Source organism: Pseudomonas sp. NPDC088368 (assembly GCF_044753445.1).
In the GTDB taxonomy this organism is placed as follows: Bacteria; Pseudomonadota; Gammaproteobacteria; order Pseudomonadales; family Pseudomonadaceae; genus Aquipseudomonas; species Aquipseudomonas bambusae.
Genome location: NZ_JBIVNG010000011.1, coordinates 226,311 through 283,981, shown reverse-complemented (window position 1 = coordinate 283,981; position 57,671 = coordinate 226,311). Strand labels below are relative to the sequence as shown.

At 59.7% G+C, this 57,671-nt stretch carries 52 protein-coding genes and 1 pseudogene (2 of these 53 cut by a window edge); 31 read left to right on the top strand and 22 right to left on the bottom strand.

Annotation, left to right across the window (positions count from 1 at the left end; genetic code table 11):
- From ACIQAL_RS24490 to ACIQAL_RS24465, 6 genes are all read left to right on the top strand, one after another.
- Positions 1-1,105: the 3' portion of an RNA polymerase factor sigma-54 gene (locus ACIQAL_RS24490; RefSeq protein ID WP_401150116.1), read on the top strand. Its footprint begins 395 nt before the window's first position; 1,105 of the gene's 1,500 nt are visible here — the last part of the coding sequence; its start codon lies beyond the left edge, outside the window; it ends in the stop codon at positions 1,103-1,105.
- 77 nt (positions 1,106-1,182) lie between these two features.
- The gene (gene hpf, locus ACIQAL_RS24485) at positions 1,183-1,491 is read left to right on the top strand and encodes a ribosome hibernation-promoting factor, HPF/YfiA family (RefSeq protein ID WP_062384329.1); all 309 of its coding nucleotides are present in this window, start codon (positions 1,183-1,185) and stop codon (positions 1,489-1,491) included.
- A 12-nt stretch (positions 1,492-1,503) separates the two neighbouring features.
- On the top strand, positions 1,504-1,968 hold the full coding sequence (gene ptsN / locus ACIQAL_RS24480; protein ID WP_341962273.1) for a PTS IIA-like nitrogen regulatory protein PtsN: 465 nt from the start codon (positions 1,504-1,506) through the stop codon (positions 1,966-1,968).
- 2 nt (positions 1,969-1,970) lie between these two features.
- Entirely contained in the window at positions 1,971-2,828 is an 858-nt protein-coding gene (gene rapZ, locus ACIQAL_RS24475) for an RNase adapter RapZ (protein ID WP_166596438.1), read from the top strand.
- 14 nt (positions 2,829-2,842) lie between these two features.
- A complete protein-coding gene (locus ACIQAL_RS24470) occupies positions 2,843-3,115 on the top strand; it encodes an HPr family phosphocarrier protein (protein WP_166596437.1) in 273 nt (90 codons plus the stop codon).
- A 293-nt stretch (positions 3,116-3,408) separates the two neighbouring features.
- The gene (locus tag ACIQAL_RS24465) at positions 3,409-4,917 is read left to right on the top strand and encodes a diguanylate cyclase (protein WP_401150114.1); all 1,509 of its coding nucleotides are present in this window, start codon (positions 3,409-3,411) and stop codon (positions 4,915-4,917) included.
- 70 nt (positions 4,918-4,987) lie between these two features.
- Here ACIQAL_RS24465 and ACIQAL_RS24460 read toward each other — a convergent pair whose 3' ends face one another.
- On the bottom strand, positions 4,988-5,458 hold the full coding sequence (locus ACIQAL_RS24460) for a PA2169 family four-helix-bundle protein (RefSeq protein WP_166596436.1): 471 nt from the start codon (positions 5,456-5,458) through the stop codon (positions 4,988-4,990).
- 231 nt (positions 5,459-5,689) lie between these two features.
- Here ACIQAL_RS24460 and ACIQAL_RS24455 point away from each other — a divergent pair, with 231 nt between their 5' ends.
- Together ACIQAL_RS24455 and ACIQAL_RS24450 are read left to right on the top strand one after the other, a co-directional pair.
- Positions 5,690-5,953, top strand: coding sequence for a DUF3820 family protein (locus ACIQAL_RS24455; protein ID WP_166596435.1), 264 nt, complete (start codon positions 5,690-5,692; stop codon positions 5,951-5,953).
- Positions 5,954-5,977: 24 nt separating this feature from the next.
- On the top strand, positions 5,978-7,171 hold the full coding sequence (locus ACIQAL_RS24450; RefSeq protein WP_401150112.1) for an aminotransferase class V-fold PLP-dependent enzyme: 1,194 nt from the start codon (positions 5,978-5,980) through the stop codon (positions 7,169-7,171).
- A gap of 413 nt (positions 7,172-7,584) precedes the next feature.
- On the opposite strand, the gene ACIQAL_RS24445 is transcribed toward ACIQAL_RS24450, so the two are convergent.
- The 3 genes from ACIQAL_RS24445 to zwf are packed head-to-tail and all read right to left on the bottom strand — an operon-like array spanning position 7,585 to position 10,452.
- On the bottom strand, positions 7,585-8,259 hold the full coding sequence (locus tag ACIQAL_RS24445) for a bifunctional 4-hydroxy-2-oxoglutarate aldolase/2-dehydro-3-deoxy-phosphogluconate aldolase (RefSeq protein ID WP_401150111.1): 675 nt from the start codon (positions 8,257-8,259) through the stop codon (positions 7,585-7,587).
- Positions 8,260-8,276: 17 nt separating this feature from the next.
- Positions 8,277-8,996, bottom strand: coding sequence for a 6-phosphogluconolactonase (gene pgl / locus ACIQAL_RS24440; RefSeq protein WP_166596432.1), 720 nt, complete (start codon positions 8,994-8,996; stop codon positions 8,277-8,279).
- Positions 8,983-10,452, bottom strand: a complete 1,470-nt coding sequence (gene zwf, locus ACIQAL_RS24435; RefSeq protein WP_166596431.1) for a glucose-6-phosphate dehydrogenase — start codon at positions 10,450-10,452, stop codon at positions 8,983-8,985. The genes pgl and zwf overlap by 14 nt, the downstream gene beginning before the upstream one ends.
- A 231-nt stretch (positions 10,453-10,683) precedes the next feature.
- Between zwf and ACIQAL_RS24430 the strand changes: the two genes are divergently transcribed.
- Positions 10,684-11,553, top strand: coding sequence for a MurR/RpiR family transcriptional regulator (locus ACIQAL_RS24430; protein WP_166596430.1), 870 nt, complete (start codon positions 10,684-10,686; stop codon positions 11,551-11,553).
- 58 nt (positions 11,554-11,611) lie between these two features.
- Here the strand turns inward: ACIQAL_RS24430 and ACIQAL_RS24425 are convergent, their stop codons facing one another.
- The 10 genes from ACIQAL_RS24425 to edd all read right to left on the bottom strand — a co-directional run bounded on the left by ACIQAL_RS24425 (position 11,612) and on the right by edd (position 23,898).
- Entirely contained in the window at positions 11,612-12,487 is an 876-nt protein-coding gene (locus ACIQAL_RS24425; protein WP_401150109.1) for a D-hexose-6-phosphate mutarotase, read from the bottom strand.
- A 229-nt stretch (positions 12,488-12,716) separates the two neighbouring features.
- Entirely contained in the window at positions 12,717-14,072 is a 1,356-nt protein-coding gene (locus tag ACIQAL_RS24420; protein WP_341962262.1) for a carbohydrate porin, read from the bottom strand.
- A gap of 136 nt (positions 14,073-14,208) precedes the next feature.
- The gene (locus tag ACIQAL_RS24415) at positions 14,209-15,369 is read right to left on the bottom strand and encodes an ABC transporter ATP-binding protein (RefSeq protein WP_401150108.1); all 1,161 of its coding nucleotides are present in this window, start codon (positions 15,367-15,369) and stop codon (positions 14,209-14,211) included.
- A 2-nt stretch (positions 15,370-15,371) separates the two neighbouring features.
- Positions 15,372-16,217: a carbohydrate ABC transporter permease gene (locus tag ACIQAL_RS24410; RefSeq protein ID WP_166596426.1), complete on the bottom strand. Its 846-nt coding sequence runs from the start codon at positions 16,215-16,217 to the stop codon at positions 15,372-15,374.
- On the bottom strand, positions 16,210-17,118 hold the full coding sequence (locus ACIQAL_RS24405; protein ID WP_110946572.1) for a carbohydrate ABC transporter permease: 909 nt from the start codon (positions 17,116-17,118) through the stop codon (positions 16,210-16,212). Before ACIQAL_RS24405 ends, ACIQAL_RS24410 begins: the two co-directional genes overlap by 8 nt.
- A 111-nt stretch (positions 17,119-17,229) precedes the next feature.
- The gene (locus ACIQAL_RS24400; RefSeq protein ID WP_401150105.1) at positions 17,230-18,516 is read right to left on the bottom strand and encodes an ABC transporter substrate-binding protein; all 1,287 of its coding nucleotides are present in this window, start codon (positions 18,514-18,516) and stop codon (positions 17,230-17,232) included.
- 270 nt (positions 18,517-18,786) lie between these two features.
- Entirely contained in the window at positions 18,787-20,247 is a 1,461-nt protein-coding gene (locus ACIQAL_RS24395) for an ATP-binding protein (protein ID WP_401150104.1), read from the bottom strand.
- Positions 20,248-20,253: 6 nt separating this feature from the next.
- Positions 20,254-20,991: a response regulator transcription factor gene (locus ACIQAL_RS24390; RefSeq protein ID WP_341962257.1), complete on the bottom strand. Its 738-nt coding sequence runs from the start codon at positions 20,989-20,991 to the stop codon at positions 20,254-20,256.
- A 115-nt stretch (positions 20,992-21,106) separates the two neighbouring features.
- A complete protein-coding gene (locus tag ACIQAL_RS24385) occupies positions 21,107-22,075 on the bottom strand; it encodes a glucokinase (RefSeq protein WP_401150103.1) in 969 nt (322 codons plus the stop codon).
- Positions 22,072-23,898 (bottom strand): phosphogluconate dehydratase, encoded by a 1,827-nt coding sequence (gene edd, locus ACIQAL_RS24380; RefSeq protein WP_341962255.1) that lies wholly within the window; start codon positions 23,896-23,898, stop codon positions 22,072-22,074. The genes ACIQAL_RS24385 and edd overlap by 4 nt, the downstream gene beginning before the upstream one ends.
- 237 nt (positions 23,899-24,135) lie before the next feature.
- On the opposite strand from edd, the gene gap reads away from it, so the two are divergent.
- The 14 genes and pseudogenes from gap (at position 24,136) to ACIQAL_RS24310 (ending at position 40,802) form a co-directional block, all read left to right on the top strand.
- Positions 24,136-25,137, top strand: a complete 1,002-nt coding sequence (gap, locus tag ACIQAL_RS24375; RefSeq protein ID WP_166596420.1) for a type I glyceraldehyde-3-phosphate dehydrogenase — start codon at positions 24,136-24,138, stop codon at positions 25,135-25,137.
- 236 nt (positions 25,138-25,373) lie between these two features.
- Positions 25,374-25,889 carry an RNA polymerase sigma factor gene (locus ACIQAL_RS24370; protein ID WP_401150101.1) on the top strand — a complete coding sequence of 172 codons (516 nt, stop codon included), beginning with the start codon at positions 25,374-25,376 and terminating at the stop codon, positions 25,887-25,889.
- 150 nt (positions 25,890-26,039) lie between these two features.
- The gene (locus ACIQAL_RS24365) at positions 26,040-26,945 is read left to right on the top strand and encodes a FecR family protein (protein WP_401150151.1); all 906 of its coding nucleotides are present in this window, start codon (positions 26,040-26,042) and stop codon (positions 26,943-26,945) included.
- 121 nt (positions 26,946-27,066) lie between these two features.
- The gene (locus ACIQAL_RS24360) at positions 27,067-29,658 is read left to right on the top strand and encodes a TonB-dependent receptor (RefSeq protein ID WP_401150100.1); all 2,592 of its coding nucleotides are present in this window, start codon (positions 27,067-27,069) and stop codon (positions 29,656-29,658) included.
- A 123-nt stretch (positions 29,659-29,781) separates the two neighbouring features.
- Positions 29,782-30,381: a biliverdin-producing heme oxygenase gene (locus ACIQAL_RS24355; protein ID WP_401150099.1), complete on the top strand. Its 600-nt coding sequence runs from the start codon at positions 29,782-29,784 to the stop codon at positions 30,379-30,381.
- Positions 30,382-30,476: 95 nt separating this feature from the next.
- Positions 30,477-30,866: pseudogene (locus tag ACIQAL_RS24350) on the top strand (YbaN family protein); the annotation flags it as partial.
- 240 nt (positions 30,867-31,106) lie between these two features.
- Complete coding sequence (locus tag ACIQAL_RS24345) at positions 31,107-31,457, top strand: DUF5064 family protein (protein WP_401150098.1); 351 nt, start codon at positions 31,107-31,109, stop codon at positions 31,455-31,457.
- Between the two features lie 244 nt (positions 31,458-31,701).
- Entirely contained in the window at positions 31,702-33,210 is a 1,509-nt protein-coding gene (locus ACIQAL_RS24340) for a sigma-54-dependent transcriptional regulator (RefSeq protein WP_401150096.1), read from the top strand.
- 462 nt (positions 33,211-33,672) lie between these two features.
- On the top strand, positions 33,673-34,056 hold the full coding sequence (gene gcvH, locus ACIQAL_RS24335; protein ID WP_166596413.1) for a glycine cleavage system protein GcvH: 384 nt from the start codon (positions 33,673-33,675) through the stop codon (positions 34,054-34,056).
- A 10-nt stretch (positions 34,057-34,066) separates the two neighbouring features.
- Positions 34,067-36,925 carry an aminomethyl-transferring glycine dehydrogenase gene (gcvP, locus tag ACIQAL_RS24330; RefSeq protein WP_401150094.1) on the top strand — a complete coding sequence of 953 codons (2,859 nt, stop codon included), beginning with the start codon at positions 34,067-34,069 and terminating at the stop codon, positions 36,923-36,925.
- A 114-nt stretch (positions 36,926-37,039) separates the two neighbouring features.
- On the top strand, positions 37,040-38,416 hold the full coding sequence (locus ACIQAL_RS24325; protein ID WP_401150093.1) for an L-serine ammonia-lyase: 1,377 nt from the start codon (positions 37,040-37,042) through the stop codon (positions 38,414-38,416).
- 72 nt (positions 38,417-38,488) lie between these two features.
- On the top strand, positions 38,489-39,613 hold the full coding sequence (gene gcvT / locus ACIQAL_RS24320) for a glycine cleavage system aminomethyltransferase GcvT (RefSeq protein WP_401150092.1): 1,125 nt from the start codon (positions 38,489-38,491) through the stop codon (positions 39,611-39,613).
- A 392-nt stretch (positions 39,614-40,005) separates the two neighbouring features.
- Complete coding sequence (locus ACIQAL_RS24315) at positions 40,006-40,218, top strand: cold-shock protein (protein WP_003175786.1); 213 nt, start codon at positions 40,006-40,008, stop codon at positions 40,216-40,218.
- A 95-nt stretch (positions 40,219-40,313) separates the two neighbouring features.
- Positions 40,314-40,802, top strand: a complete 489-nt coding sequence (locus tag ACIQAL_RS24310) for an RDD family protein (RefSeq protein ID WP_401150090.1) — start codon at positions 40,314-40,316, stop codon at positions 40,800-40,802.
- A gap of 54 nt (positions 40,803-40,856) precedes the next feature.
- On the opposite strand, the gene lptG is transcribed toward ACIQAL_RS24310, so the two are convergent.
- Entirely contained in the window at positions 40,857-41,918 is a 1,062-nt protein-coding gene (gene lptG, locus ACIQAL_RS24305) for an LPS export ABC transporter permease LptG (RefSeq protein WP_401150088.1), read from the bottom strand.
- Positions 41,911-43,029: an LPS export ABC transporter permease LptF gene (gene lptF, locus ACIQAL_RS24300; protein WP_166596589.1), complete on the bottom strand. Its 1,119-nt coding sequence runs from the start codon at positions 43,027-43,029 to the stop codon at positions 41,911-41,913. The genes lptG and lptF overlap by 8 nt, the downstream gene beginning before the upstream one ends.
- A 305-nt stretch (positions 43,030-43,334) precedes the next feature.
- Between lptF and ACIQAL_RS24295 the strand changes: the two genes are divergently transcribed.
- The 6 genes from ACIQAL_RS24295 to ACIQAL_RS24270 all read left to right on the top strand — a co-directional run bounded on the left by ACIQAL_RS24295 (position 43,335) and on the right by ACIQAL_RS24270 (position 51,585).
- A complete protein-coding gene (locus ACIQAL_RS24295) occupies positions 43,335-44,825 on the top strand; it encodes a leucyl aminopeptidase (RefSeq protein ID WP_401150087.1) in 1,491 nt (496 codons plus the stop codon).
- Positions 44,826-44,891: 66 nt separating this feature from the next.
- Positions 44,892-45,320 (top strand): DNA polymerase III subunit chi, encoded by a 429-nt coding sequence (locus ACIQAL_RS24290; protein ID WP_296179595.1) that lies wholly within the window; start codon positions 44,892-44,894, stop codon positions 45,318-45,320.
- 7 nt (positions 45,321-45,327) lie between these two features.
- On the top strand, positions 45,328-45,771 hold the full coding sequence (locus ACIQAL_RS24285; protein WP_401150085.1) for a DNA polymerase III subunit chi: 444 nt from the start codon (positions 45,328-45,330) through the stop codon (positions 45,769-45,771).
- A gap of 331 nt (positions 45,772-46,102) precedes the next feature.
- Positions 46,103-48,949 (top strand): valine--tRNA ligase, encoded by a 2,847-nt coding sequence (locus tag ACIQAL_RS24280; RefSeq protein ID WP_401150083.1) that lies wholly within the window; start codon positions 46,103-46,105, stop codon positions 48,947-48,949.
- A 169-nt stretch (positions 48,950-49,118) separates the two neighbouring features.
- Positions 49,119-50,147, top strand: coding sequence for a 23S rRNA (adenine(1618)-N(6))-methyltransferase RlmF (rlmF, locus tag ACIQAL_RS24275; protein ID WP_401150081.1), 1,029 nt, complete (start codon positions 49,119-49,121; stop codon positions 50,145-50,147).
- Between the two features lie 97 nt (positions 50,148-50,244).
- Positions 50,245-51,585, top strand: a complete 1,341-nt coding sequence (locus ACIQAL_RS24270) for a DUF2599 domain-containing protein (RefSeq protein ID WP_401150080.1) — start codon at positions 50,245-50,247, stop codon at positions 51,583-51,585.
- 64 nt (positions 51,586-51,649) lie between these two features.
- On the opposite strand, the gene ACIQAL_RS24265 is transcribed toward ACIQAL_RS24270, so the two are convergent.
- Complete coding sequence (locus tag ACIQAL_RS24265) at positions 51,650-51,931, bottom strand: HU family DNA-binding protein (protein WP_003221909.1); 282 nt, start codon at positions 51,929-51,931, stop codon at positions 51,650-51,652.
- Between the two features lie 352 nt (positions 51,932-52,283).
- On the opposite strand from ACIQAL_RS24265, the gene yejK reads away from it, so the two are divergent.
- Together yejK and ACIQAL_RS24255 are read left to right on the top strand one after the other, a co-directional pair.
- On the top strand, positions 52,284-53,285 hold the full coding sequence (gene yejK / locus ACIQAL_RS24260) for a nucleoid-associated protein YejK (protein ID WP_166596402.1): 1,002 nt from the start codon (positions 52,284-52,286) through the stop codon (positions 53,283-53,285).
- A gap of 5 nt (positions 53,286-53,290) precedes the next feature.
- Complete coding sequence (locus ACIQAL_RS24255; RefSeq protein ID WP_401150077.1) at positions 53,291-53,641, top strand: glutaredoxin family protein; 351 nt, start codon at positions 53,291-53,293, stop codon at positions 53,639-53,641.
- 59 nt (positions 53,642-53,700) lie between these two features.
- On the opposite strand, the gene ACIQAL_RS24250 is transcribed toward ACIQAL_RS24255, so the two are convergent.
- The 5 genes from ACIQAL_RS24250 to ACIQAL_RS24230 form a co-directional block, all read right to left on the bottom strand.
- Positions 53,701-54,948, bottom strand: coding sequence for a DUF2599 domain-containing protein (locus ACIQAL_RS24250; RefSeq protein ID WP_401150076.1), 1,248 nt, complete (start codon positions 54,946-54,948; stop codon positions 53,701-53,703).
- Between the two features lie 289 nt (positions 54,949-55,237).
- On the bottom strand, positions 55,238-56,170 hold the full coding sequence (locus ACIQAL_RS24245; RefSeq protein WP_401150075.1) for a glutathione S-transferase family protein: 933 nt from the start codon (positions 56,168-56,170) through the stop codon (positions 55,238-55,240).
- A 145-nt stretch (positions 56,171-56,315) separates the two neighbouring features.
- On the bottom strand, positions 56,316-56,996 hold the full coding sequence (locus ACIQAL_RS24240; RefSeq protein WP_401150073.1) for an RES family NAD+ phosphorylase: 681 nt from the start codon (positions 56,994-56,996) through the stop codon (positions 56,316-56,318).
- Positions 56,996-57,403 (bottom strand): MbcA/ParS/Xre antitoxin family protein, encoded by a 408-nt coding sequence (locus ACIQAL_RS24235; protein ID WP_341962202.1) that lies wholly within the window; start codon positions 57,401-57,403, stop codon positions 56,996-56,998. The genes ACIQAL_RS24240 and ACIQAL_RS24235 overlap by 1 nt, the downstream gene beginning before the upstream one ends.
- 147 nt (positions 57,404-57,550) lie before the next feature.
- Positions 57,551-57,671 carry the 3' portion of a GIY-YIG nuclease family protein gene (locus ACIQAL_RS24230; protein WP_401150150.1) on the bottom strand. Its footprint extends 149 nt past the window's final position, so 121 of the gene's 270 nt are visible here — the last part of the coding sequence; its start codon lies off the right edge, out of view; the stop codon is at positions 57,551-57,553.

The following is a 57,671-nucleotide window of genomic DNA, read 5'->3' as shown; positions in this document are numbered from 1 at the left end:
CACACGCACGTCGGCGGGCGAGAGTTTGCAAAGCCATCTGCTTTGGCAACTGAACCTGGCACCGATGTCGGATACCGATCGTTTGATCGCCGTCACGCTGATCGACTGCATCAACAACCAGGGTTACCTCGACGAATCCCTGGAAGAGCTGCTGGACGCCTTCGACCCGGAACTCGACATCGAGCTGGACGAAATCGAAGCCGTGCTGCACCGCATTCAGCAATTCGAGCCGGCTGGCGTCGGCGCCCGCACGCTTGGCGAGTGCTTGTTGCTGCAACTGCGCCAGCTTCCAGCCAAGACCAAATGGCTGGCGGAAGCCCAGCGACTGGTCAGCGATTACATCGACCTGCTCGGCAGCCGTGACTACGCTCAACTGATGCGGCGCATGAAGATCAAGGAAGATGATCTGCGCCAGGTCATCGAACTGGTCCAGAGCCTCAACCCACGCCCTGGCTCGCAGATCGAATCCACCGAAGCCGAATACGTAGTGCCGGACGTCATCGTGCGCAAGCATAATGAGCGCTGGCTGGTCGAGCTCAATCAGGAAGCCGTGCCCCGCCTTCGGGTGAATCCGCAATACGCCGGTTTCGTGCGCCGCGCCGACACAAGCGCCGACAACACTTTCATGCGCAACCAGTTGCAAGAAGCCCGCTGGTTCATCAAAAGCCTGCAAAGCCGTAACGAAACCCTGATGAAAGTGGCGACCCAAATCGTCGAGCATCAGCGGGGTTTTCTGGAGTATGGCGATGAGGCGATGAAGCCGTTGGTGCTGCACGACATCGCTGAGGCGGTGGGCATGCACGAATCGACGATTTCCCGCGTCACCACACAGAAATTCATGCATACACCCCGTGGTATTTACGAACTGAAGTATTTCTTTTCCAGCCACGTCAGCACCTCCGAAGGCGGCGAATGCTCGTCCACTGCCATTCGCGCAATCATCAAAAAACTGGTTGCCGCGGAAAATCAGAAAAAGCCGTTGAGTGACAGCAAGATCGCTGGTTTACTGGAGGCACAAGGCATTCAAGTGGCCCGTCGCACAGTCGCCAAGTACCGCGAGTCCTTAGGAATCGCGCCGTCCAGCGAACGCAAGCGACTGATGTAGAGGTCACAAGCCACAGCGTTCCAGTGGCAGGCAACCAAGCCTGCCTCTTAATGCACTGGCAACGAAGGAGAAGCTGTATGCAAGTCAACATCAGTGGACACCAACTGGAAGTGACCAAGCCCCTGCGCGAATACATCGAGCTGAAGCTGAAAAAGCTCGAAGGGCATTTTGACAAGATTACGAACGTGCAGGTGACGATGGCCGTCGAGAAGCTCAAACAGAAGATCGAGGCCACCCTGCATATCCACGGTGGAGAGGTCGTTGCCAATGCCGAACATGATGACATGTACGCGGCGATCGACCTGCTCACTGACAAGCTCGACAGACAATTGCTCAAGCATAAGGAAAAGCAGCAAAGCATCCTCAAAGGTGCGGCAGCTCGCTGACACTCCCCATCCATGATCCGACTTGAAAATATCCTGACCCCTGGCCGTTCCCTCGTGAACGTGCCAGGCGGCAGTAAAAAAGCCGTTCTCGAAGAGATTGCCAAACTGATCGGGCAACAAGTGCCCGAATTCGACTGGCAAACCGTCTACGAAAGCCTTATCGCCCGTGAAAAACTCGGCTCCACCGGGTTTGGCAACGGCATCGCGATCCCCCATTGCCGCCTGAAAGGCTGCACGGCGCCTGTGAGCGCGGTGCTGCACCTGGAACGCCCGGTGGATTTCGACGCCATCGACGGCGCGCCTGTGGATCTGCTGTTCGTGCTGCTCGTCCCGGAAGCGGCCACCGACGCCCACCTCGAACTGCTGCGCCAGATCGCCAGCATGCTTGACCGCGCTGACGTGCGCGCCAGCCTGCGTGGTGCCAAGAGCAGCGAAGAGCTTTACAACGTCGTGCTCAACGTCCAGAACGGTCACTGATCATGCGCATGATCATCGTCAGCGGTCGCTCCGGCTCCGGCAAGAGCACGGCCCTCGATGTTCTCGAAGACAGCGGTTTCTACTGCGTCGATAACCTGCCGGCAGGCCTGCTCCCCGAGCTTGCCGAGCGCGCACTGATCAATACCGAACTCGCCGAGCCGTTGTTGGCGGTCTCTATCGACGCCCGGAACGTGCCCAGCCACCTGACCCGTTTTCCGCGAATGCTCGAAGAGGTCCGCGCTCGCCACATTCAGTGCGACGTGCTGTTCCTCGACGCTGAAGAGTCCACGCTGCTCAAGCGTTTCTCTGAAACGCGCCGCCGCCATCCGCTGAGCAATGCCACTCGCTCGCTGGCCGAGGCGATTCGAGATGAAAAAACCTTACTGGGGCCGATCATCGACCTGGCCGATCTGACCATCGATACGACCCACCTGAATCTTTATCAGTTGCGCGACACACTGAAACTGCGTCTGCTGAACAAACCCGAACCCGGCACCGCTTTCCTCATTGAATCCTTTGGCTTCAAGCGCGGCATGCCCGTGGACGCGGATCTGGTGTTCGACGTGCGCTGCCTCCCCAACCCCTACTGGAAACCCGAACTGCGCGAGCAATCGGGACTCGACCAGCCGGTGGCGGACTATCTGGCCGCGCAACCCGATGTCGAAGAGATGTTTCAGGACATCTCGTCATACCTGACCAAGTGGCTGCCGCGCTTCGCTGCCAGCAACCGCGCCTACGTTACCATTGCCATTGGCTGCACCGGCGGACACCACCGCTCCGTATACCTGACCGAACGTTTGGGTCAGGTCCTGCAACAATCGCTCAAGAATGTTCAGGTTCGCCACCGCGACCTAAGCTAAGGACCCCCAACGCGATGCCCGCTCACCAAATCACCATCATCAACAAGCTGGGCCTGCACGCCCGCGCTGCCGCCAAATTCGTCGGTGTTGCCGGCAAGTACCCTTGCCAGATCCGCGTGGGCCGCACCCCGGACAGCATGGTCGATGGTAAAAGCATCATGGCCGTCATGATGCTGGCCGCAGGCAAAGGCACCGAAATACACCTGCTGACAGAAGGCGACGACGAACACGCCGCACTGGAAGGTTTGATCGAACTGATCAACAACAAGTTTGATGAAGGGGAATGAGGGTTGGCCGACCTTCGCCGAATCCGTTACTCCTGAAACACAGCCCGACGGTAAGCCGGGCTTCTCAGGATCGAGCGCTACCCCTTTCGTTTCGCGCCTGAACACTGCTGGCAATCACTTCCGGACTTTTGGATTCTCGCCGGACTTGATCAATCCCCCCGAAGCATCTTTAATCCAACGCTTTGAAGCACCACGTCCCGACCCATTCACCTTCAAGCATGGACCGGCTTGGACAGACTGCTAACGCCTGCGTCAACGGGCATCAATAGCTGAATTGCTGACAGAGCTGATCGATGACATTCACCCCCACCTCGGTGCACAGAGCCTGGTCTCGCCCGGAAAAAATGCTGATGTCCGGCAGTGTGCTGGCGGTGGTGGCGATTTTGGCGATCGTGGCCTCGTTGTTGATTCGCGAGCACGGGAGCGCGACCGAGAGCGCCGTGCAGTCGGCCAATAACGTGGTGCAACTGATCGACGCGGACGTGCAGCGTAATGCCGAGCTGTACGACACGTCGCTGCAAGGCATGATTGCGACCTGGCAAGACCCTGAAGTCATTGCGCTAGCGCCTCAACTTCGTCAGTTGGTCATCTTCGATCGCTCGACTGCAGCGCCGTATAAAGGCGATCTGGTGATTCTGGACGAAACGGGTGACATCGTGGCGGACTCGCTGTCCGTCATCCCCCGAGAAGACAATTTTTCTGACCGCCCCGTTTTTCAGCAGCACCGCGAGAGCGCTTCGACGACCATGCGCGTGGGCGGCCCGTTCAAGGCACGCTGGGGCTTCAAGGACTGGTGCATCAGTTTCAGCCGTCGCCTCCCCTCGCCCGATGGCCGATTCATCGGCATCGCCAGTGCATCGATGCGGTTGACGTACTTCAACCAACTGTTTCGCGGGCTGGACATCGGCAAGGGCAGTACCGTCAATTTGATCAGCGCAGACGGCATATTGCTGGCCCGACAAGCCGAGCAACCCGACAAATACGCAATTGGCCGGGACTTCAGCCAGCTTCCCAACTTTCAGCGAATCCTCAAGACAAACAGCGGAAGCTTCACGGCCGTATCGGACCTGGACGGAACAACTCGGCTGTACACGTTCTCACGCGTGGGCGACTTGCCGCTGATCGTCATCGTGGCCCAATCGAAAGACGTGGTATACGCCGTCTGGAAACGCAACGCGGCGCTGGTGGCGGGCGCGACGAGCCTTTTGTGCCTGGGCATCCTGTGGCTGTCGTACCTGTTGGGTAAACAGTTAAAGCTGCGACACCTCGCAGAACGAGAGTTGGCAGAGCTGGCCTCCACGGACGGCCTGACAGGGCTGGCAAACCGGCGGCGACTGGATCAGGTATTTCGACAGGAGTGGTCCAGAAGTTCGCGCTCCGGCAAGCCGTTGTCACTGCTGATGATTGATGTCGACCACTTCAAGGCGTTCAACGACCGGCACGGCCATCACGGTGGCGACGTGGCGTTGCGCAACGTGGCTCAAACCCTGGCCAGTGCAATTCGCAGACCCGGTGATTTGGCGGCGCGCTATGGCGGCGAGGAGTTTTTGGTGGTTTTACCGGAAACAGATTTGCAGGGCGCCAGAATAATCGCCGAAAAAATCAGGGTTGCGATTGAATCGCTCCCGCCCTATGCCGGAGACAGGCATTCCGTCACCGTCAGCATTGGTATCGCCTCGCGCCAGCCCAATGCGGGCGACAAGCAGGCGCAACTGTTCAGTGATGCTGACGAAGCGCTCTACCGGGCGAAGCACAATGGTCGTAATCGCACTGAGTTCAGCCCTCCCCCCAAAACGGCATAAAAAAACGCCAGACATGTCTGGCGTTTTTCGAATCAGGGGACTGAGCCCTAAACGGGCTCAGTTACGCTGATCAGCTTGCTCTGCGAACGGTGTCACGCAGCGCTTTAACCTTGTCGTGGTTCGCCTGGACGCCTGGCAGCTGGCGCTGGATCAGAGTCACTACGTTAGCAGGCAGGTTTTTCTCGACCGCTTTTTGCGAAGCTTCCTTGTACGCTTTCAGGGCGTGGTCTTCACCGCGCTCTACTTCGTTCAATACAGCCTCATCGCTTTTGCCGGTCACGGCCGCTTTCAGCTCAACCCACAGACGATGCGCTGCACCTGCTGCGCTGGAGGATTTGTCTGGATCGCCGCCCAGTGCACGGACTTCGGCTTGAAGTTCACGTACAGACGTTGCGCACTCGGTGGAACGGGAAAGGAAATACGCCTTGATTTCTGGGTTCTTGACGTCTTCAGCAGCGGTGTGAAAACCTTTCTCGCCGTCAATGCTGGTCTCGATCAGATCATTGAGTACCGAGATCGCTTCTTTGTTGATATCCGTCATTTTGCAGTTCCTTTCTGGCAGGTTAATCGAAGAGTTGATATTTCTACACTCGATAACCTGAATATTGCAGAGCTCATGCCAGCTTTTTAAAACAGAATAAACCCTTATTTATCATGCAGTTATATTTATCAAGACACAGACCTTTCTCTCTTTTTGCATGATCTGTTCGTTTGCACGTATGCAAAATGCACGTACCTTAGTAGTTCACACGGAAAGACCAACGGCGGTGTTATGAATCCCGAGAAACTCAAACTTCTGGTCACCCGTGAAATGCCCTACGGCAAGTACAAGGGGCGATTGCTGGCGGACCTGCCGGGTGACTACCTTAACTGGTTCGCGCGCAAAGGTTTTCCCAGCGGTGAACTGGGCAGCCTGCTGGCACTGATGCATGAGATTGACCACAACGGGCTGTCCGCCCTGCTTGATCCATTGCGCACCAAACCCCGGGAGCCTCTGCGAGAAAGCCCTCTAAAAACACCGATCCGGTTTTCCTGACCCCTCGACGAGATGAACGACGCGATGACCCCTGCCCAATCCGTTGCACAGCACCGCGCCCAGGACGAAGCTTTTTGGCGCGATATCGCCCGCCAATACGATGTGGAGCCGGGGCCGATCAACTTCGAACATGGCTACTTCGGGCGCATGACCCGCGAAGTGCTGCGCACGTACGAACAGCATCTGGCGTACGTGAACCGCAGCAATTCGGTCTATGTCCGACAGCGCTTCGACACCGAGGACAGCGAGACCCTGCGCGCCGATCTGGCTCAGCTGCTGGACGTGCCGAGCCGCGAAATCGCCCTGACCCGCTGCGCTTCGGAGTCACTGCAAACCCTGATCCGCAACTACAACGGTCTGCAGCCGGGGGATCAGGTGCTGATCAGCGATCTGGACTACAACAGCGTGCAGACGGCCATACGCTGGCTGGCGAAGCATCGCGGGGTCGAAGTGATCGAGATTCGGCATGCTCACCCGGCCAGCTATGAATCCCTCGTCAATGCCTATCGCGACGCCTTCGCGAACTACCCACGACTCAAGCTGATGGCATTGACCCACGTGACGCACCGCACGGGACTGGTCATGCCTATTGAGCCCATTGCTGCGCTGGCCAAGGCGCAAAACATCGATGTGATTCTGGACGGTGCTCACGCCTTGGGACAACTGGACTTCAAGCTGGACGAACTCGGCGTGGCGTTTGCCGGGTTCAACCTGCAGAAGTGGATGGGAGCGCCGTTGAGCCTGGGTTTCATTTATGTGAAACAGGAACGATTGTCTGCCATCGACCCCGACATGGGCGACGAGCGATACGCCGTCGATGACATTTTGGGGCGGGTGCCGTATGGCACGCCGAACATTCCCGCGCTGCTGACGCTGACCAAGGTCTTCGAAGAACACCGAGCCATAGGCGGGTCTGCCGTCAAAGGTGCACGCCTGGCCTATCTGCGGGACTTGTGGGTTCGCGAGGTGCGGGATGTGCCGGGAATCGAAGTGCTGACACCGGATGATCCACGGCTGTACTGCGGGATCACGTCATTGCGCTTTACGCGCCATCAAGATCAGTCGCTCATGACGCAGCGCCTGCTCGACGAACATGGCGTTTTCGTGGTGGCAAGAACCGGTTCCGCCTGCGGCCCATGCATTCGGGTCACCCCCGGCTTTGTGACCTCCGCCGACGATGTAGCAAGGTTGATCGTTGCACTGCGGGCTTTGGCCTGAGCCCTAAACGCTTTCAGACAGGCAAAAAAAAGCGGCGACCGTGGATAAGGCGGCGCCGCAAACACTTTAATGGAACATCTGTAAATCAGGGAGTGGTAAAGATACGCGCTCAGACCGAGTCGGGTGCGATACATATGTAGTGCACATAAAGAAAAATCGGTGATCTCTCTCCTCGCGCCTCCTCAACTCAACGCTACGGATTCAGTCGCAGTACTTGCGGCCCGGCTTTCTACGTTTGCATCACGCAAAAAAAAACGGCGTTCCGGACCAAGGGAACACCGTTAAACAGCCATGCAACAACGACTTCTGTAGCAGCGCCTCAACGCTCGAATCCAATCATCTGAGACGATTAAATCAGCTCCCTCATGAACGGGAGCTGTCGAGGATCAAGCATGGGGCGCTTAACGCAGGTTTCAGTCGAACAACGCAATCGCTTCGGCGGTCGCCTCACTGATGCGGCCCCAGTCGCCGTTCTTGACCCACGCGTTATCGATCATCCAGGTGCCGCCAACGCACATCACGTTAGGCAGCGCCATGTAGTTCTTCAGGTTGGCAGCGCTGACGCCGCCAGTCGGGCAGAAACGCACTTCCGGGAATGGACCGCCCAGCGCCTTGATCGCGCCGACGCCGCCGCTGATCTCGGCCGGAAACAGCTTGAAGCGGCGGTAGCCCAAGGCATAACCGATCATGATTTCCGACGCGCTACTGATGCCAGGCAGCAACGGCAATTCGCTTTGCGCGCCTGCTTCCAGCAGATCCTGAGTGCTGCCTGGGGTCACGATGAACTGCGAGCCCGCCTCTTCCGCTGCCTTGAGCATGTGACGGTCGAGGATCGTGCCCGCGCCGACGCACAGCTCAGGTCGTGCGTCGCGCAGAATACGAATAGCCTTGAGGCCGAATTCCGAACGCAGGGTGATTTCCAGCGCGTTCAGGCCGCCTGCCGCCAGCGCATCGGCCAGCGGGAGCACGTCCTGTTCGCGTGCAATGGTGATGACCGGCAGAATCTTCGCTTTCGCGCAGAGTTCGTCGATCTGGGCAATCTTGCTCGCCATGCTATTCAACGGCTGTTTCACTTGGGTATTTTCCATGGCGGCTGATCCTTTGCTTATGGGCACCAGTAGATCTCTAAAGACGGGTTGAGGAACGCGCGAATCGGCATTTCGGCGAGGTCATCGCCGGCCAGCGCCGTGCGCAGGGTTTCCAGTTTTGCCTGCCCGGAAACGGACAGGATCGGCGTCGCGGCGGACGCCAACAGTGAGCGCGTCATGGTCAGACGCTGATGAGGTGTGCTCGGCGCCAGCATCGGCAGGCAGCGACGTTCGCTGTTCAAGTCCAACGCTTCAGGCAGATTCGGGCTATCAGGGAACAGCGACGCGGTGTGGCCGTCATCCCCCATGCCCAGAATCAACACATCGATCTTCGGCAGTTCCTTGAGCGCTTCGTCGGTCGCCGCCGCCGCTTCTTCCAGCGTCTGGGTCGGACGGTAGAGGCTGAAGAAGCCCGCTTTCTCGGCCGGTCCCTGAAACAGGAAACGCTTGAGCAGCCCCGCGTTACTGTCGGCGTGCTCGGTTGGCACCCAGCGTTCGTCGGCCAGGCTGATCACGACCTTCGACCATTCGATGGGCTTTTGCGCCAGCGCCTGGAAGAACGCCACCGGGCTTTTGCCACCTGAAACGACCAACGTCGCAACGCCGTGAGGGTTATTCGCGATGGCCGCCGTCAGGCGTTCCGCCACATGATCGGCCAATGCATTGGCCAACAGCTCGGGGTTATCGAATTCGTTGGCTTTAAGGCCAGCCGGAAATTCAAGTTCACATATCGCCATACCAGGACCTCCCGTCACGAGTAATGAGCGCAATGGAGCTCATTGGCCCCCAGGAGCCTGCTGCATAAGGCTTGGGCGCATCGCCGGCCTTCTTCCAGCCAGCGATCAACTGGTCACACCATTGCCACGCATACTCGATCTCATCTTTGCGGACAAACAGGTTTTGGTTGCCACGCATGACCTCCAACAACAACCGCTCGTACGCGTCCGGAATGCGGGCGCTGCGGTAGGCGTCAGAGAAGCTCAGTTGCAAGGGGTTGCTGCGCAATTGCATGCCTTTATCCAGCCCCTGATCCTTGGTCATCACTTGCAGCGAGATACCTTCATCGGGCTGCAGGCGGATGATCAGGCGGTTGCTGATCTGCATCCGCTGTTCCGGGGCGAAGATGTAGTGCGGCGGTTCCTTGAAGTGGATGACGATCTGCGACAGCTTCTGCGGCATGCGTTTGCCGGTACGCAGATAGAACGGAACCCCTGCCCAACGCCAGTTACGGATGTCGGCACGAATGGCAACGAACGTTTCGGTGTCGCTCGCGGTATTGGAGTTTTCCTCTTCCAGGTAACCGGGAACCGGTTTGCCTTCGCTGTAACCGGCGATGTATTGCCCGCGCACCACTTGGGTGGCCAAGCGCTCCGGAGTGAACGGCGCCAGCGCCTTGAGCACCTTTACCTTTTCATCACGGATGCTGTCGGCGGACAGGTCGCTCGGAGGGTCCATCGCAATCAGGCACAGCAGCTGCAACAGGTGGTTCTGGATCATGTCACGCAGCTGACCCGCCTGATCGAAGTAGCCCCAACGGCCCTCGATCCCTACTTTCTCCGCCACAGTAATCTCGACGTGGGAAATGTAGTTCTGGTTCCATTGGGTTTCGAACAGGCTGTTGGCGAAACGCAGCGCGATGAGGTTTTGAACGGTGTCTTTGCCCAGATAGTGGTCGATCCGGTAGACGCGGTTTTCCGGCAGGAAGCGGGCTACGGCGTCGTTGACCCGACGCGACGACGCGAGGTCATGACCGATCGGTTTTTCCAGGACGGCGCGAGTGCGGTCAGTCAGACCGACCAGCGCCAGGTTCTCGCAGATGGCTCCGTACACCGACGCCGGTGTGGCGAAGTAGGCGATCATGGTTTGTGCGTCGCCCACTGCTTCGGCCAGCGCGACGTAATCTTCTCCCTTGAGGAAATCCACGTGCAGGTAGCTCAGACGTGCCTGAAAACGCTCCACATGTTCACTTTCCAGCTGGGATTCGGGGACGAAACGACGCAGGCTCTTGTCGATATAAGCCAAGTGTTCCTGAGGCGTTCCCGCCTCGCGAGCCAACGCAAGAATTCGGGTCTCGGCATGCAGAAGGCCAGCACGGTCCAGCTGATAGAGCGCTGGGAACAGTTTGCGCACAGCCAGGTCGCCCAAGGCGCCAAACAAGGCAAAAGTGCACGGTTCAACCGTAATCGAGAGCATAATGTTGGTTCTTTTATCAAGTTAGGCTACAAATACCTTTTTTAAAGGCGTTACTCAAGGCCAAATGTAGTAATAACCACAACATTTACCCAAAAAACACATTACAGTGGTGATCACTACAGGCCCTCAGTACGATAGGCCACCTTTGCTACAGGCTAAAGGCCCAGTTGCGCACCTTTTACAGAAAGGCCTACAGAACAGCCTGTTACCGCTTCACGAGAAGGACTTTGAATGGACCGCGTACGCAATCTTCTGGAGCAGATCCAGAGTCGACTCGAAGAATTGAACAAGGCCGAGCGCAAGGTTGCCGAGGTGATTCTGAGCAACCCTCAGCAAGCCACGCGTTTCAGCATTGCGGCGCTGGCCCAGGCGGCCAAAGTCAGCGAGCCGACCGTCAATCGCTTCTGCCGCTCGTTCGACGTCAGCGGCTACCCTGAACTCAAACTGCAACTGGCCCAGAGCCTGGCCAGCGGCGCCGCCTACGTGAGCCGCGCGGTGGAAGCCGACGATAATCCGGAAGCCTATACCCGCAAGATTTTCGCCAGCGCCATCGCGTCCCTCGACAGCGTGTGCCAGGTGCTGGACCCGAACCTGATCAGCAAGGCCGTGGACCTGCTGATTCAGGCGCGGCAGATTCACTTCTTCGGCCTGGGCGCCTCGGCCCCTGTGGCGCTGGATGCGCAGCACAAATTCTTCCGCTTCAACCTGGCCGTGACAGCCCATGCCGACGTACTGGTGCAACGCATGCTGGCGTCGGTGGCGCACACGGGGGAGCTGTTCGTGATCATTTCCTACACCGGCCGCACTCGCGAGCTGGTGGAAGTGGCCCGGATCGCTCGCGAGAACGGCGCTTCGGTGCTGGGCCTTACCGCCGCCGGGTCACCGCTGGCCAAAGCCAGTACGTTGAGCCTGAATATCCCTCTGCCTGAAGACACCGACATTTATATGCCGATGACGTCTCGGATCATCCAGCTGACCGTGCTCGATGTGCTGGCCACCGGCATGACCCTGCGCCGTGGCGTGGATTTCCAGCCGCACCTGCGCAAGATCAAGGAAAGCCTCAATGCCAGCCGGTATCCGGTGGATGATGAGTTGAATTAACGCGTGCGATACGGCCCCGAGGGCCGGGATTGATAAAGATACTCTGTGGGAGCGTCGTTCATCCCACCAAAGTGGCCTGCAAACTCAATCGCGCCTGCTGTCCTGGGGCCAGGCTCAGACAATCATCGACCCCGGACACGGCCTCGACCCGCACAAACCCCATCGCTTCATGCCCTGCCACGCCCAGCAATGGCCGGCTGCCGGGATGCCAGACGACGGTATTGGCGCTGTCATAGGTGTTGATGTTCAAACGGCGCCGCCACGTGTCGTCGTGCAACTCAACTGAACCAGTGTGCTCGAAAACGCGCTGGCAACTGCCCGAGACGCGTAACTCCCCTTTTTGTTCACAGGCACTGCGACTGAGCTCGTCGTAACCCTGTGCGCCATCGAGACCTCCCAGCGCCACGTCGGCGATGTCGCTGATGCGCCAGTAAGCGTGCAGGGCATGACCGAACTGGCACGGCTCACTGTCGTCATGTCGGGTTTCCAGACGCAGGTCCATGCGTTGCCCCAATTCAGCATGCAGATCGGCCTGCCAGTCCCACAGGCTCAAGCGCCAGTGCAGCGAAACGCCTTCATCGTGTTCCTGGCTGTCGATCAGCTTCCAGTCGAGCAAACGCCCCCATCCATTGGCGGGCCAGCCGCCCTCTCCCGGATGACGCCCGACCCAAGGCCAACACACCGGCACGCCGCCCCGAATCGCGCCCACCTGCGGCCATTGCGACGCGCACCACAGCCACGGCCTCTGGCCGACTGGCTGAAAATGCAACAACTGTGCGCCTTGGCGACTGAACACGGCATGACAGCGCGGGTGGTTGATCACCAGCACGTCACGCTGCTGATGCCGCTCCCACTGGAAGGTCGGCTGCGGCCGCGTGGCGGTGAAGAAGCGCTGAAGGGGATGTTCGAATGATCCTGTGTCCCTGATCGCCATGACGTTCTCGATGGGATGAGTGTGTCCATCTATGGGTGGTGGGAGATCGCGCACGGCCGGATCCAGCGGCGAGCCTTGCAAACCATAAAAAAGCCCCGATTCCGGAGCGAGTACCGCACAAAAAAAACGGGCAGCCAGGCTGCCCGTAAAGCACACACGACCCTTGATCGTTTGTGAAGCACATCAGAGAGCGATGTGCGGAGGAGCGGTCCGCACAGCGATGAAGCGTTTAGAACTTGGATTGGATCTTGATACCTGCGACCAGCGCGTTCTGGACTTCGTCCACACCGCCCGGGCTCTTCACGTATTGCAGGTTGGGACGCACGGTCAGCCAATCGGTGACGTGTACGCCATAGTAGATTTCCGAGTTGTATTCGGTCTTCTGGATTGGCAGGTAGTTCGGGTTGTCGTAGTCGTCGATACCGTTGACGGCGTTGACCAGACGACGGTTGTCCTGGGCATCATCGTTGACGTGGATGCGAGCGACACCGATACCGATGTCATCCTTCGGACGGGCATCGAACGGGCCTTTGTAGACGAAACCGATCTGCTGATAGTTGTCGACGAAGTTGGTGGCTTTGTCATGAACGGTCAGGTTACCGAAGATGCTCAGACCACGGGATGCGTCGCCGTTGTGGCTGGTCAGTTGTTGCTGAGCCACGACCCACCAACCGTGCTTGTCCTTGTGGGACTTGAAGTCACCGCCAGCGATGGCTTGTGGCTGGCCGTTGGTGTTTTCGTACAGGTCAGGCGCGCTCGGGTTACTGACGTAGTAGCCCAGACGGTATTCGCCTGGCAGCGAATTGACGGTCGGCGACCACACCACTTCGACCGGCACCACAGTACCTTGGGAACCGCTGCCGCTCAGCTTGAAGCCGTTGCCGGTTTCGAGGTTCGAAGGGTTCTGCTCGTACACGCCGATCTGTGCGAACAACTCAGGCGTGATGTTGTATTTCACGCGAGCGGCCCATTGGCTGACAGGCCAGTTGTACCAGGTGTTCACGTAGTTACCGACCTGCGAGCCGCAGAGCGTCAGGTTCTGGAAGTCGCATGGGAAGCTGTTGAAGTCTTCGCCTTCGCCGAAACGGCCAACTTTGATGTCCAGCGCGCCGTCGAAGAATTTCTGCTTGTACCACATTTGCGTCAGCCGCCAGGTCTGACCACGGCCCCAGACTTCTTGCGAGGAACTGAGCGTGCCAGCGCGCGGGTCGCCGATACGGTCGTTGGAGATGTTGTTACCGCTACGCTCGGTGATCGCCAGCTTGAATTCCGCATCGTGCCAACCGAGGATTTTTTGCAGGTCCATCTGCACGCCGAACGCGAACTGGTCGCTGTAGCGGCCGGTTCTGTCGTCGTTGTAACCGCCATTGAGGTTGGAAGCCGCCTCACCCACGTACTCGATCGGGAAGTCATAACCTTTGTCGTACAGTTCCTGGCGCAGACCGCCCCAGTCGCCCGTCAAGTGCTCGCTTGCCTTGAATGGCTCCATGGCGGAGGCCGTTCCAGACATCGTCAATGCGCTCAAGACTGACAGCCCGCCGATGAGCTGCAGTTGGTTGAGCGATTTGCCTTTTACCTTCTTCATCCCTTAAATCCTCGTTTTATTGTTATTAGCTAAACAGCGTTGTAACCACTTGCTTCGTGTGCCTGCCGGGGCTTTTTTACGGCAGAAATAGCCCCGACAGAGGTGCTCGTTGGCGCAGTGCTCCTGCGCATGGAATTCAGTTGCGGTTGAGCCGCGTGACGTTGCCCATGCCTTCGCTCACCTGTGGCGTCGACAGCGCGCTCAATCGCTCGCCGGTCTTGGCGTCGAACAGCAACACCTTGGACGGATCGAACTGCAGGGTCAGGGTTTCGCCCACCGCTGGCGCCACATCGGGCGCCAGACGGCAGCAGACCTTGCTGTCGTTGAGCGTGACGAACACCAGCGTGTCAGGACCGGTCGGCTCGGTGACTTGAACTTCGGCGCGAATGGTCGGCATCCCTGAGGTTTCACCGGACGCTAGCACGATCTGTTCAGGGCGAAGGCCCAGAATCACCTCACGGTCTTCGAGGCCTGCATCGTTGATGTTCATCGGCAACTCGCAGCGCGCCTGGCCGCTGTCGAGCAGCGCCACCAGACGGCCTTCCTTGCGCTGCAGGCGCAGCGGGATGAAGTTCATCGGCGGCGAACCGATGAAGCTAGCGACGAACAGGTTGGCCGGATCGTTGTAAATCTGTTTTGGCGTGCCGAACTGCTGGATGATGCCGTCCTTCATGACCGCCACTTTGTCGCCCAGGGTCATCGCTTCGATCTGGTCGTGGGTCACGTAGACCGTGGTGGTTTTCAGGCGCTGGTGCATCAGTTTCATTTCGGTGCGCATCTCGACCCGCAGCTTGGCGTCGAGGTTGGACAGCGGTTCGTCGAACAGATAGATCTTCGGACGACGGGCCAGCGCTCGGCCCATGGCCACGCGTTGTTGCTGACCACCGGACAACTGGCCCGGCTTGCGGTTGAGCAGGTGTTCGATCTGCAGCAGCTTGGCGACACGGCCGACTTCGGCGTCGATGTCGGCCTGGCTCATCTTGCGAATCTTCAGGCCGAACTCGATGTTCTCCCGCACGCTCATGGTCGGGTACAGAGCGTAGGACTGGAACACCATCGCGATGTCGCGATCCTTCGGGCTCATGCCGCTGACGTCCTGGTCGCCGATCATGATCGCGCCGCCAGTGATGTTTTCCAGGCCCGCGATGCAGTTCATCAGGGTCGACTTACCACAGCCCGAAGGACCGACCAGGATCAGGAATTCGCCATCCTTGATCGACAGTTCGATGTTCTTCAAGGTGTCCGGCAGGCCGGCCCCGTAAGTCTTGTTTACATTGCGAAGTTCGAGCGTTGCCATGATTACCCCTTGACTGCGCCGGCCGTCAGCCCGCGCACGAAATACTTGCCTGCGACCACATAGACCAGCAGGGTCGGCAGACCCGCGATCATCGCCGCCGCCATATCAACGTTGTATTCCTTGACCCCGGTGCTGGTGTTGACCAGGTTGTTCAGCGCCACTGTGATGGGCTGCGAATCACCGCTGGAGAACACCACACCGAACAGGAAGTCGTTCCAGATCTGCGTGAACTGCCAGATCAGGCAGACCATGATGATCGGGGTCGACATCGGCAGAATGATCCGCCGGAAAATGGTGAAGAACCCGGCACCGTCCAGACGCGCCGCCTTGACCAGCGCATCCGGCACGCTGACGTAATAGTTACGGAAGAACAGCGTGGTGAATGCGAGGCCGTAGACCACATGAACCAGGACGAGGCCGGTGGTGGTGCTAGCCAGACCCATTTTCCCCAGGGTGAACGAGGCCGGCAGCAGCACGGTCTGAAACGGCAGGAAGCAGCCGAACAGCAGCAAGCCGAAGAACATCTGCGAACCCCGGAAGCGCCACATCGACAGCACGTAGCCGTTCAACGCGCCGATGGCGGTTGAAATCAGCACGGCCGGAACGGTGATCAGGATCGAGTTCAGGAAGTAGCCCTTCACCGTCGCCCAGGCCTTGATCCAGCCGATGGCCGTGACTTCGGCGGGCCAACTCAAGAGGTTGCCGGTGCCGATGTCTTCCGGGGACTTGAAGCTGGTGAGCAGCATGACTACCAGCGGAATCAGGTAGATCAGCACCGCGCCGATCAGCACCGCGTAGATCGCGATGCGGCTCAAACTGATGGAAGGTTTGGCGGCGAGACTAGTCATTGCGCTTGGTCCTCAGCTCGGAATACAGGTAAGGCACGAGGATCGCGAGAATCGCACCGAGCATCAGAATCGCACTGGCCGAGCCCATCCCCATCTGGCCACGGCTGAAGGTGAACGAGTACATGAACATCGCAGGCAGGTCGGACGAATAGCCGGGGCCACCGGCGGTCATTGCAGCGACCAGGTCGAAGCTCTTGATCGCGATGTGCGCCAGGATCATCACCGCACTGAAAAACACCGGACGCAGGCTTGGCAGCACCACTTTCCAGTAGATCTTCGGCATGCTCGCGCCATCGATCTGCGCGGCACGGATGATCGATTGATCAACGCCCCGCAGACCGGCCAGGAACATCGCCATGATGAACCCCGAGGCTTGCCAGACGGCCGCGATCACGAGGCAGTACACCACGCGATCCGGGTCGATCAGCCAGTCCAGGCGGAAGCCTTCCCAGCCCCAGTCGCGCAGCAGTTTGTCCAGGCCCATGCCAGGGTTGAGCAGCCATTTCCAGGCCGTGCCGGTGACGATCATCGAGAGCGCCATCGGGTACAGGTAAATGGTACGGATGAAACCTTCGCGACGAATGCGCTGATCGAGGAACACCGCCAGCAACACGCCGACCACCAGGCTGATGCCGATGAACATGCCGCCGAAAACCGCAAGATTCTTGCTCGCGACCCACCAGCGATCGTTATCGAACAGTCGGGCGTATTGCGCCAGCCCTACGAATTTGTAGGACGGGAGAAAAGTCGAGTTGGTGAACGACAGAACGAACGTCCACAGGATATAGCCGTAAAAGCCCACCAGAACGATGAACATGCTGGGCGCCAGCACCAGTTTGGGTAGCCAGCGCTGCAGTGCATCGAACGGCGAGGCTTTGCTGAACACAGCAACAGAACTCATGGGGAAATCCAATAAAGAGTGAAGACAGCTGCGAGCGGCAAGCTACAAGTAGAAGCCAGTCACCGACCGGCTCTAACTTGCAGCTTGAGGCTCGCGGCTTGTAGCTACCGCTTACTTAGCCGACTTGATCGCAGCGCCCAGCTTCTTCGCCGCGTCAGCCGGGTCGGCTTTCGGGTCGTTGATGAAGTTGGTCACGACGTCAAAGAACGCGCCTTGAACAGCCAGCGTGGTCGCCATGTTGTGCGCCATGCTCGGTTGCAGGCCGCCGGATTTGGCATCTGCGAGGAAGTCCTTGGCAGCGGTCTGTGCGCAGGAGTCGAAGCCGTACTTGTTCATGTCAGCCAACATGTCGGTCCGAACCGGGATCGAGCCTTTGTTGATGCTGAAGACTTTCTGGAAGTTTTCACCCAACACGACCTTGGCGATGTCCTTCTGACCGGCAGCAGTGCCCGCGTCTTTCTGTTTGAACACAGCCAGCGAGTCGATGTTGTAGGTGAACGCCTTGTCGGTGCCTGGGAAGGCGACGCACTCGTAGTCCTTGCCCGCGACTTTCTTGGCGGCGGTCCATTCGGACTTGGCCCAGTCACCCATGATCTGCATGCCGGCCTTGCCGTTGATGACCTTGGCGGCTTCCAGGTTCCAGTCCTGGCCTTTGCCGTCCGGGTCCATGTAGGTGGCGACTTTCTTCAGTTCGGTGAGCGACTTGACCATTTCAGGACCGGTCAGGGCGCCGTTGTCGAGATCGACCAGGGCTTTCTTGTAACCGTCAGCACCCATGACCGAGAGGACGACCGCTTCGAACACGGTGCTGTCCTGCCAAGGCTGACCACCGTGGGCCAGCGGGATGAAGCCAGCTTTCTTCAGCTTGTCGCCAGCGGCGTAGAATTCTTCGAGGGTGGTCGGGGCTTTTTCGATACCGGCTTTCTTGAAGACTTCCGGGTTGATCCACAGCCAGTTCACGCGGTGAATGTTCACCGGAACGGCCACGTAATCACCGTCGTACTTCACGGTGTCAGAGACTTTCTTGTCCAGCAGGCTGTCCCACTTCTCTTCTTTGGCGGTGTCTTTCAACACGTCCGTGTCGAGCAGGCCAGTGGACGCCCATTCCTGGATGTCAGGGCCTTTGATCTGGGCAACGCCAGGCGGGTTACCGGCGACGGCGCGACTTTTCAGCACGGTCATGGCAGTCGAACCGCCACCGCCTGCAACAGCGCCGTCTTTCCAGGTGAAGCCGTCTTTTTCAACTTGGGCTTTCAGCACATCGACAGCCGCTTTTTCACCGCCGGACGTCCACCAGTGGACAACTTCGACAGTGCCTTTGGAATCGGCGGCCATGGCGCTCAGAGGGAACAACGAGGCGAGAGAAATGAGTGCTGCGAGACGGGAGATCGAATTCATCTATTTGACCTTATTGTTGTTATGCATGAGCAAGTCTTGGTGCTTGCGCTGCATGGATTCTAAACAACGGGTTAGAGCGGACGGTAACGAAGGGATGCGCAAGTGTCACAGGTTGGTGACATTCGAAAAAAGGTGAGCAGACGCCGAATCCTGTGGCAGCGAATTTATTCGCGAATCGGTGTTTCAGCCGGTACAGATACGCAGACTGTACGGCCCTTTCGCGAATGAATTCGCTCCCACAGAGATCCGCGTTAACCAGGATTAACGGGATTATTCCACCCCACGCGGCAGGTGCAGGGTCACGCGTAAACCGCCTTCGCGCAGGTTCTGCAAACTGACTTCACCGCCATGACTGTGGGCGATGTTGCGAGCGATGCCCAACCCCAGGCCATAGCCCTGCTGCTGTTTGCCCGCCAGCCGGAAATGCGGCTCGAACACCTGCTCAAGGCGCTGTTCGGGTACGCCGGGGCCTTCGTCTTCGACGTGCAGCACGAACGCATCCGCGTCGTCTTCAATACGCAAATGGGCCTTGTCACCGTACTTGATGGCGTTGTCGATCAGGTTGCCCATGCAACGTCGCAACGCCAAGGGCTTGCCGTAGAACATCGACATGGCCTTGCCTTCGACCGTGACACGCCCGCCGCCGTTGGCCGCTAGATACGGCTCGATCAGGCAATCCAGCGCGTGATTGAGGTCCACCGGCTCGATGTTCTCGTGAATGTCCGTATCCTTCACGCACTGCAACGCGCCCTTGACCAGCAGCTCCAGCTCATCCAGGTCGCGGGTGAATTTGACCTGCATCGCTTCATCTTCCAGCAACTCGACCCGCAACCTGAGCCGCGTGATCGGCGTACGCAAATCGTGGGAAATGGCGCTGAACAACTGGCCACGTTCGGTGAGGTAACGGCTGATGCGATCACGCATGGTGTTGAACGCACGGGTCACTTCGATGACCTCGCTGCCCCCGCCCTCGACGACTGGCTCTACATCTGCACCCAAGGACAGGTCCCGCGCTGCGCGGGCCAGACGTTTTAGCGGCCCGCTTTGCCAGTGCACCAGCAGGCCGATGAACACCAGCAGGAAAATACTCGTCAGGCCGATGAACCAGACCTGCTGGGACGGAAGGCCCTCTTCCTCCAGCATCGTGTACGGCTCGGGCAGCAGCGAGGCAATGTACAGCCATTCGCCGGGGGACAGCTCGATCTGCGTGACCAGCACCGGCGGGTTTACCGGTTCCAGAGTCAACGCGTAGTGCGCCCAGGAGCGCGGCAGTTCATCGAGCTTGAGGCCGCTGTTGAAAATCCGCAGGTCCTCGGGCCGAACGAAGCGGACGAGGATGTCGGGGTCCGCACCGAGGTTCTGCCGTAGCACTTGGCCGACGACGTCAATCACCGCCGTTTTGCGAACGGTGGGTTCCAGCACCTGCATGTCGAGCGGGCGGTCATTGAGCGAAACGAAGAAGCGCGTCCCCCCCATGCTGCGCAGTTGATCAAGGACCAGCGGGCGAAAGGCGACGGGCAGAGAACGGAAATAACTGACGCTCGCGGACATGGAAAATCCAAGGCTGCGCGCGCTGGTGATCAAGCCTTCCATCTGCGTGGCGCGCAACTGGGAAAGCCAGATCAGACTCGACAGGGTCTGGGCCAGTAACACCGCCAACAGGGTCAGCAGCAGCATGCGTCCCAGCAGCGAGCGCGGGACGGGAAGACGACGCTTCTTCTCGATCACCATCGCCGATCAGTAGCCGTTGCTGGCTTGCGGCAACACATTGGCTGCCAGCAGATAACCACTGCCTCGCACGGTACGGATCAATCGTGGTGCCTTGCCGGTGTCCCGTAGACGCTGACGCAGACGACTCACCGCCATGTCGACGATGCGCTCCAGCGGCATCAATTCACGGCCTCGCGTGGCGTTGCCGATGGTGTCGCGGTCGAGGATCTGTTGCGGGTTGTCGAGAAACAGCTTAAGCAGCGCGAAGTCCGCGCCCGAGAGAATCACCTCTTCGCCGTCACTGTGAAAGAGGCGATGGCTAACCATGTCGAGTCGCCACTCATCGAACACCAGTACTTCGCCACCCGCGCGCTCCTGACCGAACTGGGCACGACGCAGCAATGCCTTGATGCGCGCCTGAAGCTCGCGAGGGCTGAACGGTTTGGCCATGTAGTCGTCAGCGCCAAGTTCCAGACCGATAACACGGTCGGCTTCGTCGGAACTGGCGGTGAGCATGATGATCGGCACATGGGGCTGTCGCGGGTGTTGCCGGACCCAACGGCACAGGCTGAAGCCGTCTTCGTCGGGCAGCATGACATCGAGAATCAACAGGTCGCTGGGCTCGTCGTTGAACGCCTGGCGAAACTCCGCGCCATCCCCCACCGTGCGCACCTGAAACCCCGAACGGCTCAGGTAGGCTTGCAGCAGTTCCCGAATCTCCTGGTCATCGTCGACCACCAGAATCGATTTACTGACAGTGTTCACTTTGGTCGTCCTTGTTGGCACTGAAATTATTGTTATAGGGGAGCAGCTTCGAGCTTCAAGCCTCAAGAAAAAGCAGAGGCGTGCGCAATTCATCTTGCAGCTTGTGGCTTGCCGCTTACAGTTGGTGGTGTGCTGCCGCCTGATCCAGTGCCACACCCGCGCCCATCAGACCCGGGTATTCCGCTGTCACCAGCCAGACCGGCACGTCATTGAAGTAATCCTTCATCAGCCCTTTTTCCGCCAGCGCCGTGTTGAAGCCGCTCTGCATGAAGAAGTCGACGAAACGCGGGATCACGCCACCGGCGATGTACACGCCGCCACGGCCTCCCACGGTCAACACGTTGTTGCCCGCGACACGGCCCAGGAACACGCAGAACTGCTCCAGCACCGCGCAGGCCACCGGATCACCTTTGAGCGCCGCAGACGTGATCGCCGCCGGGGATTTCAGCTCGGCATCGATCCCGTCCAGCGCACAGCTGACCCGATACAGCAGCAACAGACCGGCGCCGCTTAAAATCGTTTCAGCACTGACGTGTTCATGCTCTGCCATCAGCCGCGTCCACAGCAGCGCTTCGCGCGCGGTGCCGATGGGCAGGTCGACATGGCCGCCCTCCCCAGGCACCGCCGTCCAGTGATTTTCGCCAGAGCGAATCAACGTCCCGACCCCCAGGCCAGTGCCGGGACCGATCACCACGCGAGCGCCTTTCGGGTCGCCCTTGCCGTGGCGCACGGTCAGGTATTCATCGTCGCGCAGACGGGTCATGCCCAGCGCCATGGCGGTGAAATCGTTGACCATGATCAGGCTGTCGATCTTCAGCGCCGCGCAAAACGCCTGCCGATTGATCTTCCAGTGACTGTTGGTGAAGTGGAAATCGTCACCGGTCACCGGGCCTGCCACGGCCAGACAGATCGAGCCGACATCGCCCAACTGCAGTTCGAGGTCTTCGAGGTAAACCTGCAAGGCCTTTTCGGGACTGGCGTAATCGACCGTCGGGAACACCCGGATCGAGTGCAGTTGATCGTCTTCCCATATGGCAAAACGAGCATTCGTGCCGCCGATATCACCCACCATCGCCAATGTCACTTGAGCGTCTCCAGATTCGAAGTAAAGGCGCTGGCGCCCTTCTCTGCCGAGCTGAAGGCCATGCGCATGAAACCGAACAGTTCACGGCCGGTGCCCACGTTATGGGACAAACGTCCGATTGCCGGTTCTCTGGCCGCCAATTCTGCCGGTTCGACGAGAACTTGCAACGTCCCTTTTACGCCATCTACCCGAACGAGGTCCCCCTCTCGGACAAGTGCCAAAGGGCCACCATCTGCGGCTTCGGGGCATACATGGATCGCGGCAGGGATTTTTCCGGACGCGCCGGACATACGCCCATCGGTGATCAGCGCAACCTTGAAACCCCGGTCCTGCAGCACGCCGAGGAACGGCGTCATCTTGTGCAGCTCAGGCATGCCATTGGAGCGTGGGCCCTGAAAACGCATGACCGCGACGAAATCGCATTCCAGCTCGCCCGCCTTGAATGCGTCCGCCAGGTCCTGCTGATCTTCGAAAACCTTGGCCGGGGCCTCGACGATTTGATGCTCCAGCGCCACAGCCGACACCTTCATCACGCCGCGCCCGAGGTTACCCTCCATCACGCGCAGGCCGCCCTCCGGGGAGAACGGACGGGCAATCGGTCGCAGAATGTTTTCGTCCAGGCTTTCGACAGGCCCCTCGCGCCAGACCAGCTTGCCATCCTCAAGGAACGGCTCTTGGGTATAGCGACGCAGACCACGGCCCATCACGGTGTTGACGTCTTCGTGCAGCAGACCGGCGTCAAGCAGTTCGCGAATCAGGAACGACATGCCGCCCGCCGCCTGGAAGTGGTTAATGTCGGCTTTGCCGTTCGGGTAGACATGGCTCAGGGTCGGCACGACTTCCGAGAGGTCGGCCATGTCCTGCCAAGTCAATTGAATACCCGCGCATTGGGCAATCGCCGGCATGTGCAGTGTGTGGTTGGTGGAGCCGCCGGTCGCGTTCAAGGCAACAATCGAGTTGACCAGCGAACGCTCGTCCACAATTTCCCCTAGAGGGATGAATTCGCCGCTCTGTTTGGTCAGACGCGTCACCTGGAACGCCGCTTCGCGTGTCAGGGCATCGCGTAGCGGTGTGTAGGGATTGACGAAGGAGGCACCCGGCAAGTGCAGCCCCATGACTTCCATCAGCAACTGGTTGGTGTTGGCGGTGCCGTAAAAGGTGCAGGTGCCCGGCCCGTGATAGGACTTCATTTCCGAGTCCAGCAGTTCTTCGCGCGTTGCCTTGCCCTCGGCGTAACGCTGCCGCACGTCGGCTTTTTCCTTGTTGGAAATGCCCGAGACCATCGGCCCGCCCGGCACGAAAATCGTCGGCAAGTGCCCGAAACGCAAGGACCCCATCAGCAGGCCCGGCACAATTTTGTCGCAAATCCCTAGCATCAACGCCGCGTCGAACATGTTGTGCGACAGCGCGACGGCCGTTGCCATCGCAATGACTTCTCGGCTGGCGATACTCAGTTCCATACCCGGCTCGCCCTGGGTAACGCCGTCGCACATGGCCGGCACGCCGCCTGCGAACTGACCGACGGAGCCGATTTCGCGCAGGGCCTTTTTGATCTGTTCGGGGAAATGTTCGTAAGGCTGATGCGCCGACAGCATGTCGTTGTAAGCCGACACGATGGCCACGTTGGCCGCGTTCATCATCCGCAAGCTGTGTTTGTCTTCGGTGCCGCATGCGGCCACGCCGTGGGCGAAGTTGGCACATTGCAATTTGCCACGCATCGGGCCGTCGCTCGCCGCGCCCCGGATCATTTGCAGATAGCGCTGACGGGTTTCACGGCTGCGGGCGATCAGCCGTTCGGTTACCTCAAGGACGCGGGGATGCATTGTGATGAACTCCAGGCTAGCGGATGGGTCACCCGTTCAGGCGCTTTCAAAAACCGGCTATCGAATCATGGCCCAAGAGAAACGCTTCAGCAAAGGCTAGACTTTTCAGACAGTTGTGTGGGCTCGACGGGTTTCTATTTGTAGATAAAACAAAATACTGCCACTAAAAAGGCTTGTTTTCTATTTTTATGAGAATAATCTTGTAATTCCAACAACAAATTCACTGAGGACGGGTGTATGACTCTCCGCATCGCAATCAACGGTTTTGGCCGCATCGGCCGCAACGTCCTACGTGCACTCTATACCCAAGGCTATCGTCAGGATTTGCAGGTCGTCGCCATCAATGACTTGGGCGACAGCGAGATCAACGCCCACCTTCTGAAGTTCGACACCGTGCACGGTCCGTTCGACGCGACCGTCGAGCACGACAAGGAAAGCATCACCGTGAATGGTGACCGTATTTCGGTCAGCGCCATTCGCAACCCGGCCGAGCTGCCGTGGAAATCGGAAAAGATCGACGTGGTGTTCGAATGCACCGGCCTGTTCACCGATCGCAACAAGGCGGCGGCTCACATCACCGCCGGTGCAAAAAAGGTCATCATTTCGGCACCGGCCAAAGGCGCTGACGCGACCGTCGTGTACGGCGTCAACCACGACGTGCTGCGCCAGTCTCACGAAGTCATCTCCAACGCATCGTGCACCACCAACTGCCTGGCGCCGGTCGCACAGGTGTTGAACCGTGAGCTGGGCATCGAGAGCGGTCTGATGACCACTATCCACGCCTACACCAACGACCAGAACCTGATCGACGTCTATCACACCGACCCGTACCGCGCGCGTTCGGCCACGCAGTCGATGATCCCGAGCAAAACCGGCGCTGCCGAGGCCGTCGGCCTGGTGCTGCCGGAACTGGCGGGCAAACTGACCGGCATGGCGGTGCGTGTACCGGTGATCAACGTGTCGCTGGTGGACCTGACCATTCAACTGAAGCGTGATACGACGGCTGATGAAGTCAACGCGATCATGAAAGAAGCGGCCAAGCATTCGAAAATCCTCGGCTACAACACCCTGCCGCTGGTGTCCCACGACTTCAACCACAACCCGCTGTCGTCGATTTTCGACGCCAACCACACCAAAGTGAGCGGCCGCTTGCTGAAAGTGTTGGCCTGGTACGACAACGAATGGGGCTTCTCCAACCGCATGTTGGATAACTGCCTGGCGTTGATGAACGCGGAGTAAAGCTTTTCGCATCACTCACTGTAGGAGCCGGCTCGCTGACGAAAGCGTCGTGTCATTCGAATCCATGTCGACTGACTCAACGCTTTCGCCAGCGAGCCGGCTCCTACAATGGCGTATCACCCGACACCGTGGTGCCAGCCCTCTCGCCATTTACACATTCTTTGCTATTTAGAGCCTTGACCCGAACAGCAGATGACAATCATTATCATTCGCTGAATTTCTGGTCGGGTATCCCCGTGAGTCAGTCGCATTTCAATGCCGTTTTCCTTGCGAGGCGAACGATCCTCCTGCGCACCCTGCAACGCATGGTACGCAACCCCAGCACCGCTGAAGACCTGCTACAGGAAACCTACCTGCGGGTGACCCGTGCGCTCGGCGAGCGCGCGATCGATCACCTCGAACCGTTCGTGTTCCAGACCGCCCGCAACCTGGCGCTGGACCATCTGCGTGCACGACGCATTCACGCACGCACCATGGTCGACGATGCACCGCTGTCCGAACTCCACAACATTGTCGCCCCCAATCCCACGCTGGAGGACGCCGCCCACGCCAATCGGCTGCTGCAGAGCCTCAACGCAAGCCTTGAAAAGCTCACTCCACGCCAGCAGAAAATCTTTACCCTGAGCCGACTCAACGGTTGCAGTTATCTGGAGATCGCCGAGCAGCTGGGCGTGTCGGCCAGTACCGTACAAAAGGAACTCAAGCTGATCATGGCGATTTGCGTCGGGGTGGCAGCCCGGCTTGAACGTTGATGAGAGCGGCTTGATCCATAATCGATAAGAAACCGGCGGCAGTGATGTCACATCTCGCTACACTCCCGCCCTTTACCGTGCTTCACACCCTGTAGCCGAGGACGCTCCTTGACGGACTCTCACTCACGTGGCCCTGTGACCGACAGCGCCATGGATCAGGCCTTGAACTGGCTGATCGAACTGGAAACCGCCGACGCCCAGCAACAGGCGCGCTTCCAGGACTGGCTGGCGGCCGACCCTACCCATGGCGAAGCCTTCGCCAAGGCCGAGGCTGTCTGGAATTCCCAGCCAGTGCTTGAAGCGGCTGTCACACTGGCCACGCCGAAAAAACCATCGGCGCTGCGCCGTCTGCGTCCGCACTGGGTGCCATTGGCGGCTGCGGCCATCGTGCTGCTCGGACTTTTCAACTTCAGCGACTTGCCGTTGCGGCTCAAGGCTGATCACCTGACAGTGGCCGGAGAACGCCAGCGGCTGGAGCTTGGCGACGGTTCGAAGGTGCTACTCAATACCAGATCCGCGTTCTCAAGCGAGCTGAATGATCGGCAACGTGTTGCACGGCTTTACGAGGGCGAGGCGTTCTTTGAAGTGCCCACAGCCATAGGCCTACCGTTGGAAGTCGAGGCCGGTCCAGTGCGCATGAGCGCCAGCAGCACGTCATTTGCCGTGCGGTATCTGGATGGCGTGGCGCAGATTCAGGTCGAGCGCGGCGCGGTGAACGTGCAGGCCACCCGAGGCACGTCACAAGTCAGCCTGAACGCGGGTGACAGTTTGCGCATTGGACCTGAAGGCTTCGGTCATCGCGAAAAGCTCGATCAGAACAAAGACCTGGCGTGGGTGAAGGGTCGGCTGATATTCGATAATTGCCCGCTCAAGGAAGTGTTGGCCGAGCTGCGGCGCTATTACCCCGGCTGGATCGTCAACACCAACACGCAACTGGATCAGGTTGCCGTGACCGGCAATTACCGGCTGGATAACCCCCTCGACGTCGTGCGCTCGCTGGCGCAAATCACCTCGGCGCAATTGCACGAGCTGCCTGCAATGGTGATTCTCAATTGAGAACAATTATTTTTACGCGATAGCTATCTGTCGTACGTCTCGTTATAGCCAATGCAAGTGATTCCTATTCATAAAGCACTTGCCAACACTACAACGACCCGCATGACAGGGAGCGCTATCGATGCCGTCCACGTTCACCCCCGCCCCATCCGACTCGCCCAGGAGCACCCGCCACTTCACCTTTTCGCTGCTGACCGTAGCGATTTTCGCCGCCGGGCTGCACGCCGCGCCGGTTGCCGCTGCCGAGCAGCCTGCACGGGTCGCGGGCAACTACGCGTTCTCGATCAAACAACAACCGCTGGTGTCGGCGCTCAACGAATTCAGCAAGACCACGGGCTGGCAAGTCGGCATGTCGTCGGACCTGGCGAAGAACGTCACCTCGCCCGGCGTCAGCGGCACGATGTCGGCAGAAAAAGCGCTGGAGCGTTTGCTCGCGGGAAGCAACCTCAGCTACCGCAACCTGGGCAACAACAATGTCGTGCTGGAGAAGCGCAACACCGCAGGCGCATTGGCGCTGGAACAGGTCACCGTCAGCGCGACCCGTCAGGCCCAATCGGTGGATTCCGTTCCCAGCACCGTCACCGTGCACGATCGCGCCGAGCTGGATCGGCAGAACGTCAACAGCATTCGCGATCTGGTGCGGCATGAGCCGGGCGTTTCCGTAGGCGGCGCCGGTCAGCGCGCGGGCACCAGCGGCTTCAACATTCGTGGCATCGACGGCGACCGGATTCTGACCCAGGTCGATGGCGTTGAAGTCCCCGACAATTATTTCTCCGGCCCGTACGCCAACACGCATCGCAATTACGTCGATCCGGAAATCGTCAAACGCGTTGAAATCCTGCGTGGCCCGGCTTCGGCGCTGTACGGCAGCAGCGCCATCGGCGGCGCTGTCAGCTATTACACCCTCGATCCGGAAGACATCATCAAACCGGGCAAGGACGTCGGCGCACGCCTGAAGACCGGTTACAGCTCGGCGGACAACAGTTGGCTGAACTCGGCGACCGTCGCGGGCCGCGAAGGTGATTTCGACGCCATGCTGCACGTCAGCCAGCGCAACGGCCGCGAAACCGAATCCTACGGCGAGCATGGCGGCACGGGCCTGAGCCGCACCGCCGCCAACCCGGAAGACGTTCGCGCAACCAACGTGCTGGCCAAGCTGGGCTGGGACTATGGGGATAACGACCGACTGGCGTTCACCTACGAGAAATACAAGGACGACACCCATACCAATCAGAAGAGTGCGGTGGGCGGGCCGTTCATTCCTGGCCGGGGCGCATCCGGCATGTACAGAAGCCGCGAAGGCAACGACGTGATCACGCGCGAGCGCTTCGGTCTGGAAAACACCTTTGCGCTGGATAGCGTGCTGGTCGACAACGTGAAGTGGACCCTGAACTACCAGATCGCCAAGACCGATCAGGACACGATCGAGCGCTATGTGCCGGGCAGCCGCGATGTCTGGCGTACCCGCGACACCACGTATAAAGAACGCCAGTGGATTTTCGACGCACAGCTCGATAAGGCGTTCACCCTCGCTGACACCGATCACCTGCTGACGTACGGCACCACGATCAAGCAGCAAAAAGTCACCGGCAGCCGCAGCGGCACCGCGACCTGCGCCGCCGTACTGGGCGCCTGCCGCACCATCGGTGCCCCTAGCCCGACCGCGTCGGACAGCCTGGCACCGAACAGCGACTTTCCGGACCCTACCGTAAATACCTACGCCCTCTTCGCCCAAGACCAGATCAAATGGGGCGACTGGACCTTCACGCCGGGCGCGCGATACGACTACACCACGCTCAACCCCCATGCGACCGAGGAGTTCCTGCGTGCCGTCAGCCTGACCAGCGCTGATCAGTTCAACGATAAAGAAAAGAAATGGCATCGCCTGTCGCCAAAACTGGGCGTGACCTATGCGATCAACGACGCCTACACCTGGTACGGCCAGTACGCCGAAGGTTTCCGCACCCCGAGCGCCAAGGCGTTGTACGGCCGCTTCGAAAACCGCACGACGGGCTACATCGTCGAGCCGAACCCCAACCTTGAGCCGGAGAAGAGCCGCAGCTATGAAACCGGCCTGCGCGGTCGCTTCGATCAGGGCACCTTCGACGTGGCGATGTTCTACAACAAATACCGCGACTTCATTAATGAAGACGCCATCCAGCCTGCGTCGTCGAACAACGCGGTGTTCCAGTCCAATAACATCAAACACGCCACCATCAAGGGCGTGGAGGTGAAAGGCCGTCTGAACCTCGATTCGTTCGGCGCGCCGCAAGGCCTCTACACCCAAGGCTCGCTGGCGTATCTGCATGGCCGCAATGACGACACCGGTCAGCCGATCAACAGCGTCAACCCACTGACCGGGGTGTTCGGTCTGGGGTACGACCGCGAGAACTACGGTGGTTTGCTGAGCTGGACGCTGGTCAAGCGCAAGACCCGGGTGGACGACAGCAACTTCCATGCACCGGACGGCTCGTCGAGCCAGTTCAAGACGCCAGGCTTCGGTTTGGTGGACCTGACCGGTTTCTACAAAGTGACCGACGACGTGACCGTCAGCGGCGGCCTGTACAACCTGGCCGACAAGAAATACTGGCTCTGGGATGACGTGCGCGGTTACGACGGCGTGGGTGAAGCCGCTGTCACGCAACCGGCGAATCTGGACCGTCTGACCCAACCGGGCCGCAACTTCGCGATCAACGTGGTGTGGGATATCTGACAGATACGCACGCTCTGTGGGAGCCGCCTTGCTGCTGGCCGGCTCCCACAACTCGTCTTTTTTACGCTTTGGACTGTTTCAACCGTCTCGTCTACACGCGCCACCTTTTCCAAGGAAGACACCATGTCTCAAGACCCGATTCGTCGCTCACAGCGTCTGAACCAGATCACTCACGCCCCTCACGAGCAACTGGACAGGGCCGTCAAAGCCAACGCGCCGTTCGACGCCCTGGCCAGCTACACCCGTTTCTTGAGTGCTCAGTACCTGTTTCAACAGGAACTCAAAGCGCTGTACACCGCCCCGCAACTGATCGGGCTGATCGCCGACCTGCCCGAACGTTGCCGCGCCGAACAGGCCAAGGCGGATCTTGATGATCTCGACACGCCCCTCCCTGGCCCCGTGGCAGGTGCGGTCGATGGCCCATCGCAAGCCGAAGCCTTGGGCTGGCTGTTTGTGTCTGAAGGCTCAAAGCTGGGCGCGGCGTTCCTGATCAAGCGCGCCACCGGTCTGAACCTCAGCGAAACCTTCGGCGCTCGTCACTTGAGCGAACCGGTCGGGGGCCGCGCTGAAGGCTGGAAACGCTTCGTCCGCATCCTTGATGATCTGCCGTTCAGCGAAGAGCAGGAACGCCAGATCGACCAGGGTGCTATCGCAGCGTTCCAGCGCTTTAACGTGCTGCTGAACCATGCCTATACGTCGGCTGCCGAAGCCGAACCCGCCTGAAACGAAGCGTTTGCCGCCCAGCGCTGTTAAGCTGGGCGCCTTTTCGAGGACCACCTCCCTTGAAAAACATCGTTACCCTGCCGCACCCGAGACCCATGACCAACACACCCCCAGGCAGCAAACTGTCCCGCATCCTCTTTGGCATCCTGGCCTACGTCAGCCTGGCCATCGGCATCATCGCGATTTTCATTCCGGGCCTGCCGACTACCGAGTTCATCCTGCTGGCCGCCTGGGCCGCGACCAAAAGCTCCCCCCGCCTGAGCGCCTGGCTGGAAAACCATCGCCTGTTCGGTCCGATGCTGAGCAACTGGCGCAACGGCAAACTCATCGCCCGCAGCGCCAAAATCAGCGCAACGGTCACGATGCTGATATGTGCAGTGGTCATGCTGGTGGTACTGAAACACAACTGGTGGATCTACTTCGCGGTCACGGGGATGGTGCTGGTGAACGTCTGGATCTGGTCGCGGCCGGAACCGGCGGCGCGAAACGCAGAGTGCTCGGAGTCCTCCGGCCCAGAGTGTGTAAAAACGTCACGAGCGATGATGAGGCAAGGCAAAAACAGGCGAAAAAGCGGAGTCTAGGTTTTCTAAATGAGCATTTTTCGCCTGTTTTTAACGCAGCATCATCGAGTGCAGTAGTTTTTACACGGTCTGGGCCAAAGGTGAACCCCTGACATGGCACACGGTCTGCTCCTTACGATCATCGTCTCTTGAGGGAGCAGTCACATGTTCGAGCCAGGCCATCTGCACATTGCCCAACCCGCCCTGCAGCCGGACGACATCGGCTACGACATCCACATTCGCTACGAAGTGGCCCAGACCGACGCCGGTGCCGGGATGCATTTCACTCTTGAAGGTGAGATCAACGGCAAGGCGGTGAACGAAGTCTTCGACCTTCCCAAAGACAAGGCCTACAACTTCGCCAGCGAAGCCTCACGCATCGCCGAGAAATATGGTCTGCCCAAAGACGCCGACCTGCACGACATGCACGGCGATTACGACGCCATGTTCGAAGACATCCGCGACAAGCTCGACATGAAATCGGGTGATGCGGTGAAACCGGAACATCTGGAATAGCGCTGCCAATCGCCTGCCGCCCTCATGCGGGCGGGCACGCCTTAATCTGTGGGAGCGAATTCATTCGCGAAGAATGGCTCAGGCGCTATAGATGGGTCGTCTGGACCCACGTCTCGCGAATGAATTCGCCCCCCCACACGTCGGTGCATGGGAGGCACACCACGAGGGCCGTCCCGGTCGCACGATGCCACGCCATTTACTGGCATAATCGCCCCCGTCTTCCGCCCGAACTTCTGCCTACCCCATGCGCATCCACGTTACGTTCATCGACCGCGTCGGCATCACTCAGGAAGTGCTGGCGATTCTGGGCGGGCGAAACCTGAACCTCGATGCGGTGGAAATGGTGCCACCGAACGTCTACATCGACGCCCCGACCCTCAGCCACGAAGTGCTCGAAGAGCTCAAGGACCGCCTGTTTCGTGTGCGCGGTGTGGAAGCGATCACCGTTGTCGACATCCTTCCCGGCCAGCGCCGCCACCTGCAACTCGACGCCCTGCTCGCCGCCATGACCGACCCCGTGTTGGCGCTGGACAGCGCGGGTCATGTGCTGCTGGCCAACCCTGCGCTGATCGCACTGTGTGGTCGAGAGCCGGCGGGCGAATCGGTGGGCGAGCTGTTTTCCGATCCGGCCTTGCACGCGGCGTTGCTGGAAAACGGCTTCCGCTTGCCATTGCGTGAGGTCACCCTGAATGGCGAAGCGCTGTTGCTGGACGCCACGCCGATCACCGATGCGGGCGCCCTGCTGACGCTGTACTTGCCGAGTCGCATCGGGGAACGCTTGTCAGCGCTGCATCACGATCACGCGGAAGGTTTCGACGCGCTGCTTGGCGACTCCACCCCAATCCGCACCCTCAAGGCCCGCGCCCAGCGAGTCGCTGCACTCGATGCTCCGCTGCTGATTCAGGGCGAAACCGGCACCGGTAAAGAATTGGTGGCCCGTGCCTGTCACGCCGTCAGCGCCCGTCACAGCGCGCCGTTCCTGGCGCTCAACTGTGCCGCGCTGCCGGAAAGCCTCGCCGAGAGCGAGCTGTTCGGCTACGCCCCCGGCGCGTTCACCGGCGCACAACGGGGCGGTAAACCGGGGCTGATGGAACTGGCGAACCAAGGCACGGTGTTTCTCGACGAGATCGGCGAAATGTCACCCTACCTGCAGGCCAAGCTGCTGCGCTTTTTGAACGACGGCAGCTTCCGGCGAGTGGGTGGGGACAAGGAAGTGCAGGTCAACGTGCGCATCCTCAGCGCCACCCACCGCAACCTGGAAAAAATGGTCACCGAAGGCACCTTCCGCGAAGACCTGTTCTATCGCCTGAACGTGCTGAACCTTGAAGTCCCGCCCCTGCGCGAACGGGGTCAGGACATCCTGCTGCTCGCCCGGTACTTCATGGAACAGGCCTGCACGCAGATTCAACGCCCTGTCTGTAGACTCGCGCCCGGTACTTACCCCGCGCTGCTCGGCAACCGCTGGCCCGGAAACGTGCGGCAATTGCAGAACGTGATCTTCCGTGCGGCCGCGATTTGCGAGAGTGCGCTGGTAGACATTGGTGATCTGGATATTGCGGGCACGTCGGTGGCCCGAGAAAACGACGGCGAGATCGAGAGTCTGGAAGCGGCTGTAGAGGATTTCGAAAAATCATTACTGGAAAAACTCTACAGCCATTACCCCTCGACCCGACAACTGGCCGCACGGTTGCAGACGTCCCATACCGCCATCGCCCATCGGCTGCGCAAATACGGGATTTCGGGGAAGCACTGATTCGTCGCACATCCCGCGTTGATGAATGACCGTTGAGGCGCCTGACGACGCCGAAACCTGTGGGAGCGAATTCATTCGCGATGCGGCTGAACAGACCAAAGATGTGTATTGGTTGTATCGGCGAATTGCGAATGAATTCGCTCCTACAGAAAGATCCCGTTTTTCGTGAATTCACGGTAACGCCCGTCCGCTCGACTAGGGAGGCTGGAACGAATTCGCTACGTCGTAACGTTTTCGTTCCAAATCCCTTATCCCCACGTCTGACAAGGCCTTGATCCCCCTACGGTTTTCAAACCGCGCTTAGCTGTAGCGATTTCGCTACACCTTGCCCCATGGCCAAACCTGCAAACACGCCGAAACCCTTGATCTACGGCCTTCGCACAAGGTTGGCCGCAAACTTGCTATGACCTACCCATCATGCTCGCGCCAACGACGAGCAATCTTTCATTCAGGGGAGTTTCCATGAGCGAGTTGCGTTTTACCGAAGATCACGAGTGGCTGCGGGCCGAAGCAGATGGCAGCGTCACGGTCGGCATCACGGCTTTCGCGCAGGACGCACTGGGTGACGTGGTCTTCGTTCAACTGCCTGAGCTACAGTCTTACGACCAAGGCGCAGAGGCCGCTACCGTTGAATCCGTCAAAGCCGCCAGCGGCGTGTACATGCCACTGACTGGCGAGATCGTCGAGATCAACCCTGCGCTGGACGCCAACCCGGAACGGGTCAACGAAGACCCTATGGGCCAGGGCTGGTTCTTCCGTTTCATCCCTTCCGACGCCGCTGCTGTCGGCCAACTGCTGGATCAGGACGCCTACGACCGTCTGATTAAAGCCAACGCCGAAGCCTGAGGAACGCGCAATGACTGATCGCATCGAATTGAGTACCGCCAACGAGTTCATCGCCCGTCACATCGGCCCGCGCGCCGATGACGAGCAAGCGATGCTCGCCACCCTGGGTTTCGACTCACTGGAGGCCTTGAGCGCCAGCGTCATCCCTGAATCGATCAAAGGCACCAGCGTGCTGGGCCTCTCTGCCGGTCAAAGCGAAGCCGATGCGCTGGCTGACATCAAAGCCATCGCCGCCAAGAACCAGCTGTTCAAGACCTACATCGGTCAGGGTTACTACAACACCCACACTCCGGCGCCGATCCTGCGCAACCTGCTGGAAAACCCGGCCTGGTACACCGCGTACACCCCGTACCAGCCAGAGATTTCCCAAGGCCGTCTGGAATCGCTGCTGAACTTCCAGACCCTGATCAGCGACCTGACCGGCCTGCCGATCGCCAACGCCTCGCTGCTGGACGAAGCCACTGCCGCCGCCGAAGCCATGACGTTCTGCAAACGCCTGAGCAAAAACAAAGGCAGTCAGAAATTCTTCGCCTCCGCTCACTGCCATCCGCAGACCCTCGACGTGCTGCGCACCCGTGCCGAGCCGCTGGGCATCGACGTGGTCGTGGCTGACGAAAACCAGCTGAGTGATGTCAGCGAGTTCTTCGGCGCCCTGCTGCAATACCCGGCGAGCAATGGCGACCTGTTCGACTACCGCGAGCTGGTCGAGCGCTTCCACGCCGCTAACGCGCTGGTGGCTGTCGCGGCTGATCTGCTGGCCCTGACCCTGCTGACGCCGCCGGGCGAGTTCGGCGCCGACGTGGCCATCGGCAGCGCACAACGCTTCGGTGTGCCGCTGGGCTTCGGCGGCCCACACGCCGCTTACTTCTCCACTAAAGACACCTACAAGCGCGACATGCCGGGCCGTCTGGTGGGCGTGTCCATCGACCGTTTCGGCAAGACCGCCCTGCGTCTGGCCATGCAAACCCGTGAGCAACACATCCGTCGCGAGAAGGCGACCAGCAACATCTGCACCGCGCAGGTCCTGCTCGCCAACATCGCCAGCATGTACGCCGTGTATCACGGCCCGGTCGGCCTGACCCGCATCGCCAACCGCGTGCATCACCTGACCGCGATCTTTGCCAAGGGCCTGAGCCAGTTGGGCCTGAACGTCGAGCAAGCGTTCTTCTTCGACAGCATCACCCTGAACACTGGCGCAAAAACCGCCGAACTGCACGACAAGGCACGCGCCCTGCAAATCAACCTGCGCGAAGTGGACGCCGAGCGCCTGGGCGTTTCGCTGGACGAAACCACTCAGCAAGCCGACGTCGAAGTGCTGTGGAAATTATTCGCCACCGATGGCCAGGCCCTGCCTGATTTCGCCGCACTGGCCAACAGCATTGAAGCGCGCCTGCCTGCTGAGCTGAAGCGTCAATCGCCAATCCTCAGCCACCCGGTGTTCAACCGTTACCACTCCGAAACCGAGCTGATGCGTTACCTGCGTCGTCTGGCCGACAAAGACCTGGCGCTCGACCGCACCATGATCCCGCTGGGCTCGTGCACCATGAAGCTCAACGCCGCCAGCGAAATGATCCCGGTGACTTGGGCCGAGTTCGGCAACCTGCACCCGTTCGCCCCGGCCGAGCAAAGCGCTGGCTACCAGCAACTGACCGACGAACTGGAAGCGATGCTCTGCGCCGCCACCGGTTACGACTCGATCTCGCTGCAACCAAACGCCGGTTCCCAAGGCGAATACGCGGGTCTGCTGGCGATCCGCGCCTATCACCAGAGCCGTGGCGATGAGCGTCGCGACATCTGCCTGATCCCGTCGTCCGCCCACGGCACCAACCCGGCGACCGCCAACATGGCCGGTATGCGCGTGGTGGTGACGGCGTGCGATGCGCGCGGCAACGTTGACATCGAAGACCTGCGTGCCAAGGCCATCGAGCACCGCGAACACCTCGCGGCGCTGATGATCACCTACCCGTCGACCCACGGCGTGTTCGAAGAAGGCATCCGCGAAATCTGCGGCATCATTCATGACAACGGCGGCCAGGTGTACATCGACGGCGCCAACATGAACGCGATGGTCGGCCTGTGCGCGCCGGGCAAGTTCGGCGGCGACGTGTCCCACCTGAACCTGCACAAAACCTTCTGCATCCCGCATGGCGGTGGCGGCCCGGGCGTAGGCCCGATTGGCGTGAAGTCGCATCTGGCGCCATTCCTGCCGGGTCACGGCAAGATGGAGCGCAAGGAAGGCGCGGTCTGCGCGGCGCCGTTCGGCAGCGCCAGCATTCTGCCGATCACCTGGATGTACATCCGCATGATGGGCGGCGAAGGCCTGAAGCGCGCTTCGCAGCTGGCGATCCTCAACGCCAACTACATTTCCCGCCGTCTGGAAGAGCACTACCCGGTGCTGTACACCGGCACCAGCGGTCTGGTGGCCCACGAATGCATCCTCGACCTGCGTCCGCTGAAAGAAACCAGCGGCATCAGCGTCGATGACGTGGCCAAGCGCCTGATCGACTTCGGCTTCCATGCACCGACCATGTCGTTCCCGGTCGCTGGCACGCTGATGATCGAGCCCACCGAAAGTGAGTCGAAAGAAGAGCTGGACCGCTTCTGCGACGCCATGATCAAGATCCGCGAAGAAATCCGCGCGGTCGAAAGCGGCGCGCTGGACAAGGAAGACAACCCGCTGAAAAACGCCCCGCACACTGCAGCGGAGCTGGTCGGCGAGTGGAGCCATCCGTACAGCCGCGAGCAGGCCGTGTACCCGGTCGCCTCGTTGATCGAAGGCAAATACTGGCCGCCGGTCGGTCGTGTGGACAACGTGTTTGGCGACCGCAACCTCGTCTGCGCGTGCCCGTCGATCGAAGACTACGCGTAAAAAAACAGCCCCGAGCTGTCAGCTGCAAGCTACAAGTGAAAGCGGATCTGCTTTGGCTTGTAGCTCGCCGCTTGCAGCTCGCCCCTCGCTACTGCTTTTCACCGGAGCCTGATCATGTCCCTGAGCGTGTTTGACCTGTTCAAGATTGGCATCGGCCCCTCCAGTTCCCACACGGTGGGCCCGATGCGTGCCGCTGCGCGGTTCGTCGAGGGCTTGCGCCGTGATGACCTGCTTTCCTCCACCGACAGCGTCAAGGTCGAGCTGTATGGCTCGCTCGGGGCGACCGGCAAAGGCCACGGCAGCGACAAGGCCGTGCTGCTGGGCCTGGAAGGTGAACACCCCGACACCGTCGACACCGAACACGTAGCCGACCGCTTGCAGCGCATCCGCGGCAGCGGGCGCATCAACCTGTTGGGTGAACACGACATCGAGTTCATCGAAAAACAACACCTGGCGATGATCCGCAAGCCACTGCCCTACCACCCAAACGGCATGATTTTCCGTGCCTTCGACGGCGCTGGCCTACAGATTCGCAGCCGTGAGTACTACTCCGTCGGCGGCGGATTCGTGGTGGACGAAGACGCAGCGGGCGCTGATCGCATCGTCGAGGACAGCACCCCGCTGCCCTACCCGTTCAAGACCGGCAAGGAATTGATGGCCCACTGCGCAAGCACCGGGCTGTCGATCAGCCAGGTCATGCTGGCCAACGAATCCGCTTGGCGCACCGAGGCGGAAACCCGCGCCGGGCTGCTGAAAATCTGGCAGGTCATGCAGGATTGCGTCGAAGCCGGTTGCCGCAACGAGGGCATTCTGCCGGGCGGTCTGAAGGTTAAACGCCGGGCTGCGGCGCTGCATCGCCAACTGTGCAAAAACCCCGAAGCCGCCTTGCGTGACGCGCTCTCCGTGCTGGACTGGGTCAACCTCTACGCACTGGCGGTCAACGAAGAAAACGCCAATGGCGGGCGCGTGGTCACGGCCCCTACCAACGGCGCGGCAGGGATCATTCCAGCCGTTCTGCATTACTACATGCGCTTCATCACCGGTGCGAGCGAAGACGGTGTGGTGCGCTTTCTGCTCACGGCGGCTGCCATCGGCATCCTTTATAAAGAAAACGCCTCGATCTCCGGCGCCGAAGTGGGCTGTCAGGGCGAAGTCGGCGTGGCCTGTTCCATGGCGGCGGGCGCGCTGTGTGAAGTGCTGGGCGGCAACGTGCACCAGGTCGAGAACGCTGCCGAGATTGGCATGGAACACAACCTCGGCCTCACCTGCGATCCCATTGGCGGTCTGGTTCAGGTGCCGTGCATCGAACGCAACGCGATGGGTTCGGTGAAGGCGATCAACGCCGTGCGCATGGCCCTGCGCGGCGACGGTCAGCATTTCGTCTCGCTGGACAAAGTGATCCGCACCATGCGCCAGACCGGCGCCGACATGAAGAGCAAATACAAGGAAACCGCCCGTGGCGGGCTGGCCGTGAACATTATCGAGTGCTGATCTCAGCCTGAATTTCATCGGGCGCCGTGCGGTCAACGCCACGCGCCCGGAAACGCATTGAAGGAGTCAACGATGTCCACAACAGAACTGTTGAAAACCCCGCTCAACGCCCTGCACCGGGAACTCGGCGCCAAGATGGTCGAGTTCGCAGGCTACGACATGCCCGTGCAATACCCGGCAGGCGTGATGAAGGAACACCTGCACACCCGCGATCAAGCCGGGCTGTTCGACGTGTCGCACATGGGTCAGATTCTGCTGAAAGGCGCCAATGCCGCCAAGGCGCTGGAAACCCTGGTGCCCGTGGATATCATCGACCTGCCGGTGGGCATGCAGCGTTACGCAATGTTTACCAATGAAACCGGCGGGATTCTGGATGACCTGATGGTCGCCAATCTGGGCGACGACACGCTGATGCTCGTGGTCAACGCCGCGTGCAAGAACGAAGACCTGGCGCACCTGCGTCAGCACCTCGGCAGCCAGTGTGAAATCACGCCGCTGTTCGAAGCACGCGCTTTGCTGGCCCTGCAAGGCCCGCAGGCCGTGACCGCACTGGCACGCCTTGCGCCCGCCGTCGCAAAAATGACGTTCATGCAATACGCCCCTGTCCAGATCGATGGCATCGACTGTTTCGTCAGCCGCTCGGGTTACACCGGCGAAGACGGCTACGAAATTTCCGTACCCGTGGATCAGGCTGAATCGCTGGCGCGGCGTCTGCTGGCGGAACCGGAAGTCGCCCCGATTGGCCTTGGCGCTCGGGATTCGCTGCGTCTGGAAGCGGGCCTTTGTCTCTACGGTCACGACATGAACACTGAGACCACGCCTATTCAGGCCAGTCTGTTGTGGGCCATTTCCAAGACTCGTCGCGCTGATGGCGCCCGTGCGGGCGGCTTCCCGGGTGCAGAACAGGTCTTCGCCCAGCACCAAAGCGGTGCAGCTCGCAAGCGTATTGGCCTTCTTCCGCAAGAACGCACGCCGGTGCGAGAAGGCGCGGAAATCGTCGATGCCGATGGCAAAGTGATCGGCGCAGTGTGCAGCGGCGGTTTCGGCCCGACGCTGGGTGCGCCGCTGGCTATGGGTTATGTGGACGCTGCATTCACCGCACTCGAAACGCCGGTCTGGGCTATCGTCCGTGGGAAGAAGGTGCCTATGCTTGTGAGCAAAATGCCTTTCGTTGCGCCACGTTACTTCCGCGGCTGATACACCCGTCAAAAAACTGCGGCACCGCAACAGTGCAAGTCACTGTTCGAATGCCGCAGTCTGGCGCTCCCCAAACAGCAATCAAACTGTCAGAAAACTGCACTTCCAGATACGTCTCAACAGTAAAAACTATCGATTCACCGCCCCTGGTAAAAGTTTTCAAAAAATGGCCGAAAGCCCCTGAAACCGGGCTTATCCGGGGCTTGTTTTTCTTGCGGCAGTTAGCGTAGAGTTTCTCGACTGTGTTTGCATAGGTCGCTGGGATCGTGACCTGGGCAGTAGCGCCAAAAGCAATGCTACATCCCGCTCTACGTTTCTTCTTCCTGCAACCAGCCCAGTACTCTTTCGTGTGAAAGAGACTGTCATTAATTTATGCTCCAAGGAATAAGAAAATGTCTCAACGTCAGAGCGGTACCGTTAAGTGGTTTAACGACGAAAAAGGTTTTGGTTTTATCACTCCAGAGAGCGGTCCGGATCTGTTCGTCCACTTCCGCGCTATTCAGGGCAACGGCTTCAAAAGCCTGAAAGAAGGCCAGAAAGTGACTTTCGTCGCCGTGCAAGGCCAGAAGGGCATGCAGGCTGACGAAGTTCAAGCCGAAGCCTAAGTCGCAAAATCAAAAGCCCCTGATGTCACCATCAGGGGCTTTTTTATGCCTGCGATTCAGTAAACTGGCTGCACCTCGGCGAATGAGCGCTGCCCGTGCCCAGACATCCATTGCATCCCCAAGGCGATTTCCCCCCTGCCGGATTGGGCCGCCGCTTCGCTGCCATCTGCTATGACGGACTGTTATGCGTTGCCCTGCTGATGGTCACGACCTTCCTTTATAAGCTGATCTGGATGGGTTTCATCGGCGAGGCGAAATTGCGTCAGTTGTCCGAGTCCGGCGCGCTGGATGGCGACCCGCTGCTCTCGACGATTCTGCTGTTCACCCTCTTCGCGTTCTTCGCCAAATTCTGGACCCACGCCGGGCAGACGCTGGGCATGCAGGTCTGGGGTATCCGCGTGCAAAACCCCGACGGCACCGGAATCAGCCTCTGGCAGGCGTTGCTGCGCTTCGTGGTGGCCATCGCGTCGTGGTTGTGCGTGGGAATGGGTTTTTTCTGGTGCCTGATCGACAAACAGAACCGCAGCTGGCATGACCTGTATTCCGAAACGCAACTGGTGCGGATTCCGAAACGGAAGACCTAGGAAGGCACAAAAAAGCCGACCCAGAGGTCGGCTTTTTTCGTTGCAAGCCTGTGATCAACCTGCCCGGCGCAGCAACCAGACACCCGCCAGCGCGCACACACCAGCGGGCACCAGCACCGCAAACAGCGGCGAGAAGCCGAACACCAGACTCGACGGGCCCAGCAGGTCTTGGGCGATGCGGAAGGTGAAGCCCACCAGCACGCCGGTGAACACCCGTTGCCCCAGCGTCACCGAACGCAGCGGACCGAAGATGAAGGAAATCGCCATCAACACCAGCGCCACTGTAACCAGCGGCTGGAAAATCTTGGTGTAGAACGCCAGCCAATAACGCCCGTTCGCCAGGCCCTGATCCGCCAGGTAATGCGCATACCCGTACAACCCGGTCATGGACAGCGACTCTGGCGGCAGCACCACGGTGCTCAGGAGCTGCGGGCTCAGGGCGATGTTCCAGCGCTCTTCCGGTGTATTGACCACCTCTGTACGGCCTTCATGGAAAACCGTGGTCGACACGTCCTTGAGCTGCCAGTAGTCCGTCTTGTAATTCGCCTGCTTGGCGAAACTGGCGCTGAGCATGTGGCGCTGATCGTCGAAACGGTAGCGCGTCACCCCGTACAGCAAGCCATTGGGCTGCACGGTATTGATGTGGATGAACTCATCCCCCTGACGGTGCCACAGACCGTGCCGGGCACTCTGTGCGTCACCGGTGCCCTGGGCCAGCGAACGGGCGGCCTGGGCGGACGCTTCGGTGACGGGCGCGACGTATTCGCCGATCAACAGGCCCGCAACCATCAGGATCAACATCGGCTTCATGACCGCCCAGACGATACGTCCGATGGACACACCCGCCGCTCGCATGATGGTCAGCTCACTGCTGCTGGCCAGCGCGCCGAGGCCGATCAGACAGCCAATCAGCGCCGCCATTGGCAGCATGTCATAGAGACGACGCGGCGCAGTCATGACCACGAAACTGCCCGCGTCCCAGAAGGTGTAGGTGTCGCTGATGTCTGCCATCTCGTCGATGAACGCGAACAACGAGGCCAGGCCGAGAATGATGCCCAGCACGGCCAGAATGGCCATGAACACGCTTTTGCCGATGTACCAATCGAGCTTAACCATGAGCCACCTCCGACGCGTCGCGGCGACTCTTCATTTTCAGGCGCATCGGCTCCCAGTACAGCAGCCCCAGTCCGATGGCGAGGAAGATCACGTGGACCCACCACAACCCCAGCGGCCCCGGAATCTTGCCCTTCTCCAGCGCGCCGCGCGCGGCGATCAGGATGGTCAGGTAGGCCATGTACAGCAGAATGGCGGGCAACAACTTGAGGAAGCGGCCCTGACGCGGGTTCACCCGCGCCAGCGGTACGGCCATCAAGGTCACGATGAAGACCAGAATCGGCAACGAGATGCGCCATTGCAGCTCGGCCTTGTTTCGCAGGCTGCTCTCACCTGTGAGCAACTCGGTGGTTGGAATCGCGTCGCGGTCGGTGATTTCGTCGCTGATATCTGGCTTCGGCAACAGGGCGCCGTAGGTGTCGTACTTGATCGCACGGTAATCGGCCTGCCCCGGATTGCCGTCGTAGCGATAGCCGTTGGTGAGGATCAGGTAGCGGCTGCCGTCAGGCTTGATTTCCTGCTTGCCCTTCTCGGCCACCAGTACGGTGATGCCGTGGTCTTTCTTTTCTTCCAGCTTCTTTTCGGAGATGAACACGCCGCCGAGGTTGATGCGGTCGTCGGTCATGGTCTCGGTGTAGGTCACGCGGCTGCCATCACGCAGCAACTGGAAACGGCCCGGCACCAGGGTGTCGAACTCGGTCATGGCGTCCTGTTTGTTGATCAGCAGCTGGAACTGAGTCGCGCCCTGAGGCGCCAGGCTGAAACTCAGCCACGCCACCAGCAGCGACACCAGCGCGGCAGGCGCGAGGGTCATCCACAGCAGACGTTGCTGGCTCATGCCGGTGGCGGCCAGCACGGTCATTTCGCTTTCCAGGTACAAACGGCCGTAGGCGAGCAGGATGCCGAGGAACAGCCCCAGCGGCAAAATGAGCTGCATGAAACCTGGCAGGCGGAAGCCCATGATCAGAAACAGCACGCCTGGATCGAGCGCACCGGAGGCCGCCTGAGCGAGGTACTTGATGAAACGGCCACTCATGATGATTACCAACAACACGGCGCTCACAGCGCTCAAGGTAACCAGCACTTCTCGGGACAGGTAACGGAAGACAATCAAACCAGACACTCCAGGGTCGTCACGCTCAGACAGCCTGACAAGGAAATGGGTCAATCATGGGACGCGCGACCGCGAACCAGCGAAAAAATATGCGGCATTATCCTGTGATTGGGTGTGTCTGTCACTGAGCGCGCCGGATACTTCCTTAACCCGGGCTGACACGGGGGCAGTTAACGGGGTTGTCATCGGTCCGTCAGCGGGGTCAAACTGCGGGCCTTGCCGCGAGCGCCGTGCTGCAAGGCATTGGCAGCCGTCGCGTCGCGCATTCATTTGCGATAACCCACAGTTTATTCGGGGACCCCGACATGGAATTGGTTGTTAAGAGCGTCAGTGCAGAAACCTTGAAGACCGCCACACTGGTGGTCGCTGTCGGTGAAGGCCGTACCCTGAGCGACATCGCACAAAGTATCGATACCCTGAGCGGCGGCGCCATCAGTGCCGTGCTCAAACGCGGCGACCTGGCCGGCAAAGTGGGCCAGAGCCTGTTGCTGCACAGCCTGCCGAACCTCAAGGCCGAACGCGTCCTGCTGGTGGGCACCGGCAAAGAGCCTGAGCTGGGCGACCGCCCTTTCCGTAAACTCATCAGCGGCGTGTTGAACACCCTGAAAAGCCTGGGCGGCACCGATGCAGCCTTTGCGCTGGATCACCTGAACGTCAAAGGCCGCGACATCTACGGCAAGAACCGCCTGCTGGTGGAGACACTGGTCGATGGCGAATACGTGTTCGATAAATTCAAGAGCCAGAAAGTCGATCCGCGTGCCTTGAAGAAAGTCACCCTGCTGACCGCCAAGGCAACCGTGGCCGATGTCGAGCGCGCCGCCAAGCATGCACAAGCGATTGCGGCCGGTGTGGCCGTGACCCGTGATCTGGGCAACATGCCGCCGAACATCTGCCACCCGACCTACCTGGGCGAACAGGCCAAGGCATTGGGCAAGGCGCATAAAGGCCTGAAGGTTGAAGTCTTCGACGAGAAGAAAATCGCCGAGCTGGGCATGGGTTCGTTCCTCGCCGTTGGCCAGGGCAGCGCCCAACCGCCACGCCTGATCGTCATGCAGTACAACAACGGCAAGAAAAGCGAAAAGCCGTTCGTGCTGGTCGGTAAAGGCATCACCTTCGACACCGGCGGCATCAGCCTGAAGCCGGGCCTGGGCATGGACGAAATGAAGTTCGACATGTGCGGCGCCGCCAGCGTGTTCGGCACCCTGAATGCCGTGCTGCAACTGCAGCTGCCGATCAACCTCGTGTGCATCATTGCCGCAGCCGAGAACATGCCGAGCGGCAATGCCACCCGCCCTGGCGACATCGTCAAGACCATGAGCGGCCAGACCGTTGAAATCCTCAACACCGACGCCGAAGGCCGTCTGGTACTGTGCGACGCGCTGACCTACGCCGAACGCTTCAAGCCGCAAGCGGTGATCGACATCGCCACCCTGACCGGCGCGTGCGTCGTGGCACTGGGCGGCCACACTTCCGGTTTGCTGGGCAACAGCGATGCGCTGATCAACCAAGTGCTGGAAGCCGGCAAACGCGCCGACGACCGTGCGTGGCAACTGCCGCTGTTCGACGAATACCAGGAGCAACTGGACAGCCCGTTCGCAGACATCGCCAACATTGGCGGTCCGAAAGGCGGCACCATCACGGCGGCTTGCTTCCTCTCGCGCTTCACCAAATCCTACGAGTGGGCGCACCTGGACATCGCCGGTACGGCATGGCTGAGCGGCGGCAAGGACAAGGGCGCCACAGGCCGTCCGGTGCCGTTGCTGACCCAATACCTGCTCGACCGCGCTGGCGTGTAAAACGCCCTGGACCCCGCCGCTGCCTTTCTCGAAAGGTCCCGGCGGGGCTCACGCTCTGGAACGTTCATGACTCAAGTCGATTTTTACATCCTGCCCAGCGCCGACCCGCTCGCGCGTCTGGACTTCGCCTGCAAACTCACGGACAAAGCCTGGCGCCTCGGGCATCGCGTTTACCTGCATTGTAGCGATGCCGAGCAACGTGCTGAACTGGACGCCCGCCTGTGGCGTTTCAAAGGCGAAACCTTCGTGCCCCACGGCGCGGTCGAGGACGATCACGACGCTCCGGTGGCATTGGGCATCGGCGACGATCCCGGCCCTCATCAGGATTTGCTGGTCAACCTTGACCTGCGCATCCCCGAATTTTTCAAACGTTTCGCTCGCATCGCGGAGATCGTGGTGGAGGAACCGTCCATCCGGCTGGCGGCGCGAGAGAGTTTCCGCTTCTACCGTGAACAGGGCTATCCTCTGCAGGATCACCGACTGCAGCGTCTTTGAGCACACGATGGACAATACAAAACACCTGAAAGACTCCGCGCATTTGCTGGATGACCTTGAGTCCATCCGCCAGTTGCTCGGCGATGATTCCCTTCAACCGCCTCTGCTGACCGACACGGTCCAGAGCGAAGGCCAGATCCCCTTGTTGTTCGACGTGGTCAGCGGTCAAGTGATTGCTGCCGACGAGCACGAGGCCCGCGCCGACGACATTCCGGTGCTGACGGCCGAGCCTGTCGCCGCTCTGGCCCCCCCCGCGCCTGCCGCCGCGCAGCCCGAGACGGAAGCCGTTCGCGCACCAAACCCTGACGACCTGCTCCACCTCGACAGCGAACTGCGCGCCGCCGCGCAATTGATCATGCAAGACGTGATCGACGACTTCGCCCCGCACATCGAAAACGAAATCAAGCGTCGCCTTGAGGCGCGGCTGGAGCGGTTGTTGAACCAGCACTAGCGCGGATCGCCTGCAACGCGGTCTCGCTTTTGCCCGCAGGGCGTAGGAGTTGGCTTGCCTACGATCTGCTGCGAAGCGGCAGCACAACCGGCTCACTCGGTGTGTCAGGTAAATCGCATGCTTAGGATTCGCTGCCGCTTCGCGCCAGATCGCAGGCAAGCCAGCTCCTACGCCCTTCGGGCAGAATCAAAAGCGCCAGGCCGCGCCGCTCTCTAGCTTGCCGCTCGCCGCTTATCGCTTGCGGCTTCCCACAGCTTGTAGCTTGCCGCTGCTTCAAAAAGCTATACTTCCCGGCTTTTCCGACTGAAAGCAGATCAGGTTCCCGCCGCGCATGGACAAGACCTACCAGCCGCACGCCATCGAAACTTCCTGGTACCAGACCTGGGAGTCCGAAAACTATTTCGCTCCGCAAGGCGCGGGCGACTCGTACACCATCATGATTCCGCCGCCGAACGTCACCGGCAGCCTGCACATGGGCCACGGTTTCAATAACGCGATCATGGACGCCCTGATCCGTTTCCGCCGCATGCAGGGTCGCAACACCCTGTGGCAGCCAGGCACCGACCACGCCGGTATCGCCACCCAGATGCTGGTCGAGCGTCAGCTCGAAGCTCAGGGCCAGAATCGCCATGACCTGGGTCGCGAAAAATTCCTCGAAAAAGTCTGGGAGTGGAAGGATCAGTCCGGCGGCAACATCAGTCGTCAGATCCGCCGCCTGGGCTCCTCCGTGGACTGGAGCCGTGAGCGCTTCACCATGGACGACGGCCTGTCCGAAGCCGTGAAAGAAGCCTTCGTGCGCCTGCATGAAGACGGCCTGATCTACCGTGGCAAGCGTCTGGTCAACTGGGACACCAAGCTGCACACCGCGATTTCCGACCTCGAAGTGGAAAACCACGATGAGAAAGGCAACCTGTGGAACCTGCGCTACCCGCTGGCCGACGGCGCCAAGACCGCCGAAGGTCTGGATTACCTGATCGTCGCCACGACCCGTCCGGAAACCATGCTCGGTGATGCCGCTGTCGCCGTGAACCCGAACGACGAGCGCTACAAGGCCCTGATCGGCAAGTTCGTCGAGCTGCCGCTCGTAGGCCGTCGCATCCCGATCATCGCCGACGATTACTGCGACCCTGAATTCGGCACCGGCTGCGTGAAGATCACCCCGGCTCACGATTTCAACGACTACGAAGTCGGCAAGCGCCACAACCTGCCGCTGCTGAACATCTTCGACAAGAACGCCAACGTGCTGGCCGCTGCTCAGGTGTTCAACCTCGACGGCACCCTGAACGAAACCGTCGACGGCACCCTGCCGGCTGAATACGCAGGCCTGGACCGTTTCGAAGCGCGCAAGCAGATCGTCGCAGCCTTCGACGCCGCAGGCCTGCTGGTCAGCGTCGATGACCACGCCCTGAAAGTGCCGAAAGGCGACCGCTCCGGCACCATCATCGAGCCATGGCTGACGGACCAGTGGTACGTGTCCACCAAGCCACTGGCCGAGCCTGCCATCGCCGCCGTCGAAGACGGCCGCATCGCCTTCGTGCCGAAGCAGTACGAAAACATGTACTTCTCCTGGATGCGCGACATTCAGGACTGGTGCATCAGCCGTCAGCTGTGGTGGGGCCATCGCATTCCGGCCTGGTACGACGAGTCCGGCAAGGTCTACGTCGGTCGCGACGAAGCCGAAGTGCGTGCCAAGCACAACCTCGGCCCGGACGTTGCGTTGCAACAGGACAACGACGTTCTCGACACCTGGTTCAGTTCCGGCCTGTGGACCTTCTCCACCCTGGGCTGGCCTGAGCAGACCGAATTCCTGAAAACCTTCCACCCCACCGACGTGCTGGTGACCGGTTTCGACATCATTTTCTTCTGGGTCGCCCGGATGATCATGCTCACCATGCACCTGGTGAAGAACGAAGACGGCACCCCGCAGATTCCTTTCAAGACTGTTTATGTGCACGGTCTGGTCCGCGATGGTCAGGGCCAGAAAATGTCGAAGTCCAAGGGCAACGTCCTGGACCCGCTGGACATTGTCGACGGTATCGAACTCGAAGCCCTGGTGCAGAAACGCACCAGCGGCATGATGCAGCCGCAACTGGCCAAGAAAATCGAGAAGCAGACCCGCGCCGAATTCGCCGACGGCATCGCCAGCTACGGCACCGACGCCCTGCGCTTCACCTTCTGCTCGCTGGCCTCGACCGGTCGTGACATCAAGTTCGACATGGGTCGCGTCGAAGGCTATCGCAACTTCTGCAACAAGATCTGGAACGCCGCCCGCTACGTGCTGGACAAGGGCGAAGACTGCGGCCAGAACGGCGAAGAAGTCGAACTGTCGCTGCCGGATCGCTGGATCATCTCGCAGCTGCAACGCACCGAAGCCGAAGTGACTCGCCAGCTGGATCAATTCCGTTTCGACCTCGCCGCGCAGGCGCTGTACGAGTTCATCTGGAATCAATACTGCGACTGGTACCTGGAGCTGTCCAAGCCGGTGCTGTGGGACGAAAACGCGCCGATCGAACGTCAGCGCGGCACTCGCCGTACGCTGGTTCGCGTGCTGGAAGTGGCCCTGCGTCTGGCGCATCCGTTCATGCCGTTCATCACCGAAGAAATCTGGCAGCGCCTCGCGCCGCTGGCCGGTGCGCAGGGCAAGACCATCATGCTGCAACCGTGGCCGGTGGCGAACGAAGCGCGCATTGACGCCGCTGCCGAAGGCGACATCGAATGGCTCAAGGGCCTGATGCTCGGCGTGCGTAACATCCGTGGCGAAATGAACATCGGCCCGGGCAAGCCGCTGCAACTGTTCCTCAAGAACGTCAGCGCCGAAGACCAGCGTCGTCTGAACGAGAACGAGCACCTGCTGAAGAAGCTGGCCAAGCTCGAATCGTTCACCGTACTGGCCGCAGGCGCCGAAGCACCACTGTCCGCCACCGCTCTGGTGGGCGAGATGGAAGTGCTGGTGCCGATGGCTGGCCTGATTGACAAGGGCGCCGAGCTCGCGCGTCTGGACAAGGAAATCCAGCGCCTGCAAGGCGAAGTCCAGCGCGTGGGTGGCAAGCTGTCTAACGCCGCCTTCGTCGACAAAGCGCCGCCTGACGTCATCGCCAAGGAGCGCGCCAAGCTGACCGAGGCCGAACAGGCACTAGGCAAGCTGGCCGAACAGCACGCACGGATCGCGAGTTTGTAACGACCGACTCAGCCCCCTTTTACCCAAGCGGGCTGACCACCACAAACCCTGTAGGAGCCGGCTTGCTGGCGAACCGCCAGATCAATCGACATTGAGGTGTCTGATCTGACGATTTCGCCAGCAAGCCCGCTCCCACAGGGTTTTGTGTTTTAACCGGAAAAGACCCGCAATGACTAAACCCGAGCAGCCCAAGCCGCCTCGCAAGAAACCGAAACCCGCTCAGTCAGCCAAACCTGCCGAGCCGCGCGAGAAGGCCAGCCTGCACCCGCGCAACCGCCATCAGGGCCATTACGACTTTCCACGCCTGATCAAGAGCAGCCCAGAGCTGGGTCAATTCGTGATCACCAACCCCTATGGCAAGGAAAGCATCGACTTCGCCAACCCGGCAGCCGTGCGGGTGTTCAACCGCGCGCTGCTCAAGGCGTTCTACGGCATCGCCCATTGGGACATTCCGGCAGATTACCTTTGCCCGCCAATCCCCGGCCGCGCCGATTACTTGCACTTTCTCGCCGACCTGCTCGCCGAGGACAACGCTGGCGTCATTCCCCGTGGCGCCGCGATCAAGGCGCTGGACATCGGCACGGGGGCCAACGGCGTCTACCCGCTGATCGGCCATAGCGAGTACGGCTGGCACTTCGTTGGCTCGGACATCGACACGGTCGCCCTCGCTTCAGCCACCACCATCGTCAAGGCCAACGCGCTGGGCAAGGCCATCAGCCTGCGTCAGCAGGGTAATCGCAAACACATCCTGCTCGGGCTACTGCAAGCAGACGAACGCTTCGACATCAGTCTCTGCAACCCGCCCTTTCACGCCTCCGCCGAGGAAGCGTTGCGCGGCAGCCAGCGCAAATGGCGAGCACTGGGCAAGGCCGATCCCAAGCGCAAACTGCCGGTGCTGAACTTCGGTGGGCAGGCGGCGGAATTGTGGTGTGAAGGCGGCGAAGCGCGTTTCGTCGCGCAGCTGATTACCGAAAGCGCTCAAGTGCCAACGCAGGTGCTGTGGTTCAGCACGCTGGTGTCGAAAGCTTCGAACCTGCCGCTGATCCAAAGCACGCTGAAAAAGGCAGGGGCGGTCGAGAGCCACGTGGTCGAGATGTCACAGGGACAAAAACAAAGCCGCTTCGTGACCTGGACCTTTCACGACAAGGCCCAGCAACAAGCCTGGCGCGCAGAGCGTTGGGGGCAGACCAAGGCATAACGCCTACCCCGTCCACTGTCATTTCTGACAGTAGACGGGCATTTTTTCAGGCCCATAATCTGGAACCTTCTTGCATCGATTGCCAGGGAGGCCAGCCATGCGCCGCATCGTCTGCGTCATCGCGCTATTCGTCACGTTCATCAACACGGCTTGCGCCCTTGATCTGGCAGTCGACCCCAATCCCCAGGCAACCGCCCAGCGTCTGAATGACAGCTACAACAGGACGGTCAACGACTGCAAAGAACCCGACACAGGCGCCACACGAGGCCATTACTACTGCAGCGGCGTCACCTTGCGCATGGTCAACGACGGCGCTTTTCTGCCGTGGACGTACAGCTTCTACGCCCTGCAGACCGGCGCGACATCCTGGACATGGATCCGCAAGGACCTGAGCATTAGCGTGCTGGCGCATCCGGCAGGCTTCGTCCTGAATACACCCGCAGACGCTCAGGCCCTGGGCCTACCGGCATTGGACAAGGGCTGGACCTGCATTTACACCTTTGACGGTTTCACCGGCCCCGACCGCAACTGGTATGGCTGCGGCCCGTTCAACGACAAATCCTTTGCGCCCCCCGCCCAGCCGTCCACGCAAAACAAGAACAAGGAATGGGCCTTCGGCACCTGCGCCCTGCAAAACGTCACCAGCGCCGAACAATGGAAACAGAAATACCCCGGCGGCCCTCAACAGCCGATTCAAACCACCCAATGCTCCTGGAACGCCGAAGTGCCCGCACAGTGGGATGCCATGATCGCAGCACACGAAGCCAGGGCCACAACGCCAGCGTCGGACTATTTTGCCGAAAGCAAATATTTCAACGAATTCATGCTCAAGAACTTTCCTGACAATGACGGCAGCGAGATGAAGCGCTACATCGCGGCCTTTATCTACCTGCCGCCGGGTGCGCAGAACTTCGGCGTCAGAGGCGATAACGGAAAAGCCGCCGCGCAGCAAAGCGGGATCGACAACGCCCGGCGGTTCCAGCTCAAGCTGTATCAGGAGGGTTATGCCGTGCCGGTCCTCAGGATAGACTTCAGCAAGCCTGCACAGCAACGCTTCAGCTATAACCCGGCCGATCAATTCGTCTGGTTGGGCGAAGGCAGCGGTGTTCCGCGTCAGTACATCGCCTCGGCGACGTGGTCTCAGTTCACCGACAACGTGACTGGGCAAAAAGTGTGGTCGCTGAAAGTGATCCCTACTGCGCGCGGCAAGACGTATCAGGCCAATGACCGCAAAGCCATCTACCTTGAGCTGCAGCAGTTCAAGGGGGCGGACCCGCAATGGCGTGACGAGGAGAGAATGCCAGGCAGCATGGAAAGCCAGCTCAATTGCATCATCGACAACTATCCCGGCCGTGCTGACTGGAATCTGGAACCCTTCCGGCCGCTCGTTTCGAAGGCCGCTGCCAAGGCCGCCGGCTGCAACCCCGTCCCTAAATGACAGGCATAAAAAAACCGTGTCCGGATCGCTCCGTTACACGGTTCTCCTACAAGCAGCGTTTTGCTTACTTGTTGACTGCGTCAGTCAGGCCCTTGGCCACAACCAGTTTGATCACTTTCTTGGCTGGGATTTCGATGGCAGCGCCAGTCGAAGGGTTACGGCCAGTGCGAGCTGGACGCTCGGTTACTTTCAGCTTGCCGATGCCTGGCAGGGTGATTTCGCCGCCATTTTCCAGTTGATCAGCGACGATTTGGCCCAATTGGTCGAGAGCGTTGCGCGCGGTGGTTTTTGGCGCGTCGATAGCTTCTGCGATATCGGCGATCAATTGGTCTTTAGTCAGAGCCATGGTGGTGTTCCTTCCCTATCAAATTCAGATGGTTTGCAGAGTGTGTACAGACGCGAAATGTAGATACCGAAATCGGCCTTTGGTTCGGCCGAACGCCCACAAACTGCATGCTTGGCGCGCTTCAGTGCGCAAGACCGGGCAAAACTAGCACAGAGCCACGCAAATATCCGCCCCTACCTAGCCATTTGGTCAGCTTTATCGCGGTTAAAAGCCAAAAAAGTCAGATTAATAGATGCGGAGCCTTGTTTATGGCCTCCCCAGCACGTTTTTGCCCAGTCTGCGGTACACTTGCCGACTTTCGCACGGGCCACGCAGGCACCCGTTCAGTTCCACCTCAGCAGCCGAGAAATCCATGCCGATCCGTCATGCCATTGTTCACCTGATCGACAAGAAACCCGACGGTACGCCCGCAGTCCTCCATGCTCGCGACTCCGAACTCGCGGAGTCCCAGGCCATCGAGAACATGCTGGCCGACCTCAATGAGAGCTATAACGCCAAACAAGGTAAGGCCTGGGGGTTTTTCCATGCCGAGTCCGGCGCGCACCCGTTCAGCGGCTGGTTGAAGGAGTACGTTGATGAGGGCAAGGATTTCACGGCGTTCAGCCGCACCGCTGTCGAGCACCTGCAAAAGCTGATGGAAGAATCCAACCTTTCAGTGGGCGGCCATGTGTTGTTCGCCCATTATCAGCAGGGCATGACCGAATACCTCGCCATCGCGTTGCTGCACCACAGCGAAGGCGTGGCGGTCAACGAAGCACTGGATGTCACGCCCTCGCGGCATCTGGACCTCGGCCAACTGCACCTCGCCGCGCGGATCAACATCTCCGAGTGGCAAAACAACAAGGCCTCCAAGCAGTACATCTCGTTCATCAAGGGCAAGAACGGGAAAAAGGTCTCCGAATACTTCCGCGACTTCATCGGCTGCCAGGAAGGCGTGGACGGCCCCGGCGAAACCCGCACCTTGCTCAAGGCGTTCAGTGACTTTGTCGAGAGTGAAGACCTGCCAGAAGAGTCGACCCGCGAGAAGACCAAGGCACTGGTGGACTACGCCAGTAGCCAGAGCAAAATGGGCGAGCCGATCGCGCTGGAGGAACTCTCCGGGCTGATCGACGAAGACCGTCCGCGCGCGTTCTATGAACACATCCGCAACAAGGATTACGGCCTGTCGCCGGAAATCCCGGCAGATAAGCGCACCCTCAACCAGTTCCGCCGCTTCACCGGCCGTGCCGAAGGCCTGTCGATCAGCTTCGAAGCGCACCTGCTGGGCGACAAGATCGAGTACGACGAAGAGAAAGGCACGCTGATCATCAAGGGTTTGCCGACTCAACTGACCGATCAACTGAAGAGGCGCTGATCGTCATGCTCGGGCGTACCCTCAAGAAATTCGCGCTGATCATGTTGGTGGTCGTGGTTTACCAGAACTGGGGCAAGATCGAACATTTCGTCAATCCCTCACTGGCGGTGTCCTCGCAGGTTCAGTCGCAGGCCAAAGTCGTGCTGTACGCCACCGACTGGTGTGGCTACTGCAAACAGACGCGCCGCTTCCTCGACAGCAAGGGTATCCCTTACACCGAGTACGACATCGAGAAGTCCAAAGAGGGACGCCAGGCGTATGAAGCCCTGGGTGGGCGCGGCATCCCTCTGATCGATGTGAACGGCACGCTGATCAGAGGGTTTTCGCCGGATGAGATTCTTGCAGCGTTGAAATAAAGCCAACTGGGGAGGCACTGATCTCCCCAGAATGGTGGTCTTCCCGTTCAACAGAGCTGTTACTGCGTCGCTGCAGTCAGATCAGAGGGCAGTACGTTGCAGCCTGCCCTCTCTGCCTCGGCCTCCGTCGCATCGGGTCGGAAGGGTTCCAGATTGAACTCGTCCTTTCCACGGGCAATGACGAAGTGGCACACCAATTGTCGACGCATGCCCACTCCGCCGTTCTGTTTCCACTGATAGTCGTTCTTATACTTGCGGACTAACTCCGCATACACCGCATCCGATCCTGCAGAACCGCTTTGTTTACGGCCTAAGTCAGTCAATACCACTGACAACGACCACTCATTTTGCCCCGTGCCAGGGTCAAAGCGCGGAACCCAAGTGGCGGATTTGACGTATCGATCAATCGGCTTGCCCGACTCTGCCACTGCCTGATCGTCAGCGTTGCATTTGAAAGTGGCATCATCGGATAACCGGCTTGGCAAGGTCATCGCGATAACAGGCACCCACACACCGGTCTTTTCGTAATAACGCTGTTGATCGAACTGAGCATCATCCCGTCCGCCTGTGGGCTCCGGCAGATAAAAGAATGCCTGGATAGGTAACTCACCCGCAGGCGTTGTGCTTTTCCAAGTATCGAGCCGTAATTCATTCTGCTTTCTGAACGCTTCGGGTGTTCGCCGCTGTGCGCTTAAACTGGCATTGAAGTTATCCACCGCATAGCTGTTGAGATTGTCCCTGACATCAAATCCGCACTCCCGGCGGTTATCACCGTTGACGAATGCCTTGTAATGATCGGCCCACTCCTGCCCCGTGGTAATTCTGTTCGGTTGCTGGGAATAACAAGGAGCGCCTTGCCCGCTGGGTTTCGAACCCGTCCATGCCCCACACCCCTTGTCCTCACGCGCGTCAGTGCCGCCATCCATCGGGAATGCGCACAGCACGTTGTAGGTACTTTTGCCGGGTGGGACGTTCTGAACAGGAAACAGGATGTAGCCGTTATTCTCGTAGCGCACAAGCCTGGAAAACTTCGCATCTTTACGCAAGTATGAGAATGAAGTACCGCCGCTTTTTACCGAGTTGGGGCTGGGGTCCCAGGAGCTGTAATCATCGGAAGGCACAGTCGCCCTGAATATAACGCCATTGCAGAGAAACGCCGGGGAGGTGTTTTTTCCACAATTGTCCCGCGTGTCGTTGTATTGAGCGGTCAGTGCTTTGGCAGTATCCGCACAACTTGCTGCCAAGACATAAGGTGCCTGCATGGCCAATGCCACGAGCGACACGGCCCATAACTGAGGTTTTTTCATTTTCAACACTCCTTTCCATGGAGCCTGTTCCCTTTTTCTCAGCCACGGCGACGCCAACCTCTCGACAAAGAAGGCAACGGAACACATCAGGCGATTGCGTTAAAACGGTGAATCAAGATAGTAGCGCCAAGCACATTGCTGGCAACTGGCAGAAATGACAGTTATTGAAGGATGCCGAGATCGATTGGCGATTACCGTCAGCTTGCTAATCGAGAATGGCATTATCCGAGAGGCGAAAAAAACGCTGCAAGGGTCGCAGCGTTTTCTTCTCTCGAACCGAAGTCAGACTTCAATCTTTGCTGATACGGAATCCGAAACGCGGGAAGTGAACATGAACGACGCCCGCACGTTCATCTTCACGGCGAACGATGATTTCTTCGCGCCCACTGAACAGCAGCTCACCATGAACCGGGTTTACCCCGTAATCGACTGCCGACACACTGACCTGCTGGCCCGGCTCGAATCCGTTCGGGTCGTTGAACGCCTCGTCAGGCAGCGGAACAGGTTCGGCGTTGCGCGCAATCTCGATGGCCTCTGCTGAGCTGAGCTCACTCGCCGCCCCATGCCCGAACCCAATAACGCGCTGATACCAAGCCAGCACCGCAGGATAATCATCTACCAACGGAGCCGTGACCGGGGTCTGCTTCAAAAACCACAGGGTGTGAGCCACCGAGAAGTCGGCAATCGAAGGCACGCCGAGCAGGAAATCGCCGCTACGCTCCAGCTGCGTTTCGAGACGCCCCATCAACGTCGGCCACTGGTGTTGCGCCAACTCCAACGGGACACGTGTCGCACTGCCGCCATCGAAGAACGTTGCGCGGTCCGCCACGAACGCTTTCACCCCCTCGGGGGGTAGCTTCGCGAAACGCACGGCCAGTGACGCAGGCTGAAACACGAGGCTGACCGAATGCAGAAACAGCACCGAATCCGCCCAGTTCGCCAGACTCGCCGACGTAAACTCCTGCCCTTCCGGGTAAAAGCTCGGCGAGGACTTCTCAGCCTCAAGACGCCGGGCAATCAATGCCGTGTCGCAATAAATGTCGGCTCCGACCTGCAACACCGGCGTCTTGCGATAGCCGCCGGTGAGGGCTGTGAGGTCCGGTTTCGGCAGGATCGGCGGGATGATCACCGAGCGCCACGACAGCCCCTTGAAGCCCAGCATTAACCGGGCTTTCTCGGAAAACAGGGACGTTGGGTAATGGTGCAGGATCAACTCACTCATGTTTCGACCTCTGGAACGAAGGCATTGAATCCGGGCGTGACGACCTCATGTCGCACCCCCGGCCACGGTATTCAGACAGTGGCTTAAGTTGAGCGTTACCAGTGATGATCACAAGTGACGAACAGGCCAAGTTCGGAGACGTTACTTAGAGCGGGCTGATTTCGAATACGTGGGAGATCGTCTGGCCCTTGGCATCCCAGACATACCGAACATGCTTGCCTTGCACCGGGAGCGAGACCGCCGGCGGACGAAGCGCCGCCACACACTCATGCCCGTCAAGGCGCACGCTTTTGTAGAGCAGTCCCCACGCCCCTTCTCCCCGCAATGCGCTTGCGAAGGCTTGTGGTACCCCATAACGGGTAGGGTCAGGGTCATGCAGTTCAGGGAAGTCCTCACGTACGTCATGCACCGGCTTAACGACCTGATTCACGTAGGTGCGCAAGGTCAGCTCGATGTCGGGCTCGTTCGTCGCCGCGAGAAAGCGCTCCTGATGAAAGCGTGTTTCTGCAATAGCGGCAGCCTGACTATTCGCTGCGTAATAGATACCGTACATCCCGTCCGTGAATCGGCTCGCCTTGCCGATGTGCGTAAACGCAGCCATGACGGGGGTAGAGCCGGGGCCGGAAACGCGGTCCTCGACGGCGACTCTGCGCAATACACCGCATTGATCCAGCAGACGATCGTTGGTCATCGATTCCAGCGCATACGCCATCTCAAGGTCGACCGGGTTGAGCACATCCTCAAACAGCGTGATCGGAGGAAAGGCACTGTTGATCATCCTGAATGCGGCATCCCAGGCCGGGATCACGGTCTGTGCATGCTTCATCAGCCCCGGACTCCGTCCAGATACCGACGCACGTCCGCGATGTCCACCACCCGACCGGCCAACATGTATTGCAATGCGGATTGGCCGTTGAAAGGTGCCGCCGTGTTGGGTTTTGCGACCCATTCGTAAGCGCGCTCCAACTGATTACTGAAGATGATGCTGAGCGCTTTGTGGATGCCCATCAAATAGGAAATTCGCTCCAGCGTATCGCGCGGCAAACGGATGTCGGGGGTCCGTTTGTATTTGTAAAAGGTCGTGTTGCTCACAGCGCCCAGCAGTGTTCGCTGGTCCTCGACCGAGCATCCCCAATGCGCCATGAGGTTGAAAAAAAAGGTCAGGGCTACGCGCCCTGCTTCCGGGGTATCGACACCAACGCCATCGTTGCGGGTGATCGCCAAGGCTGTCATGAATGCCGCTCCTGCTCATCGAATCTGACAATCAGGCTAGTACACATACGAACAAAATAAAACAGGCAATTCACATGCGAATTACTGACGTCCCGGTGCACACGTCCTTACTCACTTCCGCGCGTCGGCCTACACAGCAGCACGTCGTTACTCGGAACGCGTCAGGACAAAACTGGCCACGAGCGCTTCCTTTGCCCGCTTGCGTAGTTTCTTGATCAGTCGCTCCTGACGCAGCGCCTCACCCTTGTCGCGGCACGCTTCGATATAC

Coding starts and splice junctions, on each gene's coding strand:
- ACIQAL_RS24405 (WP_110946572.1), bottom strand. CDS start 17,118: ATGAGTTCTGTTGCTGTGTTCAGCAAAGCCTCGCCGTTCGATGCACTG.
- pgl (WP_166596432.1), bottom strand. CDS start 8,996: ATGGCGATATGTGAACTTGAATTTCCGGCTGGCCTTAAAGCCAACGAA.
- ACIQAL_RS24400 (WP_401150105.1), bottom strand. CDS start 18,516: ATGAATTCGATCTCCCGTCTCGCAGCACTCATTTCTCTCGCCTCGTTG.
- ACIQAL_RS24240 (WP_401150073.1), bottom strand. CDS start 56,996: ATGAAGCATGCACAGACCGTGATCCCGGCCTGGGATGCCGCATTCAGG.
- ACIQAL_RS24425 (WP_401150109.1), bottom strand. CDS start 12,487: ATGGCGATCAGGGACACAGGATCATTCGAACATCCCCTTCAGCGCTTC.
- ACIQAL_RS24420 (WP_341962262.1), bottom strand. CDS start 14,072: ATGAAGAAGGTAAAAGGCAAATCGCTCAACCAACTGCAGCTCATCGGC.
- ACIQAL_RS24295 (WP_401150087.1), top strand. CDS start 43,335: ATGGAATTGGTTGTTAAGAGCGTCAGTGCAGAAACCTTGAAGACCGCC.
- ACIQAL_RS24360 (WP_401150100.1), top strand. CDS start 27,067: ATGCCGTCCACGTTCACCCCCGCCCCATCCGACTCGCCCAGGAGCACC.
- ACIQAL_RS24325 (WP_401150093.1), top strand. CDS start 37,040: ATGTCCCTGAGCGTGTTTGACCTGTTCAAGATTGGCATCGGCCCCTCC.
- edd (WP_341962255.1), bottom strand. CDS start 23,898: ATGCATCCCCGCGTCCTTGAGGTAACCGAACGGCTGATCGCCCGCAGC.
- gcvT (WP_401150092.1), top strand. CDS start 38,489: ATGTCCACAACAGAACTGTTGAAAACCCCGCTCAACGCCCTGCACCGG.
- gcvP (WP_401150094.1), top strand. CDS start 34,067: ATGACTGATCGCATCGAATTGAGTACCGCCAACGAGTTCATCGCCCGT.
- ACIQAL_RS24430 (WP_166596430.1), top strand. CDS start 10,684: ATGGACCGCGTACGCAATCTTCTGGAGCAGATCCAGAGTCGACTCGAA.
- ACIQAL_RS24410 (WP_166596426.1), bottom strand. CDS start 16,217: ATGACTAGTCTCGCCGCCAAACCTTCCATCAGTTTGAGCCGCATCGCG.
- ptsN (WP_341962273.1), top strand. CDS start 1,504: ATGATCCGACTTGAAAATATCCTGACCCCTGGCCGTTCCCTCGTGAAC.
- ACIQAL_RS24315 (WP_003175786.1), top strand. CDS start 40,006: ATGTCTCAACGTCAGAGCGGTACCGTTAAGTGGTTTAACGACGAAAAA.
- ACIQAL_RS24280 (WP_401150083.1), top strand. CDS start 46,103: ATGGACAAGACCTACCAGCCGCACGCCATCGAAACTTCCTGGTACCAG.
- ACIQAL_RS24250 (WP_401150076.1), bottom strand. CDS start 54,948: ATGAAAAAACCTCAGTTATGGGCCGTGTCGCTCGTGGCATTGGCCATG.
- hpf (WP_062384329.1), top strand. CDS start 1,183: ATGCAAGTCAACATCAGTGGACACCAACTGGAAGTGACCAAGCCCCTG.
- ACIQAL_RS24290 (WP_296179595.1), top strand. CDS start 44,892: ATGACTCAAGTCGATTTTTACATCCTGCCCAGCGCCGACCCGCTCGCG.
- ACIQAL_RS24395 (WP_401150104.1), bottom strand. CDS start 20,247: ATGGTGATCGAGAAGAAGCGTCGTCTTCCCGTCCCGCGCTCGCTGCTG.
- ACIQAL_RS24470 (WP_166596437.1), top strand. CDS start 2,843: ATGCCCGCTCACCAAATCACCATCATCAACAAGCTGGGCCTGCACGCC.
- ACIQAL_RS24355 (WP_401150099.1), top strand. CDS start 29,782: ATGTCTCAAGACCCGATTCGTCGCTCACAGCGTCTGAACCAGATCACT.
- ACIQAL_RS24270 (WP_401150080.1), top strand. CDS start 50,245: ATGCGCCGCATCGTCTGCGTCATCGCGCTATTCGTCACGTTCATCAAC.
- rlmF (WP_401150081.1), top strand. CDS start 49,119: ATGACTAAACCCGAGCAGCCCAAGCCGCCTCGCAAGAAACCGAAACCC.
- ACIQAL_RS24365 (WP_401150151.1), top strand. CDS start 26,040: ATGGATCAGGCCTTGAACTGGCTGATCGAACTGGAAACCGCCGACGCC.
- ACIQAL_RS24445 (WP_401150111.1), bottom strand. CDS start 8,259: ATGGAAAATACCCAAGTGAAACAGCCGTTGAATAGCATGGCGAGCAAG.
- ACIQAL_RS24285 (WP_401150085.1), top strand. CDS start 45,328: ATGGACAATACAAAACACCTGAAAGACTCCGCGCATTTGCTGGATGAC.
- ACIQAL_RS24415 (WP_401150108.1), bottom strand. CDS start 15,369: ATGGCAACGCTCGAACTTCGCAATGTAAACAAGACTTACGGGGCCGGC.
- yejK (WP_166596402.1), top strand. CDS start 52,284: ATGCCGATCCGTCATGCCATTGTTCACCTGATCGACAAGAAACCCGAC.
- ACIQAL_RS24255 (WP_401150077.1), top strand. CDS start 53,291: ATGCTCGGGCGTACCCTCAAGAAATTCGCGCTGATCATGTTGGTGGTC.
- ACIQAL_RS24345 (WP_401150098.1), top strand. CDS start 31,107: ATGTTCGAGCCAGGCCATCTGCACATTGCCCAACCCGCCCTGCAGCCG.
- ACIQAL_RS24340 (WP_401150096.1), top strand. CDS start 31,702: ATGCGCATCCACGTTACGTTCATCGACCGCGTCGGCATCACTCAGGAA.
- ACIQAL_RS24265 (WP_003221909.1), bottom strand. CDS start 51,931: ATGGCTCTGACTAAAGACCAATTGATCGCCGATATCGCAGAAGCTATC.
- ACIQAL_RS24450 (WP_401150112.1), top strand. CDS start 5,978: ATGACCCCTGCCCAATCCGTTGCACAGCACCGCGCCCAGGACGAAGCT.
- ACIQAL_RS24455 (WP_166596435.1), top strand. CDS start 5,690: ATGAATCCCGAGAAACTCAAACTTCTGGTCACCCGTGAAATGCCCTAC.
- zwf (WP_166596431.1), bottom strand. CDS start 10,452: ATGCTCTCGATTACGGTTGAACCGTGCACTTTTGCCTTGTTTGGCGCC.
- rapZ (WP_166596438.1), top strand. CDS start 1,971: ATGCGCATGATCATCGTCAGCGGTCGCTCCGGCTCCGGCAAGAGCACG.
- lptG (WP_401150088.1), bottom strand. CDS start 41,918: ATGGTTAAGCTCGATTGGTACATCGGCAAAAGCGTGTTCATGGCCATT.
- ACIQAL_RS24465 (WP_401150114.1), top strand. CDS start 3,409: ATGACATTCACCCCCACCTCGGTGCACAGAGCCTGGTCTCGCCCGGAA.
- gcvH (WP_166596413.1), top strand. CDS start 33,673: ATGAGCGAGTTGCGTTTTACCGAAGATCACGAGTGGCTGCGGGCCGAA.
- ACIQAL_RS24245 (WP_401150075.1), bottom strand. CDS start 56,170: ATGAGTGAGTTGATCCTGCACCATTACCCAACGTCCCTGTTTTCCGAG.
- gap (WP_166596420.1), top strand. CDS start 24,136: ATGACTCTCCGCATCGCAATCAACGGTTTTGGCCGCATCGGCCGCAAC.
- ACIQAL_RS24235 (WP_341962202.1), bottom strand. CDS start 57,403: ATGACAGCCTTGGCGATCACCCGCAACGATGGCGTTGGTGTCGATACC.
- ACIQAL_RS24460 (WP_166596436.1), bottom strand. CDS start 5,458: ATGACGGATATCAACAAAGAAGCGATCTCGGTACTCAATGATCTGATC.